This window comes from Luteibacter sp. HA06 (assembly GCF_054061215.1).
The window spans coordinates 456,592-514,262 of sequence record NZ_JBSSDZ010000001.1; the positions used below are offsets into that span (position 1 = coordinate 456,592).

The following is a 57,671-nucleotide window of genomic DNA, read 5'->3' on the forward strand; positions in this document are numbered from 1 at the left end:
GGCGCCTGGCCGAGCAACTTGGCGGCCGACCATTGGTGGAATCGATTCGCGCGCAGACGCATACTTGTTACGCCGGAACGCGCGATGTGTTGCACGCCTGGGGCTATGGATGTGATGCGTGTGCGGCATGCGACCTGCGCAAGCGCGGCTGGTATGCGTTTGCTGGTCATGAAGAGGAAGCGGTCGCCTGATCGGCGTCCGGCTATGGCGGTCGATGCGAGCCTGCCTGCGCCGGTTCGCACGCGTGATTGGTGACGGAGGACCTCGCATGGATCAAGAATACAAGGCGAGACAGAAACGACTGGGCGACCTGTGGTTTCTTATCGATATTCCATTGTTTATCGATGCAGTTGGGGTGGGGCAACTCTTCGACGCCATGGTGCGGCCGGAATGGCGCGCGATTGGCCGGCAGCGCACCGAGGGCAAGACCGACGGCGCCGATTTGACCGGGAAGGCCAGCGTTTCTGGCGGCGCGGATATACCGTTGTTCCTCAAAGGCGAGGTCAAGGCCGCGTTGGAGGGAAAACTGACGAATCAGACCTCCGAGTCCCTCGCAGTCAATGAGGAAAGTAATCGCTCTCCGGAAATGAATCTTGAGAAGATCGTCAACTATTACGTGGCGGACTTCCCCGAGCGGCTGTTGTACGTGAAGGGCGACCTCGAGACGCTTGAGGACCTCGATGGCAAGACCTACTCGTGGGCCAGCGTCGATGATTTGTTGCAGGAGCCCGGCATCCGCCCCCTTGTGGTGCTTGACCTGCCGAAGGGAGTGAAGCTGATGCCTATGTTCGCCGAGACCGTCGAAGGCGAAGACATCGCGCTTTACAAGATGCTGACCGAAGCGCTTGGTATCAAACGCACCATCCCGCCACCCGGGGATCGAACGAAGCCCGACTACGCCGAGAAACAGGCGCTTCATTGGGATGCTTATGCCCGCGCGTTCGATTCAGAGATTGCGATGGAGGTAGTCGAATCAGCTCGCGCTCGCCTACATTGGATCGATTACCGTGTGTGCGCGGAAGGCGTCTACGGGGTCTCTCCTATTCACATCAACATCCTGGCACGGGGCGAGTATGCCAATGGCACGTTTGCCTACAAGTTCGTTCGACGGGCGAACCAAGTTGGCATCCGGATCATTGGAACGCTGAAGCGCGACAAGGACGTAAACGTATTAGGTATCTACGAGCGCTAGCGATCGCTGTTGCACGCCCATCCTCGGTGACGGAATCAATCACCCTCGAGGTATGTCGCGTGGCGACCTTCCGTGGGATCCGGACGAGACTCGTCGGACCGGTGATGGCGCGCACGTGGTGTACCGGTCGCGCTTTGGCGACCCCAACATGAAGCGTCTGGCTCGGCTGCTGTTTGATCCGTTTGCACGTTTTCGTGCCGGTCAGTTCTCTCGGATGTTCCGTGAGCTGGAAAGGCCGCGCGGCGGTAATGACTTGCAGCATTTGAGATGCTGAGGGAGATCGGACATGGTTGGCGCTCTACGTGGAAAAGGATGGCCTGCCATTGGCCTGTGGTTGGCATTGCCCTCGCTCGTTGTCTGGGGTGTGGGCCTTTTCTGCCCATCACCGCCGGCGGTCTTTGCCGTAAGCGCCCAGCTCGATGTGCGTGTGGCGCTGGCGATCGTGGCCATCGTCGGCAGCTACGTCGGCCTGGCGGGAGCCGTGGCTAAGCGCCTGGAGTATCAGCAGCGTCATCTTCCAAGCGCCATCCTCCTGTTCATCGTGATCGCGGCGCTTGTAATCCTGGACTTTGCCGTTCTCGGCTACAGGCCTTGGGATCTGGTCATTCCCAATGACCCCTGGCGCGGACCGGCGCTCGAGGGCCCGTCCAGGTTAGGACCGATCGACCAGTTATACTTTTCGACGATGACGTTCACCTCCGTGGGCTTTGGCGACCTTGTGCCTCGCGCTCCAGCGGGGCAGTGGTTGGCGATGATCGAGGCGCTGATGGGCATGGGACACGGCGTGTTTTTCGTACTGGTGTTTCTGCGTGGCGGCGTCCCGACGGGGACCGGTGGAACTGCACAGTGTGTCGCGCGGACTCCGGACGCCGCCCCGAGGGAGGGCGTCCAGCGAGATCAGCTAAACACGGAAAGCTCCAGCAATGCCACGGCATGAGGCTCATCGTGACCCGGTTACACCGTTGCAAGTATGTGGCACAGCTGAGTGAGCTCGCGCTCGCCCCTGGCGCTTAACTGTTTGCGACGGGATTCATTAGTTTACCGACCCGATGTTACGACGCGACCGGTTATAAGAAGTCCCAATCTATGCGATTTCTCGCATATAGGCTGGGATAGACGCTCGACGCTTTCCAACCACACACGAACAAAAGTGTCGCTATGGGCCGCACGAGTGGAAAGACACGGCACGGATGCTCCATGGATAGTCTCCCCTTTTGCGTCTTTCGGCAGCATCCTGGATCTGCTTGATGCTCAGCGGCGGCCAGGTAATCCCCCGACATACAGGCAAGAAGATCTCTCCGGCTTACGTGACGGGCGCAAGACCGGCGAGGTCGATATAGCGATGCGGCGAACGACTCGGGAATTGGCTTCACCGATTTCGACGCATTGTTCCTGCCCATCAGCGAGCAGTCGCCCGAGCTGGATGCGGATGAGCTTCGCTACGTTCTCACGTATCGGCGTGCCCGTCGGAGCTTTGGACGATCGATCGGTCCCGCGGCAATGCGGATCTGGTGAGTGATAAGCAGGAGGAATAACTGACGTTGCCTAGGAATGCATCGCCAACTGCCGGTGGGCGGCTCGGTCGATGCCTGTGGCCGACCATTCCGCGCGACATCTCGCCAAAGCAGTCAATCCCGGCCGGAACGAGGATCTCGGCGGAACTCCATCAACATATGCCGACGTAGCGGGTTGAAGATGAGGCGTCATGAAGTTTGCACCTTTGGGATGCGGCACTCTACGGTCGGAGCTTGGCAGGCCACGGCGATATCGACGCGAGACCGTTTATCAGCATTGCTGGGGACTTCCAGCCGACTGAGCGGCGGAGTAGATTCCCTCCACCTGTGAGCGGTGCGCGGTGCGATTGATCGCATCGATCATGCCCGGCGAGGCCTACCTTGGGGATCTTTTGTCACATGGATGCTGGAATTGAAACGGCCCCACTCTGCCTCGTGCTGTCGGGGGGTGGTGTTCGCGCCATGGTATTCCATCTTGGTGTACTTCGGCGCCTGGCGGAGGCCGGTGCCCTCGAGCGCGTTGTGAAAATCTCCAGCGTTTCGGGTGGTAGCCTCATCGTCGGACTGATCTTCCAAGAAGCGGGCATGGCGTGGCCAAGCTCAACACAATTTCTGTCGCGGGTTTTGCCGTCGCTCGAAAAACGCCTTCGCAGCCGCTCCATGCAATGGGGAGCGCTGCGGCAATTGCTTCGACCCGAAAACTGGCGCTTCGTCTTATCGCGAGCCAACGCGCTTGCCGCCGCTTTAAGGCGGGAGTGGGAGGTCACTTACACCTTAGGTGATCTTCCGGTTTCGCCGGAATGGTCAATCAACGGTACCAACGCGGAGAACGGCCGCCGCTTTCGCTTCAAGCGTGACTCCATGGGTGACTACATCTCCGGCTATGCCGCTGCCGAGGATTTTCCCCTCGCGGAGGCTATGGCCGTATCAGCGGCGTTTCCTGGGGGATTCGGGCCGCTCGTTCTGACTACAAGCGGGATGCAGTGGAGGCGACGCGAATGGGACGCACCGATTGGCTCGGAAATTTCGGTCCATCCCGATCACGCCAGAATTCATCTCTACGACGGCGGTATTTATGACAATCTGGGACTTGAGCCGTACTTCGACGCCGGCCTCGGGACGCCAAAGCACGCTGACGTGGCCATCATCGTGTCTGATGCTGGGCTGCCGCTGTCGCAAGGATTTTCCTATGGTCCGTTTAATCCGTTTCGCCTGAAACGCGTTCTCGACATCATGTCTGACCAGTCACGAGCGCTACGCGTTCGGACGTTTGTTGCTTATCTCAAGCGCGTACCCGGGGCTGGCCTGTACATCGGAATCATGAACCCGGTCCACGGCAATCCAGAAAGTGATCACGTATACGTCAGAAACTTTCCAACAACACTAACGCGCGTAAGCATCGAACAATTCGAGCGAATTTCAACGCACGGCTACGCGCTCACGCATCAGTCGCTGAATTATTGAACCCGGCAGCCATCATTTGCAAAGGAATGAAAGATGTCAGTTATAAAGAGCTATTCGGTTGGTGCTGGCGATATGTTCTACATTCGCCACAACTCAGACAACTTTACAATCATCGATTGTGATCTGAGCGAAAGCAGCGCCGAAGGAATTCTTGATGATCTTCGAGAAGCGTCTGTCGGAAAACAGATTTCACGATTCATCTGCACTCATCCTGACGAAGATCATTTCGGGGGGCTTCATCTTCTTGACGATGCGTTGCCCATCTACAATTTCTATGTCGTAAAGAATCAAGCGATCAAGGACTCGAACACCACATCATTTGCACGCTATTGCAGGCTGCGCGACGGCGATAGGGCCTTCTACATCAGCAAAGGGGTTCAGCGAAAGTGGATGAACCTCGACGGCGATGGCCGCGGAAACTCGGGCATTTCCGTTCTTTGGCCGGATACGTCAAATCAGCACTTCATCCAGGCGCTTGAGCAGTGCGAGGCGGGTGACAGTTATAACAATACGTCAGCCGTTCTTCGCTATCAACTCGCAGGAGGAGCGAGCTTTCTTTGGCTGGGCGATCTCGAGACGGAGTTCATGAAGAGTATCACTGATAGCATCGAACTGACGAAGACGACTATTGTCTTTGCTGCGCACCACGGCCGTGAATCTGGCCGCATCCCGTCCGCATGGCTTGAGAAACTCGACCCTCAATTCATAGTGATTGGCGAAGCGCCGACACGCTTTCTCCATTATTACACTGGCTATCACAAATTCACGCAGAATCGCGCAGGCGACCTGACGTTTGATTGCGTTGGCGATAAGGTTCACGTTTACGCATCAAAGCCCGGTTACACAAATAAGTTCTTGGTCAATGAGGGCATGAGTGCGTTCCCAAATTACGTGGGAAGTCTTACCGTCGAAACCGAGTACACCCTTTAAGCGCTGACGGGCAATGGTCGTGGCTGCGCAGGACAGGCATCGCAGGCTACGGCGATGCATACGAAACAAGTTCCATCGAACCTATTCCGGGCCGGAGAGCATGCTCTTCGGCGTTTGTTTTGGCCAGCCGCCCGTGTTCAACAACGGTCACCGTCCGCATCGATCGCCGTCCGAAGCCATAGAGAGTACCCGTCGGTGGAAGCATTGTTTGACACGACGACGCTACATCGAAGGTCATTTGCGATGGTGGGATGCTTGAGTGCGGGCCAAGTGCACACATGTCCACATTCGCCGGCGCACCGCCCGGCTGGCGAATCGCACTCAAAGATCAGCAGTTGCGCGTGCAGGCCGGGGAGGACGACGGCATCTTCGAGTTCGATGAGGAGAACAATCTGGTGGTCTTCAAAATCCGGCTGGATGCCTAAACCCCTGCCGCGGTGTTGAAAGCGTTTACGAAGATTGGCCTCGCGCTCATGCCCGAAGAGGAGATGACGAACTTCGAATCGCTTCTCGAGTGGATCCGTGAGCTCGATCACACCAAAAAGATCTTCGATGGGGCCCCTATTTATCGCACTATGAGACCCGGCCCGCTTCCGAATGACTTGATCGTGGCCATGGTGCTACGACGCAAGCCTGGTGTATCGGATCTCCCGCGCGCGTTTGTGGTCCTATCCTTCGGAAACGAAGCCTTTCAGGTCGCGTTGCGTTCGTTCGCTTGAGACATCCACCTGGCCGGGAGTCCATCAGCTTTCCGATGTTTCCGCTCCCCGGCCATGCGGAGGTGGAAAGGTACGGTAGGCAGAAGGTACAAGTGCTGGACCTGTCGGAGACGGGGCATCAAAGGCGAGATCGTGAGCTACAGCTTCGGCTCCAGCGAAAAGGTCCCCTTGCCCGTCGACGGCCTGACTCTCGACTGATGCCGCGACCGCCCCAGCGTGTGTTGCGGTGACTAACCTGGGGCGCACTAGCGGCGGGCAGTCGCCGTGATGTATGCCGAAGGCGGCGGGGCGGGCATTTCTTGCCCCGCCTGTCCTCGAAGAGCTGGCAGAGTCGACCACGGGTAGTCCGCCGCGAACCGACGGCGAGAACCAAACCGCAAGATTGCGGAAGCCGCGAGATCGGGTCGGAGCGACGCGTGGTCGCGCAAAACTCCTGTCGAATTCGCCCGTGAATGCGGGGTCCAGGTGAATTCGCAGGCGCCAAAACAGGTCGTAATCTTTACCTGCTGATGGCCCGGGGATTGGGGGTGGGTCACACTAATCCCGGACTCAAAATCGGACCGCTACTGAAGGCGGGGGGCGTCGCTTCGGCGCTGCGTGATCTCAGGATAAACCGGGATCAGCGATTTGAGCCGCAGTACGAGGCAGCGCGTGCCAACGTACTCATTGAACAGGATGAGTTCCGGACATGGAAGGACAAACGGCGCGGCCCCGCTTCACGAGCGAGCGGCCTAGACGGCTTGGGTCCCGCCCACCTGAGGGCGGAGAGCTACATAGACATTGTCCAATTTTTGATCGTCCTAAGTGTGAGCCGTCTCACAAATTGGGAAGTGACTTAGGGCGACGCGGTTACGCATCTTCTTGCGCAGGCTTCCGCGGAATCGTTGGTACCCCCCGGCTTTTCGCCGCACGGCATGCTCAAGAACTTACGTTGCCGAAACTGCGTAGGGCAAGGACTACGTCAGCTTCAGAAAAGTCTGATAGCTACCCGCCTTGCTTAGCTGGCAACCTCACTGCGGCGCTGACCAATCGTCACGTTCGGACTGCTTAGGATTCAACAGCCCTTAACAGTTCTGTGGCCGTTATCGCCGCCAACAATGCGATCAACCATCACGTTAAAAGGAGTTTTCATGAACAAGATCCTCGCTCTGCAGACCGTGACCTCCCAGGTCGATCCGATCGACGACGAACTGCTGTGGTCGACCTGCAGCTCGTCGAACTGCAACAGTTCGTCGGTGTTCGTGCCGGAAGGTTCGCTGGAAGCTCCCTGCTGATAGCAGACGGCTCCGTCTAAGAGCGTTATGTAGTTGGTGTGATGCATTAGTCGGACATACGACTAATGCATCACATCTTTAAGCCTGAGCGACATCATCGTGTTCCGCTTGCGACCGTGGTGCGGCTCCCGTTCCCTGCTCCGCTATGCCGGCGGGCTGTCAACGACTGAGAACTAAATGCCCACCATTCCCAAGTTCGGCTATACCTTGAGTCACCCCGAGTTCTATGAGTCGCTCGATCGCCTAAAAGTCGACCCGAGCGCATACTTCAAAGGGGTGAGATCCGTATTGCCGGAAGAATGGCGCATCATTCGCAACAGTATTTGGTTCCATTGCATCTCGCCTAATCACACATCCCTTGATCAGGGCTGGAAAATCCATCTGTCTGCGGTAACGCAGAATGTTTCAGCTACGCTGAATGCAGCACTTCCCGTGCTACTACGTCATGGGTGCTCTTTTAAGTTCGCCGCGGACCCAAGTGTTTTGTTTTTCTTGACCAGCAAGCAGTGGGCACGCGGCGGGTCGGGAAAATTCATGACCATATACCCGCGAAGCGACGCGCACTTTATTGAGCTGGTCGAAGAACTGCACCAGGCGACAAAGAGCCTCGAAGGCCCTTATATCCTTTCCGACCAGCGCTATAAGGAAAGCAAGTGTGTGTTCTATCGGTACGGTGGGATATCGGGAGCCTCGGAACTGCGGATTAAAGGCGACAAATACGCGTACCTTCTCTCACCGAGCGGCGAAAAGGTTCCTGATCAACGCCAAGCGTTCTATCATGTGCCCGAGTGGGTCGAGGAACCGGGTTTCAGTATTGCAGAGGATGCTCAATCTGAGAATGTAACGCTTAAAGATGGGCGTTATGTAGTTGAGTCTGCCTTGCGGCATACAAATACTGGTGGCATATACGTCGCATACGATTCGTTGACCGGCGCGCGAGTGGTAATCAAAGAGGCGCGGCCGAAGACGAACGTCGACAGCAATGGAGTCGAGTCGGTCAATCTTCTCCAGAAGGAATACCGACTACTGCAGAAGCTCGCCGAATTGGAGATTGGCCCAAGGCCGATAGACTTTTTCGAAGAGTGGGAGCACACCTTCCTCGTCGAAGAGTTTCTTGATGGAATGACGCTTCGACAGCACGCTGTACTGCATAATGTCACGCGTACGGCGCACCCGACCGAGCAACACGCCCGGGAGTTCTATGATGCATTCAAGCCTGTCTTCCTCGGCTTGAACGAAATCGTGCGACGTCTAGCCGAAAATGGTGTCGTGTTCCGTGACCTGTCGCCTACGAACGTATTGATCTTGAAAGATGGCCGCGTTCGATTGGTTGATTTTGAAGCTGCCACTGAAGTTGGTGTGGATAGCCGAAGCAATTTATTCACACCTGGTTTCGCTTCTGCCGACATTTTCGCCACTGAGACGGCCGACTACAGTAACGATCTGTTCTCCATCGGGGCGCTGATGTTCGCCTACCTCATGCCGATTCATGCGGCGCTAGGACTGGACGATAGAATGCACGAGCGGTTCATCCCGGTGATCTGCGAAGATTACGGACTTCCTGCGAGTCTCGCCTCACTTATGCTGGATCTAATGAGCAAGGACGCCTCGTTGCGGCCCCGCCCAGACGCCGTAGCATCCGCACTTGAAGATGCCTCCGCCTTCCGTCAACCTGCCTTCAGATCTGCGGATCACGTGCCCCGTCAAGAGGTCGATAGCATTATTCGGGGCGTCGTTGATTACACGATGGGCCAGATGACTATTGATCGCGGCGACCGCCTCTTCCCAGCTGATCCAATGATCTTTGTCACGAATCCCTTAAGCATCGGATACGGTGCGTGTGGCGTGGCCATCGCGATGGCGAAGCTCACCGGTCGCGTCGACGCAACCATCCTCGATTGGATCAGTCGGCACCCGGTTCGGCAAGAAGATTACGCGCCCGGCTTGTTGCTCGGGATGTCGGGCATCGCTTGGACGTTACGTGAGTTAGGCAGTGCCGAAAAGTCCAGAGCGATCCTCGACGCAAGCCGCCGCCATCCGATCAAGCCATCATTTGATCTGTTCTACGGGCTTGCCGGACAGGGACTGACATCGCTTCACTTCTTCCACGCTGATGGGAGGCCTGAAGATCTCGACTTCGCCAGAGAGTGCGGAGACCGTCTTATCGAGTCACGTTCAATCCCAGAGAACGGCGTCGGTTGTTACTGGAGGGGGGACGACGGCCTTTTGTTCGGCTTCGGTCGTGGCGCAAGCGGAATTGCGCTCTTCTTGCTGTATCTCTATCTGGCCACAGGTGAAGCGAAATATCTAGCTATCGGCAAGGCCTCGCTCGATTTCGACCTCGAGATGGCGGTGGAAATGGACGGCGGTTTGCTTTGGCCGAACCGAATGGGTGCAGAGCGATCCGTCGTCCCGTACTTCGAGTTCGGTAGTGCGGGCGTCGGCCATGTCCTGCTCCGATATCATCGCCTTACCAAGGATGCCAGGTATCTGGATATCCTAAAAGGTATCAAGCGCGCCTCAATCCGGCCCTATGCTATTTATCCGCAGAAGGCCTTTGGACTTGCGGGTGTCGGTGACTTTCTCATCGACATGGCAAACCACGGAATTGATGAAGCCGAGTGTATGGCTGGCGCTCACCGTGTGGCGCGAGGGGTTCTGCTCTTCCAACTCAATCGCGGCGACGGCGGTATCGCCTTTCCCGGCGACGAGTTGTGGAAGATTAGCTGCGACTATTTCACAGGAAGCGCGGGTATAGCGCTATTCCTACATCGCCTGCATAGCCGCGCGGCACCTGAGTTTTTCTTAGATGGCTTTTTCAGCGACGAGGCTGAAAGCACGCGCTTAGAACTGGGGGCGGAAGTGTAAGGGCGGTAGGCTCTATCGGCCTGACGGCAAGAGGTTCGCCTGCTCAATGGCGGTCTCACAGACCGCCCGCCCTCACATCGCCCTGCGGACGCCGGAATATGAGAACTGTCGTGGGTCATCAGTCATGATTTCGAAGTCTGCCTGGTTAGGCATAGTGCGCATTCGGCGCGTGCACTAAACCCAGGCAGGGTCGGCCCGAAACAGGCCTTCGGACACGCTATACGCCGGGGCCGCGGCGCACAGGTAAAGCAACTAAAGCCCAAATGGATATCCCTCGCAAAATTTCTCGTTCCAAGCTGCGGTCGCCATTGATTTGGTTGGTTGTAGCTGCAGTGATTATTCTCACCATCTATCTCGTCCGTCTTCCGCAGGCGGCACCTGCAGTGGATCGCGGATCGGTTCTCATAGATGAGGTAAGGCGCGGGCCGCTGACCGTGGACGTCAAGGCAAACGGAGTCCTCTCACCGGTCGATCTGCGAGTGATCACCGCGCAGAACTCATGCGTCGTAGCACAGATTCACGTGTATCCAGGCGCTATCGTGCACCCGGACACGCTTATAGCTGAGCTCCAGAGTCCTGAACTCGCCCAGGCAACGCAGGATGCGATGTGGCAACTCCGTAGCGCCGAGGCCGATTACCAGCTGCAGTACCTTGACCAGAAAGCTGCAGTCGAATCCGCCCGAGGCGCCAAGAAGGAAGCTGACGCGAAGATGGCTGCCTATGACCGGCTTCGGGACAAAGGGCTCTATCTCGATGGAAGCATTGATATGCTGAGGGTGCGGGTCGCCCTAGAAGAGGCCACCTCACATCTTTCGTCCGCTGAGGCTAGACTCCGTTTTTTTGAGCGTAGCAACGGTGACGGAAATATCGCGCCGGCCAAGGCTAAGCTTGAGCAAGCGCGGTCTCTCTACGAGCTGAAGCAAGCTCAGCTCGCTGCGCTCCAGGTCAAAGCAGGAATGGATGGCATCCTGCAGCAGTTGCCTATCCAAGTTGGTGAGCGCTGTACCGCTGGCAGCACGCTAGCCATTGTTGCTAAGCCCGACCCGCTCAAGGCCGTGCTCAAGGTTGACCAGGTACAGGCCAAGGACATTAGGGTCGGCCTCCTCGTTAGTGTGGACACCTTCAATGGTAAGGCTGCCGGGAAAGTCATTCGTACCGACCCGAGTATTCGCAATGGCACCATGACCGTCGACGTCGGTCTTAGCGATCCTCTGCCGGCCGGTGCGAGGCCGGATCTGTCGGTAGAAGGCACGATACAAGTCGAGCATATTCCCGACTGTCTCTACGTCAACCGCCCGGCATTGGTCCAGGCTCACGCCAATTCGAGTCTCTTTAAGTTGGTTAATGACGGACATGAGGCCGTCCGAGTGCCCGTCAGATTTGGGCGCGGGTCAAATGTAAGTCTTGAGGTGCTTAGCGGACTCTCTGTTGGTGATCAGGTCATCGTGAGTGACACAACGGCTTGGGCAAATCTCGACCGTATCCGCATTCGTTGAATTACATCGGTTAAGGAATTGGCATGGCATCTCCGCTGCTTCGGCTTACTGATATTTCAAAAGTCTTTATGACTGACGAGTTAGAGACCCACGCGTTATCACGAATCTCGTTCGATATAAGTAAGGGAGAATTCGTCTGCATCGCGGGGCCTTCTGGGTGTGGAAAGTCCACGCTTTTGTCGATACTGGGGCTGCTCGACGCGCCAACGAGCGGCACCTACATGCTCAATGGGCAATCGATGACCGACTTATCTTCTGCTGAGCGGACACGAGTTCGAGGGAATCAAATCGGCTTCGTATTTCAGAGCTTTAATCTGATAACCGAGATGACGGTGAGAGAAAACGTTGAGCTTCCCTTGCATTACGCGAATGTACCGCTGTCGGAGCGCGCCTCGAGAATTGAGGAAGTTCTAGAGGCCGTGGGTATAGCGCACCGCACGAACCACTATCCAACCCAGCTATCTGGCGGACAGCAACAGCGTGCGGCGGTCGCGCGCGCTCTCGTTAGCCGGCCGGCGATACTCTTAGCCGATGAGCCGACGGGCAATCTAGACTCCGCGCACGGGGAGGCCGTTATGGAGCTGCTTCAGCAACTTCACAGAAATGGCTCGACCATTTGCATGGTCTCCCACGATGTCAGGTTCACTGAGTTGGGTGATCGCACGATTCGTCTGCATGACGGACATATGCTGTCTGCTGACCACGTTCAGGAAGTGGCTTGAACGTCATGCAGAGGAAGGGCGGTGATTCGAACACAGCAGCTATCCTTCTTGACGGAGACATCCGAGACCGCGTGCGTCAGAAAGATCAGCGTAGTGCCGCACGGATCCAAGGGTTCGATGTTTTTCTAGAGGGCTTCTCTCGCGCGCTAATTACGCGTAGCCAGCACGGACCGGTGGTGCTTCCTCGTGAAGCGATGGCGTCATTTCTCGCACAACCGCCCGCGTGGCTTGCGGGCTCACGAGACCGTATCGAAGCGATTTCGTCCTTCGATTCGGGCGCCCTAGCAGGCATCAATCAACTCCTACTTCTTTCAGTTGGCCCGGAGATGCTCCAATACGCATGGTTGCGTGAGGAGATTGGCCGGCCCGATTGGCCAATCACGGCCATTCTCCACTCTCCTCAACCGGTCCCCCGGATCCGTTACCTGTTCACGAACCACCTAATGGGAAGGCTGGGCTCTCACGACGCGCTCGTGTGTCCTTCTAAGGCTGCGCGCGATGCCATTCGAGCGGCCTTCGCGGCCGTGCCTCAATCATTGCGCTCCACCTCAGAGCTTCCCATGAACCTCCCAGTGATCCCAATGGGCGTGGATGTTCCGAGCTCGTCGAGGCGTACGCGAGAGGCTGCACGCCTGGCGCTCGGGCTTCCTGTGGATCAGCAGGTCTTGCTCTGGTTCGGAAGACTGGCGCCTGGTGATAAAGGCGAGATGCTGCCGTTCCTGCGCGCACTCGCACCATGTCTTGTGCGGCACAACGCGCGATTGGTAATCGGCGGGGACGACACCACTCATCGAATGGCCGGAACATTGCAAGAGCTATCCATTGAGCTCGGTTATGGCGACCGCTTGACGGTACTGCCTGATGTTTCTCAAAAACAAAAAGAGCTCCTCTTCGATGCATCGTCTGCCTTTCTTGCGCTCACCGACTCGATGCACGAGGGCTTTTCTTTGACGATTGCCGAGGCCATGGCTCACGGGCTGCCTGTGATAGCGAGTGACTGGGCCGGTCACAGGGAATATGTGAACGAAGGCATTACGGGCCGACTTATTCGAACCTACATGGCATCTGATCCTGCCGTGCGTTTGATCACACTGTATTCGGGGATGGCGCAGGAGAGCCGGTGGGAGTTGAGCACGGCAATTGACTTGGAAATGCTTTCTTCGGCGGTTGATGATCTTTTGAGTAATCCGGACACAGCACGCTGGATGGGGGACAACGCGTACCGGTTCGCAAGAGATACACTCGATTGGAGCGTCGTTATGGCAGAGTACGATTCGCTTTGGAGCGAACAGTTGTCTCGCTCGGCCGCTTCGCATCGAAAATCAGTGGCGTTTCCTAAGTCATCTTTCGGGCAAGTGTTCGCTACATATCCGACTCGGACGATGCATGAGGCTGATGTGTTAGCCGTGCCGAAAGGTTCTTTGACTGAGGCAGACCTACCCGCGCTTGGCCATACGCAGCATTTCCAACACGAACTGCTCGCGAGATTGTTGGAGGTTTGTGGCCGAGCCTCAGACGGAACCACGTTCGGACAAATTGCCCAGACGCTGGTTTCGGAGGGCGTCGGGATTGCAGAAATCGAGCGACACGTAGGGCGTCTTTTGAAACACGGTTTCTTACGAATTGAGCCTTTCGATATTGACTCGGCCAAAGGCACGATCCCTCCTCATCTCATCGAGAAGACCGCCAAGTGAATCGACATAAAGTCAGCTATTCCCTCACGCGTCGTGCTAGTCAGTCGCGTATCGCTGCAGCCTATATGGAGGCAATCCGTGCCGACTATGACTTAGTCGCCACTCAGGATGTAGCGGACGTCGTTGTTGTGCATCACCCTCCGCGCAACTACGAGACGGTATACGCAATTCACCCCGCACTGCGGGACCGATATGTTGTTTCGTGTTGCGTTCCGCACGCCGAAGACATTCCGGATCTTTGGAAGCGGAATCTGTCTCGGGTACAGGAAGTGTGGACGCCATCAGAGTTTTGCCGAAGGACACTTGCCAACTATCACGAGAACGTCGTGGTCATGCCTTACGTCATTGACAGGGACATGACGGTCACTGATGAGGCCCGGATTGGCATGCGGCGCATGGTGGCCTTCGACCCTGATCTGGTGTACTTCCTTGCGATTGCGCCACTTGACGAGCCCCGCAAGAATATTAGCTCGTTGGTCGAAACGTTTACCCGAATCAGTAGCGAAATCCCTAACGCCAGGTTGATCATCAAGGCGACGCCCACCAATACTCCAAGCTGGGCACCGCATCGACAAGTCATATTCCTGCCTATGCAAATGCCGGCAGAGTATGTGAACGCGCTTTACGAAATCTGCACAGCCTACGTCTCACCTCACCGCGCGGAGGGTTGGGGGTTGACCATCTCCGACGCGATGCTCTTTGGTAAGCCGGTGATCGCAACCGCCTACTCGGGCAATCTGGAATACATGACTAGCGCAAATGCATTCACGCTTGGCTATCAGGATGGTGAGGTTGCGGATCAACCTGCACCTGGCATAGCTGTCGAGCCAGGAATGCGCTGGAGCACTCCGGATCAGGAGCACCTCGCAGAGCTTCTTGTGACGATGTATCACCAGCACGATACCGATCTTGTCGCCAAGAAGGTGGGACAGGCGTCGACTGACATTCAGCGATACAGCCAGGCCTCGGTTGGCCAAATCATCCGTAATCGGATCGCAGAGATCGTTCAGTGATTCATTATAAAGTGCAACGAGGCATGTCGAAATGACGAGTAGACCCGAGCAAGGGGCCAGCACGAAACGCCGGTTTCTTTCGCATCCCTGGATCTTTGATCTTCGATTCGGCGCTCGACTTCTGCGACGCTTCCCGTTGTTCGCCCTTGCGGTTGTCATGACCCTCGCTCTCGGCATTGGCGCAAACACGGCAATCTTCAGTATTGCTTACGGCCTGCTGATCCGTCCGCTTCCTTATGCTCATCCGGATCAGATTGTACAGCTGTCTGCTGCTAGCCAAGGAAACAAGACGGAATGGACCGTCACAGCAGATGAGTTGCAGTTTCTACGCTCGCAGAAGATGCCGTTGAACGCTCTCGGCGCTTACAGCCCGGCGACCTTCAATGCCACTATGGGCGGCCCTACGGAGCACCTTAGCGGTATGTACGTCTCTTACGATTACTTGGACGTGCTGGACGTACATCCGGTGATGGGCAGACAGTTTACCGCTGAGGAAGATCGAGGCGAAGGCTCGCGCGTCGCCCTAATAGGCTACCGTATGTGGCAGCGAATGGCCGGAGCCGAAGCAAATATTCTAGGCAAGACTCTTCAACTTGATGGCATTTCCTATACCGTAATCGGCGTCCTCCCACCGAATTTCGAACGCGTATCGACGTTCCTTAGCCAGGGAGACAACCAAGTCTGGCTTCCGCTTGCCTTGGCATCCAAAACGATTGGAACAGGGCAAAACATCGGGTTGATTGGCAGGATGCCTCCAGCCCTGAGCATCGAGAAAGCGCAGCTGCAGATGGACGGGATACGATCAGCATTCATGCGCCGTTTCCCTTCGGACATGCCCCCAGAAACATCTGTTGAGCTTGTTTCCTATCGTGCCTGGCTCGGCGATCAGATTCGCACAATGCTCCTTGTCTTGTTCGGTGCAGCAGGCGTTGTGATGCTCGTTGCATGCGCTAACGTTATCGGTCTTTTGCTGAGCCGAGCAGAGGGTCGCAAGCGGGAGGTAGCCATACGGATGGCGCTGGGCGCAGATACAGCTCAACTCCTTCGACAGTTTATCGCAGAGAGTCTTGTGCTGTGCCTATTAGGTACTGGTACCGGCATTCTGCTTTCATCCCTCTGTCTGAAGGGGATTATTGCACTTAGCCCGGAGCAACTACCACGAATTCAAGACATTCGGCTCGACGGCATGGCCCTTGCCTTTTCGGCTCTACTCGGAGTCCTTGCCGCAATCATTTTCGGAGTTGCGCCGGCGTATCGCCTCGTGCGGGTAGAGATCCAAGGCGTCTTGCAAGAGACGCAGGGAGCAGGCGGACGAAGCCAGATGCGGATGCGTCGGGGGCTTGTCATCGCCCAAGTGGGGCTATCCCTCGTTCTTCTGGTCGGGTCCGCGCTACTGGTGCAGACATTTCGCAACGTGTCCAACCAAGACCCAGGGGTGAGAAGAGAGAGCATCGTTGCCGTCCCGATCTTTGTAACGTCCCCATCGCTGGACGCTGCAAATCAATCGTACTCAGCTGCCGTGAGTCATCTCCTCGCGGCAGGCATCGCAGACAAGGTCTCGGTGGTCGCCGCAGGTCTTCCGTTCGAGCAAGGGGCTAACATAGGTGTGAAGGCACCTGCCTCACCCGACAGAATCGGTGCCGAACTCAGCATGGTAACGCCCGGAGTCGTCGACGTACTGGGAGTGCCGCTGCAAGGCGGGCGCGAATTCGTGGCATCCGACGACGCCACAAGTCTCCCGGTTGCCATCGTTAATGAAAAGCTAGCCGGCGAGCTGTTTCCTGATGGAAACGCATTGGGCCACACGATTCAAGTTGGAGTCGGTGAACCTGCACGTGAGATTGTTGGGGTAATCGGCAATGTGCGCTCGCAACTAGATAAGCCGCCACCGTCGGCGGTGATGCTTCCCCTAGCTCAGGCAAAATTCGATCTTTTGTCGCTACTGAGTGGATGGTTTCCTGTTCAAGTCGTCTTTCACGTGAATAGCTGGAACCCGACACAAGCGACGGCCGCGTTGGACGCGATTAAGTCCTCATCGCCAGGCGTCGCTGTGGGCAACCCCCGCACTGTCGAGGCCATCCTCTCTTCCTCTTTGGCCGCACGACGGTTTCAAGTTGTCCTCCTCGGAAGTTTCTCTCTTCTTGCGACCGTTCTCGGAATGATCGGAATTTATGGAGTTATGGACGAGAACGTGCGTTCCCGATCTCGAGAGATCGCGATTCGTAAGAGCGTGGGCGCATCCGCCAGATCCATTTTGATCCTTATACTGACATCGTCACTGCGCCTTATCGCAGCGGGTCTCGTCGGCGGCCTTGTCGCTTCAATCGCGTTCACACGTCTTCTGCAGAGCTATCTTTTCGACGTAAGTGCTACGGACCCCAAGGTTTTCGCGGCCATGGCGTTGTGCCTTCTGGCGGCCGCATTTCTCGCTGCGTTAGTCCCCGCAACTCGAGCAGCACGCCTCGACCCAATGCCGGTACTTCGCCGTGAATAATCAAGGCCTCCGCTCTCCACAGTACGTGTGCGTTCGCGTCGTTCGCACCGTTCCAGCATCGCTCGGCATGAAACTTGGGGCTACAGCCTAAAATGGATAGAAAGGCATCTAGACAGAAAAAGACCATGACATGGCGCGAGCGTTGGCATAGCTTGCGTCACCTCGCGCCATTGGTCAGGATGGTTTGGGAAACTAGTCCCATCCTCACGATCGCCACGTTGCTACTGCGGTTTGTAAGTTCCGCCGTTCCAATTTTACAGCTTTGGTTCGGTAAGCTGATCATCGACCAGGTTGTTCATTCCGTAACCAGTGCTCAAGTAGACGGGCACCGGATTTGGATCTATGTTGCTTGTGAGGCCGCCACGATCTTGGCCGGCGATCTGATCACGCGGCTTACCGGGCTGTGTGACAGCCTCCTGGCGGACAAATTCAACAACTACACCAGTCTCCGTATCATGGCTCATGCTCAGGAGATGGACCTGGCGCATTTTGAAGACTCGGCTTTCTACGACAAGATGGAGCGTGCGCAGCAGCAAACTGCTACCCGATCTCGTCTCCTGGTGATCTTAGGTGGCACTGCGCAACAAGCTATAACGCTTTTCTCGCTAGCCATCGCAACGGCAGCCTACTCGCCGATCTTTCTCGTTCTACTTCCAACGGCAATCTTGCCCTCGTTCTGGGGCGAGACGCGATTTGCAATGCTGTCTTACTCGTTGCTTCACAGTCAGACGCCGGAACGTCGTGAACTAGATTATCTGCGATTTCTATCAACGAACGACAAGAGCGCTAAAGAGGTTAAGCTGTTCGGCTTAGGCACGTTCCTGTTGTCTCGTGCAAGAAGCCTTTTTGAGCGTTTCTACGCGGACAACCGTGACCTTGCAATCCGGAGGACGGCCACCGGCGCAATCCTCGGAGCAGTGCCAATTCTCGGGTACTACGCAGCCTACGTATTGATCCTCCAGCGCACCCTGGCACATGCGTTGACGGTAGGAGAGATGGCTTTTATCGCCGGTGCTTTTATGCGCATGCGTGGCGTGCTGGAGAGTATCTTTTCGAGCCTCAGCTTAGTGGCTGAGCACGCTTTGCACATCAAAGACTTGTTTGATTTCCTCGCGGTGAGGCCAAGTGTGCAATCACCGGAGGCGCCAACGCCGTTTCCACAAACGCTGCGCAGCGGTTTTGAATTTAAGAATGTCTCGTTTACCTATGCCGGTACGGATAAGGCAGTCATTAGTAACTTAAGCTTCGAGCTACGGGCTGGCGAATGCCTTGCCTTGGTAGGCGAGAACGGATCGGGTAAGACTACACTCGTCAAGTTGATGACCCGCCTCTATGACCCGAGCGAGGGCCAAATACTTCTAAACGGAGTAGATCTTCGAGAGTATTCACAGCATGAACTCCATCAGGCCATTGGTGTTGTCTTCCAAGACTTCGTGCGGTACGACTTCCTTGCAAGAGAAAATATTGGCGTCGGGCAGCTCGATGCCATCAATGACCTCGAGCGGATTAGGTCTGCTGCCGGTAAAAGTCTAGCCCATGCGGTGATTGATCGACTGCCGAAAGGTTACGATCAGGTTCTTGGTCGACGTTTCGAGGATGGCGTTGATTTGTCCACTGGCCAGTGGCAGAAAATCGCGATTGCCAGATCGTACATGCGCCGTGCGCAGATATTGATCCTCGATGAGCCGAGCGCGAGCCTCGACGCTCAAGCCGAACACGAAGTGTTCAAGCGTTTTGGCGAACTGACTGAGGGAAAGACAACTTTGTTGATCTCTCACCGATTGTCGAGCGTTCGCATGGCGGACAGAATTCTGGTTCTCAGTGACGGCGGCGTGCAAGAGCAAGGTACCCACGATCAACTGATGGCAAGCGGCGGCGTCTACGCCGGACTTTTTGCCTTACAGGCTGCGGGCTATCTACCTTAGAGTCGCAAAACGGCGCATGAGACCAGGCCCATGCTCAAGCGGCGACACCACTGAACATTAAGAGAAGGACCCTCGTGAGGATGACAAAGGCTGGGAAGTTGGCGGTATCCGTTTTCATCTGCACGCTGTCTTCCCTCACGGTTGCCGGTGATCAGAGCTATGCGCGGCAGGGGCCCGAGCGTGAGGAAAATAGCGATTCCCTGTCATGGCTTCGAAATGAACCGAGCAATGGTGTAAACGTATGCAGCGACCTTGACGACTTCGCTAATTCGCAATGGCGCCGAGAGAATCCGCCCTCCAATGAGCGCTCGAGTAAGAGCTTGGCTTTTGAGGTGATCGAGCGCAACCTGAGTAATCAGCGCGCGATTGTCGAACACGCGGCGTCCTTGGCCAGCTCTGGCCGCAGCGAGGCAGGATCTGTTGAGGAAAAGATTGGGCTCCTCTATCAGTCTGGATTGGATGCGGAATCGGCTAATCGCGCCGGTTCCGACCCCGTACAGCCCAAGCTTCGCGCTATTGGCCGAATTGCGAGCCGTAAGGATGTCTCAAGCTATTTGGTATCCAGCTTTACGGACGGCGATCAGCAGGTATTCTTGTTTACCTCTTCGGCAGACCCCACTGATGCCTCAAGGCAGATTGGCTCTGCTCGACAAGCGGGTCTAGGTCTTCCGAGCGCGGATTACTACACAGACGAAAAGCACGCGGCGCTACGTGCTGACTACGAGCGCTACATAGCGTACCTGTTCCAGCTCAGCGGAGAGAACTCGCCGCAGGCAACGGCTGCCGCTGCAGGGGTGGTCGCCTTCGAGACTAGTCTGGCGAAAGCGTCGCTATCGGCGAAGGACTTGCAAGATCAGCGGGTCAACTCTGAATCTCTGACACCGGTGCAGGCAGCCAGACTAACGCCGCATTTCGATTGGGTGCGATTTTTTGCCGCTCACAATCTGCCAGCGAACCAGCGTTTCTTGATCCGGCAGCCCCAGTTCTTCGCAGCGTTCGATCACCTTCTCGCGAGCGCCCCTCTTGAGCAGTGGAGGGACTATCTCCGTTTCCACGTGCTCGATGACGGGGCACCCTATCTTTCCGAGGAGTTTCGGAGGGCGAAATTCGACTTCTACGGCAAGAAGCTTGCCGGAAAAAGTGAGCCGCTACCTAGGTGGCGGCAGGCTCTTGACTCGGTTAACCGAGCGATGGGGCAGGCCTTGGGTCAGCTGTACGTCGCTAGGAACTTTAGTCCGCGCTCGAAGGAACAGGCCGAACTCCTAGTGCTTCAAGTTCGAGAGTCCATGAAGCGACGCATAGAGCAGTCAGAATGGATGGGGCCTCAGACGAAAGCTCATGCCATAGATAAATTGGACCGTGTCGTGGCGAACGTCGGCTTTCCGGATCACTGGAGGTCCTGGAGTGGACTCACGATCAAGCCCGGTGCCTTCTATCAGAATATCATGGCTGCGGCGAAGTACGATTACTGGTACGAAATTAGTCAGATTGGAGGCGCGACAGACCGGTCTGCGTGGGACATGAATCCCCAGACGGTCAATGCGTATTACTCCCGTAGCTCCAACTCAATCAATTTCCCAGCAGCTATGCTGCAGCCGCCGTTCTTTTTCCCGGATGGCGACGATGCAACAAATTTTGGTGCGCTTGGATCTTTCGTCGGTCATGAACTCACGCATGGGTTCGACGAGAACGGAAGACAACTCGACGGTGAAGGCAACAAGGTGCAGTGGTGGACAGACGCAGATGACGCGGAGTTTAATCGACTCGCCAAGAAGTTGGTCGAGCAGTTTGACGCCTATACCCCGATTGCGTCCAAGCCGAATCTGCACGTGAACGGCCAGCTCACTCTGGGCGAGAACATCGCCGACTTAGGCGGATTGAATGTGTCATACGAAGCGCTCCAACGCGTTCTACAACAAAAGCATGTCGATCCTACCGCGAAGGTCTATGGTTTCAGCGCTGATCAGCGCTTTTTCTTGAGCTACGCGCGCATGTGGAGAGGCAATGTAGGCGTCAAGAGTGCAGAGATGCTCTTGGGGGTCGATCGCCACGCACCCGCTTCGACACGCGTTAATGGGCCGGCATCTAATATGTCTCAGTTCTCCCGCGCCTTCGGCTGTAAGACTAGTGACGTTTTGGATAGACCAGACAAAGATCGCGTAGTGATTTGGTGACAGTGCTGCGTCCACGTTTAGTCAGAGGCCTCTTTGCTCTGTGTTGCGGCTGAGACTCGGCCAAGCATTGAAGCAATATGATGTGACGAATGGCTCATGTAGACTGGAAATGTGAAAATGTATGTTGTCTACACGTCTACAGACGGCCAATCGATCGATCGGAGGCAACCGGTGAAAAATGGAATACTTGCAGCGCTAGTCACTCTAATGTTGGCAAATCAAGTCAATGCGAACGACGCACTACTAGTTCAGGCGCTATCCCAACGGGGCGTGCCGCAAAAAGAGTTGCGTGGGACCATTGAGACCAAGAACACGGTGCTCGGAGGCCGCGAACCTGATGTCGAGAAGAAAGTCTTAGACATTGAGAAACATCCTGATCAACTATTCGCCTCGTATGACGAACTCAGGAAGGTCATCGGAGCGGATGCTGTGGCTGTCCCATCCGCAGGCCAAGAAATACGCTACCGCTTCACAACTCACTGCATTCCCGACGGCAACTCAATGCCTAAGGGAGTGAAGATCGATGACGGGGATGACATCGAATTCCAGGGAGATGCCCTGGTGAACTATGACTCCGGAGGGCGCCCTTACGTTCGTCGCGTGCAACTCCACATGCGTCGGGCTAGCGGGCCGATGATAGGTCGCATTAAGAAGATGGATCTGTCCTATGATTTTGCTCCGTCCAGGGAGGGTCAAGGGATGGTTCCGACAAGCGCTAGCGCCACCGTAGACATCAGATTTATGTTTTTTCTTCGTCGGAGATTCTTGCTCGAATCGGTGTTTAGTCCAACGAATAGTGTAGCTTCCGTAAGTCGCGCATCCGGCTAATAGACGTGTGGGTGCTCGAAAGCTTGAAAAGCATGGTGCGGATCGTGCGCATCTCGGCCACCCGCTGAATGTCAATTCCTTGAGGGGCGAACAAAAGCCTCGACTTCCTCCAGGCTAATAGTCTTCGGCATACGTCGATCTCGCCATCGCGGGAAGGCCGTCGAAGGGGGAGCTCACGGCGCTCGAGAGATAATTTGCGAATACTGGTTTGCGTGCTAACGCTCGCACATCGAATGCGCACGAGTTCGCCAGTTATCGGCATCGAAGGGATACGTCGCCATGTCCTTGCCAAGCAGTACGGACCGGTCTACATCCAGGTCCGTCTTGACAGACATTTCGTAAAACCGAAGGCACGCCGGCGTGACTCCCGCCACGAGGCACCAGATGCCGTTAGCTGTTAGGAAGTGGGCGGACGGGCCATCGACGCTCGCACTCGTTCGGAATAACGTAAGGTGTAGTCCTTCGGGATCCGCCGCAAGTTCTGTCGCATGGAAGATCTGGCTTCGTTGCCCGGTGATGGTTGCAGCAGCTGATTCGGGTGCCGCACGATCGACGCACAACCTCGACTGGGGTTGGCCGGAGGGGGTGATCCAGTCGCGGGCGTTGCGACCACGAGCAGCGAGACTTCGGCTTGGCAGAACGACCGTAGGAGGATCACTCATGCCGACCACCCCCGAGATTCCCAGTCTGTTTGATTGGGAGATGTTGGACCGGATGGAGCAGGCCGTTTGGGCCACCGCGTTTGCCCTAGAAACCGACAGTGGCGATCCGGCGGTCAAAGCAATCGCGGCGGACCGGGCCATTTCGGCCCTGCGAAGCCTCGCTCCAGCACGAAGTCGGCAACCGGAGCCCGAGTACGAAGCCGCACGCATCGGACTAGACATTGAGGAGGCGGACTTCATTACTTGGTATCGTGTCGAGTGCCTTTTACGAACCCGGGGGCGGGGTGCGCCAAAGTCGGACGAGGCCTGTCACCAAGCCTATGCACGATACGCGACGGGCCGAACAGACTATTGGTGACGACTTCGTTCATCGGACCGGCTACGTAGGGGCGCAGCTGACGCCCATGATCGTCATCGACGCGCCGGGCACGGACCAAGCGTACCGTTGACAGTGGTTTCGGAGAGTGCCCCGTAAACAGCTCTACACTGCTGCGCACATCGAACCCGAGTCAGCCAGTGCCCTCGTGACTGTCCCGCAAGGGCGGCTCTATGCTCCCGAGGGCGTCTGTTGGGTCCTCGCTGGTTACCCGACCTCAAAGCAGCAGCTATGTCGAACTGCACCTATACGCTGGAAGATCTCACGCGTGCTCTGGAGCTCAGGAGACAGGTCCAGCTGCGAGCCTGGTAAGCCGAACCAGAACGCCTACATCGAATCAATCAACGGAAGGCTTCGCGATGAATGCCTCAACGAACACTGGTTTCCCAGCCTGGTGCATGCCCGAACCGAGATCGAAAATTGGCGACGGGAATACAACGAAGAGCGCCCGAAGAAGGCACTCGGCGGGTTGACTCCCGCCGCTTACGCGAAACAGTTACATTAATTCCGGACTCAAATCAGACCGCTACTGAAGGCGGGGGGGCGTCGCGCGCAAAGCGCGACGCCGCGACGCCGCGACGCCGCGACGCCGCGGCACGCCGTTGGCGCAAGCGATGGAGCTGACCTAGATGGTCGCTCAAGTTATCCGCGGGGTCGCCGATATCGTGGCAGAACTAAGATTTAGTGTTACAAGGAAGATGAAGTGAACTCGAAGGCCTCACCCCGTCGTCGTTCGGTGCCCCTTGGCATCAGTGAGCTGAAGAAGCAGCCCGGCCCGTTGATTCTTCATTGGCTCGGGGATCTGCAGAAGGCACGCAGTCGCGCCATGCGCTTCACTGTCAAGGCATGGTTCCGACCGATGGAAGCGATCGACGACCTCGTTGATGTCGATGTCCCGCTCGAGGCCATGCACATGATGGCCATCGGATCGCACTGGAGTTACGGAACATTCTCAGGCTTTCACGATGCCAAGGTCACGACGGTCCGGCTCGATCTTCCGTCGATGGATTTGGCCAAGGCTAATCGTGCTCAAGCCCCGACCACGACATTGTTGCCTGACTTCTCCTACTCGCTGGCGGGAATGGAAAACCCGAGCTACGTCCGTCTGGTGCCGACGCTTAAGGGTCCTGAGCTGATCTTCCCCGTCACGGAGATCGCGCGCATCTGGTATCTGTTTCATCCCGACATGCTTCCGGTCATCCTCGGTGACGGAATCAATCACCCTCGAGGTATGTCGCGTGGCGACCTTCCGTGGGATCCGGACGAGACTCGTCGGACCGGTGATGGCGCGCACGTGGTGTACCGGTCGCGCTTTGGCGACCCCAACATGAAGCGCTTGGCTCGGCTGCTGTTTGATCCGTTTGCACGTTTTCGTGCCGGTCAGTTATCTCGCATGTTCCGTGAGCTGGACAAGTCGGACCGTTTCGCCTTTCCCTTTGCAGCGTTTCCCCTGGACGGGCACCCATCCGTCAAGATTCGCTATGTCGATGTCCCTGCCTGGGAAGGGCGGCGCCCTGCACGGCGACTGGTGCTCTCCGTGCTCGGCATTGATCATCCGCCGCCGTACAAGTTCTTGACCTGGGAGCCCATCAACGACAATCGCAGGGATGACGACGGCAGTCCTGACCGGCCGATCATCACGCCGTGGAGTGATCCCCTGATTCTCCCCGACGACGATGGGGTCCTTCTTGACGGCGACGGTCGTGACCCCAAGCTGGAAAGCGTGAGTACATACATGCTCAGCTTCGACGACAACGCTTACGACGTACCAACCGATCTGGCTCCACGAAAGCCGTCGAGCCATCGGAGCGATGGCGGCCGCGCTGGGAAGCCGGTAGATGTGACGACCACGGGCCCCGATACGGGCGGCGGCCCTGAAGATGGCGTCGCCGAGCTCGCCGGCGGGGACATGCTTGACCCTCCGAAGACACCGATCGTCGAGCGGGGACCCCCCATTGCATTTCTTAGAATGCGTACTGTCTTTGACCGGGTCATCGAGATCGTCGCAGAGCAACTGCCACATTGGTCGATCGACTACCTGGCGCTGGGCGGTACGGACAACGGCGTGCTCGAAATTACGCATGAGGAGCGTGATGACTATCGGTTCCTGATCCTCCATGCGCGCGCCGCAGGACGGCATATCTACACACTGCACGGTGCGCCTATCGCAGACGATCACGGCAAGTCGCATCAGATTTTCGCGTGCAGGCAGCCATCGTTTCAGGCACTTACCGAACGCGAATTTGCGCATTGGCTGGGTGGATTCCCCTATAAGGGCCGTCCGGTGTGGGTCGAGAAGGAAGCCGGCGGCCTGAAGCTGATTCCTGAGGCGAGGAACCATCAGCCGCGGACGACACCCTTCGACGAAAACACGTGGGTGGAGTCTTTCGCGTTCAATATCGCCAGTGCCGTGACGACGTTAGCGGTACCCTGAGGTCACGCCGTGCGGGCGAGCGCGGATGTGGTCGATAACATACACACGGCGAGGAAGCAGGTCATGCGATCGTTGACAGAAGCCGAGGAGAAAGCGGTGCTCGGGGTGGCAGCGTTGAACCTTGAATCCATCGCTTTAGGAGAAGCGGCCCTACTGGGCGATCTCAACGAGGCGCGCTTTCGAGCGTCGCTTCTGGCTACGCAAGCAACCGAACTCGGCTTTGATGTGATCGGCGTGGCGGCGGCCGACGTGTGTGTGGCACTCGGTCCGGTGGACAGTGAGCCAGCCCCGGGTTACGGCGCCGCCATGTTTCGCCTCGGCGTGCTGATGGACCCCTCTCGCTAGCGGCCGATCCGCCAATTCTCGTTCAAGAACGAGCCTCGGTTCAGAAGATGCCGTTGAGGGTCCGACGGATCCGGGCGGCTAGGTCACTCGCCGTGCCCGGCTCCGCGATCCAGTCACGTGGCGTCTTGTAGGGACCACCGTCGGAAAGTCGAATTGGGGTTCGCCACCATCGGAGCGCCTGCTCCCGGCTATCGAAGGCCTCCATGGCCAGGGCAAACAGCGTGACGGAATTGCTGAGGATGCCCTCCAGTGTGGGAGGAAGCCGCCGGTCTGCATCGAGCTGCAGCGCCACGATCTCGCTGTTCAGGCTGTCTGGAGTTCCTATGGCGTCGCGCACGTGCAGAAAGTCGCTCATGAGCAAATGCGGCTCGGTAGCTGGGCCGGCCGCCGCTTCCGAACTGATCCGTGGCAGCAGCCAGTGCAAGGCGGCCGCCGCCTTTTCGGTGAAAGGAAATCCGGCCTCGGTCACGGGACTCTCCAGAAGCGACGCTTAGCTATTAGCGTACGCCGAAGCACGGCGTCGCGCAGCGCCCATGGCTGCGTGATCCCGCCGATTCGCCCTGGCGTCGGCCGTGCTTACAGCTAAACTGCATAGCACGACGCAGGAGCACTTATGACCGATCAGGAACCCGCTAAGCGCCGCTCCCTAGCCGACTTTCTTCGGCCCAAGGGGCGTCCAGTGAATACGACGCTTGGGGTCGTCACGGTCTTTCCGATGACTGTGAAGTCCGCCGAGCACATGGAGAAGCGTTTCGGAGACAGCCTCGATCATGAGCCGCCCGATGCGGTATTCGACACCTACCTGAGCTTGTGCGCATCGATCGGCGCGTTGGAGCCCGAGGGATGTGGCCTCGCACTGGACGCGATTGCCCGGCTGACGCCTTCGGATCGATCTGACCTTGCGCGAGCCGCGATGGTGGATATGACGATGGGCAACGAGGATGCCGATTCCGATCAGCCAGTATCGGACTTCGTCGTTCGCGTTGCGAAGCAAGGCCAGGCGGCGAGGAAGCAGCGCCAGGAGACGATGAGGCAACTGAAGTTGATCGGTCTCGACTTCAAGTCGCCAGCCATGCGCGCGTTCAATGAAGGGGCTCGCCAGAGTCGGCTCATCCAGCAGGCGTTGGGTGCGTCAACCGATCTGGATCGCCTCATGCGACAAGCGAATCTCATCAGTTCAATGCAAGACCCCTATGCCAAGGCGCTTGACGAGATTCGGAAGACGACCGCGCCGCTCATGCCGCCGAGAACGCCGTCGTTTGGTGTGGACCCGCGAGATCACATAATCGATAGACCGTTCATTCCGTTAGATCCCAGCAAACCCATGCGAGAGCATCAGGCGCGGCTCGAAGAGGCCGGCGATCAGGTGATCGGCTTGGCGGAGACGGTGGTGTTGCGGATCAACGGGCTGGCCGATTTCGCGCAGGAGTTTCAGATCGCCACGGCGGCGAGCGGGCGGCAGAGTCTTCGCATCGCGATCTTTGCGTTGATCGCCGGCGTCGTGCTTAGCGGAGGTCAGCTTGTGTATCAGGTTTGGAAGGATATTCACGATAGCCCCCGAGACGAACAACAGATGACGTTGCTTCGTCAGGCTAACGCTAACGCGGAGCAAGAAATCGCACTGCTCCGGCAGATGGTCCTGGAGCAGAAGAACCGCGTCGCGACCGCGTCGGGGCACGCGTCGGCGGCCGTGGCCGCTGGTTCACCTGTTGTGCCGCCAGTTGCGCTCGGCCCCTCTGGCCGGGTGCCGCCCGCTCCCAATGAGAGCGACCGAAAGAACGCTGGGCGCACGGTAGGAAAGTGAGGCCGGAGCCACTCAAGGTTTGTTGCTGCGAACCGGCGGAAGTTGATTCAACGCGTCGACGATCCAGCCCGGCTCGACTACGGCACCCCTGACCTCAAACCGGCATCGGTACACGTGGCTACGTTGGGCGTCGCGAAGCAGTTGCTTCGGCCAATCACGAAGGTAGACCTCCACGGCCGCCAAGGCATGCATGCGGTCGTCCAGTCGCCAGTGCTCGAAGGGCGTGACGGGGCGCTCGTGACCGCGAGGCCATCGCAGCGCGCGCTGTTTCGTAGCGTCGGTGAGTCCGTTTATGTGAGCCTTGCCGTACAGGCCCCGCAGCAGAATGCGTGTGCCGGCGAAGAAGTCACGGGCGCAGATCTGTGTGCCGGCGATCAGGGCGTGCCGATCTCGCAGAACGCGATGACAGCGGTGCTCAAATGCAAGGGCTCGAGCGTTGAGCGGCAGGGATACTCCCGTGGTCAGATTGAAGCCGCATTGTGGGCACGGATAGCGACCGGGTTGTTCCAGCGACACGCGCGCGAAGGTGACGGGTCCGTCGCAGCGGGGGCAGGCGTCGCACAAGGCTCGATGGTGACGAGTGCAGGCGACCTCGAACGCCAGTCGACCGGTGATGGACAGTGGACGCCCCTCACCCAGGCAGCGTGAGCAGAAGGCATGGCCATGATGGCGATGTGTCCGGTGAAAGATTCCCACCGGTGTTATCCAGGGCAACCATCCGCCGGCGGTAAGAACTGGGAACAGAATGCCCTCATAGCGCCGAAGGGTTGCATCGGCGACCTCATGCGCATCGATACCGAATCCGTCGGCGAGGCGATCGAGCAAGGCGATGGGTGCGAAACGGTCGACATCGCGCGGCCAGAAAGTGCGACCGCCCAGAACTTGGCTGGCCAAGGTGTGGTTACTGATGGCATTGGCCCATGCAAAACGATGTAGCCACCACGACAGCGCCTCGCCGCGAGCCAGCTTAGGGTGCGCGCACCACTGCAGGCTGGCGGCGGCCGACATGGTTAGCCGCGCGCGGCTAACGGGCGACGCCGACGGTCACTGGGCGGCGTCCATGTGAGATTGCGTAAGAGATCCTGCGTGATGCTTTCCTGGCCACGGGTTAGTGCGTCGGATACTGCCAAACACAGTAGGTCGCGCATCTCCCCAAGGAGACCTTCGCTCAGTCCCAGAATCAACGCGGCTACCTCGCGCTGCTGCAGGCGGGAAGGTTCGCGTAGCGGCAGTGTTGCCTCAAAGCTGGCAAGCAAGCGCCGATATTCGCCGTCCATTCGCCACGTCGGCATCCAGATGGGTGTGAGCCTATTGGACAGTTGCTCATCCTTGCTAACGGCGACCTGCGCCTCGGTTGTGCCCAGCACGACCACCGATAGACGCAGGATATTGCCTAGATGCTTGACGACGTCCATGACCACGCGACGGCGATCGTTCCTTGGGCCCAATACATGCTGGAACTCGTCAAGCATCAAGACCCGGCATCCGATACTGCCGAGAAGAGCCCGGACTTGTCGAGCTTTCTCACTAACGGGATCTCGTGCCCGGAAGGGCTGGCGAAGTGCAATGAAGATTTCGTCGTAGAGGCGGCTCTCGTCCGGGTTGGGCGGGACCTCGATGCGAAGCACCGGGACCAACGCGGTCTCTCCCTCGAGATTTGGATCCATCGGATGCCGGGCGAGGAACTCCAGGCCAACCGCCGTCTTGCCGCTGTTTGAATCGCCCAAGATCTGCAGGCCAGGCATCCGATGGGAGGGTGGGTACTCCAGCAGACCTTCCAGCCGTTCAAGAATGGCGTCGGCCGCGGCATAGCTGAACCATTTGGCTCGACGCATGAACGCGAGTCGCTCTTTGCCCGGTAGCGGCAGGATTGGGCGTACGCTTTCATCGACGTGGTCCATGTCAGTGCACCAATCGAATGGCGAACGGTTCCACGGGGGAATCGTCGTCCCAATCGTCAGTCAGCGAGCTGACTTTCGCTTGCGAACGGCTAACGTTTTCCTGCGCATCTTCGGCTTCGCGTCGACTGACGCGGTCACGTTTCTTTTGCTGCGCCTTGCGAGCCTTTACGGAGTGGGCTTGGGCATCCGCCACCATTTGGTTAAGCCGCTCGTAGGTCTGGAAGATCAGGTCCTCGTCGACTTCACGTCGTCCTTCTTTCCGCAACTGCGCTCTTACCTCGCGAAGCTCCCACATGCTGATCGACGGATGCTCAAGATGCCGAAATGGGATGGCGTAGTAACGGTTTGTCGTGGGGTCGAGGAAGTAGATGACGCTAATATCACGGGGGTCCCTTCGCACCATAAAACGCCTGGGTCGCTTGGTCTCTGGATTGACCGAGCGAATCCATGGATCGAGTACGGGGTCGTAGTACGACAGCCCGTCGATACGTAACCCATAGGACTGAATCGAGCGCTCGATCAAGGGCATGAAGTCCAGCCTCAGGCGCTTGGCATCGGCTACCGGAGGCGGTAGACCTACGCCCGGCGTGACGCCGTCGCCCAGCACACCGACCTCATAGCGCTTGATGGGCGGTCGGTCGATACCGGTATGGACACGCTGGTGATACACGTTGCAAATGTATTCGGTGAGGTATCGCTCGAGTTCACGAAGGGTAAGCACCGCCTCGGTATGCGGGGCGTACGTGCCTCGGTCTCTGGTGTTGGCGAACGTGGTGCCAGGAAGTAGATGGACCTCTTCGTTGAAGGTGCCCATGAGTCGTTCGATGTGCCCACCCCAGTTGGGTGTCTTGACCTTCCGCCATTCGACGCGAAAGCGATAGGCCTGAGCGGCGCGAGTAATCATGCTTCCGTGGAACTCTTTTCCGTTGTCCGCATGGACGGCGGCGGGCGTTCCCCACATGGGCCACCGGGTTTCGACGCCGATAACACTAAGCCAGCTGTCCTTGGGCAGGATGGCGTGGACCAGGCACATGCCCACCGAGACTTCGCTGGGAGGATCGAGCGACAGGTAGAAGCCAGCCACGCATCGCGAGTAGACGTCTATCGCCACCGTCAGCCACGGCCGGCCGATGTGTCTCCTATGCACGTCATCGACGATCACGACGTCCAAGGGAGTGTGATCGATCTGCCAATAGGCGCCGGGGTAGTCAGCCCCGGGGAAGCTGCCCGGACGGGCGGCGAACTTGTCATCGGCCGCTTTTCGGCCAAGGCGTCGCTGGGTCACCAGCTGCTCCGAGAGCTCAGCAACACGGCGACGAACCGTATTGGGGTGAGGGGCCGCGATCCCTGCCCGCCGGCACGCCAGTTCAATGTCGCGCATGACCTGGGAGATTAGCGGCCGTTGCGGCTGGAGATATCGTTGCTCCAGATTCTCGCGTATCAGTGCATCGGCAAGCGGATCTAGGCGGGATGCGCCACGGCCACCGGAGGGCTTGTGCGGCGCCAGGTCGGCGATGTCGCCGCCCTCCTTAAGCTTCTTGATCCACCTATATATCGTGGCAACGTGTACACCCAGATGCTGGCCAACCTCCGCTATCTCCTTCCGTGAGGGATGCTCGGCCGCCAGCAGAGGAGCGAGCGCCGTTGCTCGCCGCTGGGCTAGCTCCCAATCGTCGGCGGACAGGGATTCAAAGCGCGAGCTCTGGTTGGCGTCGTCCACCACTTCCGCCTCGCCGCGACCCATGGCCGCGAGGAGTGAGGCGATAGCTACGCGGACCTTTTCGCCCGTATCGACGCGCACCGCGAGGATGGAATAGAGGTCCACATACCGGACGAGGGTGTAAGCAATACCGTCGACGACGACGTCGCGCCCAATACGCAAAATATCCCGGGCCGACGACTCAGTCATAGCAAGCAATCTCAGTGTGCATGGTGATGCGATCTGACAGGTCGCAGATGAACTTCCTTGCCGATACGAGCGTCCACACGGCGGACAGCAGTTGGGCGCGCTCCCACGGATCCGCTGCCAAGTGGCTCACAAGCTTGTCCGGCGTCGTTGGTCCGAGGAATTGGAGGGTCTTGATCAGAAGGTCCTGGATCCCTCCCTCCACTTCATCGTGGCCATAAGGCAACAAGAACTTCGCGTTCCAGAGCAAGCCACTGGACCGAATCTCGCGGTCAGTGACGATCCGAAATGCCCAGCCCTGCCTCCGTGCATGCCGACGAGCAGCCTTAAAGCGATATTTCCACTTCGACCAGTTGTCACGAAGCTCGGCGCGCTGCTTCACCTCGTACAATACCTTGTGCTCTCGTGGGGGATGCGCGTCGTAGTCGAGGTATGTAACGAGGACGTCGGGAACATAGGTGGGGTGGCCATCTCCGACCTCAACACGCAAGGGCTGCGGTTCCCACCGGACGACCTTAAGGTCGAACTCCAGAAGCACGTAGAAATCGCGCTCGAGCGACGACTCAAAACGGGCCGCCTCGGGACCCGTTTGCTTCTGGCTGGGTATGACACCCGCCAGGGCGCGACGGCCAAGACCAATTTTTCGGGCAGGGGGCAAGGTGCGGGGGAATCCAGTCGCATCAGTGTGGTGGAAATTGTAATCGGTCGCAGCGACTACGGTAAGCGCTCGCATGGTGTTTGGTAACTTCATCGCCTGTGGGCCAGAGTTCGACACCTAAACAGTCGCAAGTACTTCGGGATTTGTCATCGGCGGCGGTTCGTCGCCGCGTCCGGGCGAGATCTCGCTCGCGCATAACGGCGTGCTCTTCCTCGACGAGTTGCCCGAGTTCAGTCGGCACGTCCTCGAGGTACTGCGCGAGCCGCTCGAGTCCGGCCAGATCGTGATCTCGCGGGCTGCACGGCAGTCGACATTCCCTGCGGAGTTCCAGCTGGTTGCCGCGATGAATCCGTGTCCCTGCGGTTATGCCGGCGACCCGACCCACGACTGCCGATGCACGCCCGACCAGGTGCACCGCTACCGCGCACGCATCTCCGGCCCGCTGCTCGATCGCATCGACCTCTGTGTCGAAGTACCCCGCGTACCCATTTCCGATCTGACCGCGCCTCGCGGTCCACATGACGACGACAGCGCCACCGTTCGTCGCCGCGTCATCAATGCACGAGAGAAAGCGTTGCTCCGCGCCGGGCAGCCGAATTCCGACCTGAGTGTGGTCAACCTCGAACGCGACTGCGCACTACCGCAGGCCGAGCGCGAGTGGCTCGAAGGTGCGGTTGAAAAACTCGGCGCCTCGGCTCGTGCTTACCATCGCGTGCTTCGTGTTGCGCGCACCATTGCCGATCTTGAAGGTGGGGCGGGGTGTGTGGAGCAACATCATCTTGCTGAGGCGCTGCATTACCGGCGGTTCTGATCTCAGGATGACCGCATGGCGACGACTGGCGGTACCGCTGCCGCTCGCATCGCCGGTGCCAGTACGGCTAGCTGGCCAAGTATCCATAAGGCGGCCGCACCCATCGGCAGATACCACGCGGGCAGCCTCGGCAATTCGTAGATGTTCATCAGAGCCAGGTTGATGCCATACGCGAGAGCCATGCCGAGTGCGATGCCAATCGTCACGATCAGGAAGTTCTCGATCTGGAAGTAACGCAGGATGTCCCTCCGCGTCGCTCCCAATGCTCGACGGACTCCAATCTGCTTGCGTCGCTGCGCGACCCAGAAGCTCGCCAGTCCAACGATGCCGAGTGCCGTCGTCCCCAACAGCGCGACAATGACGGCGATCAGCAAGCCCGTCATCACCCGATCATTGAGGAAGAACCTGTCGCGAAGTTCATCGATGGTTCGGCTCTGCTCCAGGTCGAGTACGGCGTCGGGAGCGATCTTGAGAACGGCCTGCCGGGCATCGCGCATGACGCGCGGAAGATCCGCAGGGCTCGCGCGAATCAGGTACTTACCCGCGAACTGTGGACCCGGCAGGGCCGGCACGAGGATCGACCAGTCGGCGTCCTTCTCCTGACCTGCACCGGGCTGCGGAATCGTCAGGTGATCGACGACACCGATCACACGAAAGTGGGTGTACAGGCCCCAAAGCGTCTTGTCGAGCGGGTTCTCGCCCGGCCATAAGTGCTCCGCAAGCACTCGTGTTATGACGATCGGGGCTTCCTTCGGGACGATCTGGGCAATAGCCATATAGTCGTCGGGCGCCGGCATACGCCCTGACGTTAACCGTAAGCCCATCGCCTTCGCTGCCGTGGGGTCCGCGAGATAGAAGTCGACGACACCGGCAAATTGCTGCCTCGCTGCATCAAGAGCCACGCCGGCCTTGATGCCGGACTCTCCGAATGGGACGGCGTCGATTGCACCGACGGACTCCACGCCAGGTATCGCACGCAATCCCGCAACCACCCGCGCATTCAGATCGTTCGCTTGCTGGGGCTCGAAGCCTTCGATCTTGATCGTGCCCAGCGCGTGTTCGTCGACGCCGCTCTGCACTTGCATCGCCTGAACGCGCCCTGCGATCAGGAAGCAGGCGTTGCAGAGAACGGCGCACGCCAGCGCGATTTCGAGCGCCAGGACGATGGTCGCTATCCGGTGCTTGCGCAGTGCGGCGAGAACGGGCTGGATCTGCAGGCTGCTCATATCAAAGGACCTTCAGCTGCAGGGCGGGCTCGACGAGGCTGGCACGAGCCGCCGGCAGCAGGCCGGCGACAAGACTCGCCCCGACCGAACTCAGGAACGTCACCAAGAACATCGACGTGTCTAGGTGCACGAAGTCCGCGTATGGAACCGGCTGTTGGCGGACAAGCCAAAGACCAGCCAGCGTAAGCAACAGACCACCCAGCCCACCGAGCGCACCGATCACGCCCGCCTCGACCAGGCACTGAATGAAGATGGCGCGGCGCGTTGCACCCAGCGCTCGACGCAGGCCGATCTCGCCGCCGCGCCGCAGGAACTTCGCCAGGAGAAGCCCAACGACATTGCACAGGCAGATCGCCAGGAAAGCTAAGGCCAGTGACGTCTGCAGCTTCACGTCGCTCGGTACGACACCGTTGAAGTCGAGCCATTCGGTCAGGGTTCGCATTCGGGTGAGATCCGTGCGGGTTACGCGGCCGAGCGAATGTTGCTGGGCGACGTAACCATCGAGGAAGCGGCGATACGATGCGACTTTGGATGCGTCGCCAAGTTGCACCCAGAGTCCGACCCAAACGCACGATGAGTTCTGTAAATGCCCTGGCGTCTCAGGCTGAGCCCAGCAGGTGAACGGCTGGAAGTTACCGTCGTTGATTTCCAGCGCCGTGGTAAAGGGCGTGATCACTCCCTCGGGCCTGGCATAGAAGTCGGCCGTCTGTCCGCTGGAAAATCGCCCTCCTGCCACGTCGTAGAAGAGGGGAGAGGGCCGCCACGGCGCGAGGACACCGATGATCCGGACATCGCTGTTCTTCAGTCGCAGGGTCTCGCCCACGCTGTTCCGGCCTGCGAAGAGTCGCTCATTGAAGTCGGAGGAGATGACGGCAACGCGCGCATGGGCGGCATCGTCTTCGGCGCTCCAGCTTCGGCCGAAACGGAAAGGCACGTCGAACATCGTGAAGAAGTCCGACGTGGTCGACAGCATCGATAGCATGAAGGGTGGAAGTCGCGTTGCCGGTGCCCGCAGCTTTACCTGGCTGCTAACGACGAGTGCCTGGCGATCAGCGCGGTGTGCGCTCCAGAGATCCATCGCGGAGGTGTAGTCGAGCACGTCATGAGGCTCCCGGCCCTTAGCGTCAGGGTCCGCCTCAAGCTGTGGGTAGAAAATCTGTCCGCTGCGGCCCCGAAGCGGGTCGGCGGATAACAGGTGCATGATGGTCAGCGTCGTCATGCTGGCGCCGATACCGACGGCGATCGCGAGGATCATCAGTGCGGTCAGTACCTTGTTGCGTCGCAGGCTGTGCAGGGCCATCTCGACGTAGTAACCGATCATTGGCTTTATATCTCCCGGCCGGACGCCCCTCGTCCCGCATAGCCAGCATGCACCCGGTGAAAAGGGCGGACATGTGCAGGAGGTCAGGTGTCTTTCGGCATGTCAGAACAGTTATGGTCGGGGTATTCCCTCGCCAGACCGGTCATCTCATGCCCTCAGCCTTGCGGCGTCTCCTTTCGCCGATGCGCCTTCTCATCGCCCTGCTCGTCTTCCACGCGATGGCGACCGTCGCTATCGCCTCACCGCTAACGAAGAACGGTGGCGCAATGCGTGTGCGCCTGGAGAACGGCGCCCCTGGCACGGCGAGGGTGGATGACCAGGGCCACGCGATCGATGCCCACGACGGACAGATCCAGCGCTTCGGCGATCGCTACTTCCTCTATGGCACGCGCTATGGCTGCGGCTTCCGCTGGAACGACAAGAAGTCGCCGTTCTGTGGGTTCGTCGCCTATTCGTCCCGCGACCTGATGCACTGGCATGCCGAAGGCGCGCTCTTTGATGCAACCACGCCGTACTGGCAGCAGCGTTGCGACGGTTCCACTTACGGATGCTTTCGCCCACACGTGGTCTACAACGCGCGGACCCGGCGTTACGTTCTGTGGATCAACAGTTACGACGTGTCAGTGGGCTATCACGTCTTCACCGCGGCCGCGCCGACTGGCCCGTTCGTGGAGGCGCCGTTGCCGAAGCTCGCGATCAACCGTGAGCAACCGCCTGGCTTGAACCACGGTGACCACGATGTCTTCGTCGATCGCGATGGCAAGGCGTACCTCGCCTATACCGACTGGCGACGGAAGGGCGATATCGTCATCGAAGAACTCAACGAGGCCTATCTCACCGGTACCGGTCGTTACGCTCGTGTCGGCCTGAAGTCGACCGAAGCGCCTGCGATCTTTCGCCGTGGAGACACCTACTACCTGACGTTCTCCGATCCCAATTGCGGCTACTGCACCACGGGCACGTCGTACCTGCATGCGACCTCGCCCCTGGGTCCATGGGAAGGCAAGCCAGCGAATGGGGAAGGGGAGTCGCAGCATCGCGGCCTGCGCATCAGCGACACGTCGTGTGGCGGTCAGCCCGCCGCCGTTGCGACGCTTCCGGGGCCCGGCGGCCCGATGTTCCTCTACCAGTCGGACCGGTGGGACAACGGTAATCCGAGTGAGACCCGCGCGACGCACTACTGGGAGCCGCTGCGCTTCGACGCGCAAGGCGCCATCGAGCCTTTGACCTGCGCCGCCGGTTTCGACGTCGACCTGATCGGGAATGTCCGATAACGTACGTGCAAAGCAGCAAAATACGGGCCAAAGTCGCTGAAAAGAGTTAATACTTATTTCATGTACTGCGTAGTTGACGAATCCCAGGGGCGAGCGGATAATTCTGTACCAGGCGGTTCTCTAATGGGCTGCCCGCCCCGCTCCGGTGCTGGATACCCCTCCCTCCCCCCGCTCCAGCACCGGGGCCCGGCCTTTCTTCACCTCACAATCTTTATGCTGTCCCTTATCTCGGCCCGCCTCACGGTGTTGGCCGATTTTCTTTTGCGACAAGGGATCACATGGGCATCGAACTCGGCATGCTGCTTACCCTGATGCTCGGCATCGGGTTCCTCTGCCAGTGGATCGCCTGGCGCGTCAGGCTGCCGGCCATCCTCTTCCTCCTGCTTGCCGGCATCGTTGCCGGCCCCGTAACCGGCCTGTTGCACCCGGACAAGGTCCTGGGTGATCTGCTGTTTCCCATTGTCTCGCTGGCGGTGGCAGTGATCCTGTTCGAGGGCAGCCTCACCCTGCGCTTCCATGAGTTGAAGGGTATCGGCCACGCCGTGCGTGGACTGGTGAGCTATGGTGCGATCCTCGCGTTGTTCATGCTGGCCGGGGCGGCCCACTGGATCGGGGGGTTGAGCTGGGAGCTATCGTTTTTGTTCGGTGCGCTCACCTGTGTCACCGGCCCCACCGTGATCGCGCCCATGTTGCGAACGGTCCGGCCGAACGCACGCATCGCGAATGTCCTGCGCTGGGAAGGCATCGTCATCGACCCCATCGGTGCGCTGTTTGCCGTGCTCGTGTACGAAGCGATCGTGTCGCACCGCGAAGGACATTCGATCCAGGTGTTCCTTGGCACCGTTGCCTGCGGCGTGGTCGTTGGCGCGATCGCCGCGTTCGTCCTGGGTCGTCTGTTGCGCCGGCAGATCATTCCGGAGTACCTGCAGAATTACGGCACGCTCGCCGCCGTGCTTGCTGCCTTCAGCGTGTCCAATGCCTTCGCCCATGAATCGGGTCTGCTCGCCGTCACAGTCATGGGCATCGCGCTGGGCAACATGCGTGATGTGCACATGGACGACATCATGGACTTCAAGGAACACCTGACGACCCTGCTGGTGTCGACCTTGTTTATCCTGCTTGCCGCGCGGCTGGACTGGCCGCTACCCAATGGTGCGTTGCTCGCCGGCATCCTGATTTTCGTCGTCGCACAGCTGTTCATCCGGCCCCTCTCCGTGTTGCTCTCCAGCTTCGGTAGTGCGTTGTCCTGGCGGGAGCGCGCGCTGATCGCCTGGGTCGCGCCACGCGGTATCGTGGCGGCCTCCGTTTCCGCCTTGTTCGCCATCCGCCTCGAGAAAATCGGCATGGCCGGCGCGGACAAGATGGTCCCGCTCGTGTTCCTGATGATCATCGGGACGGTCGTCTTCCAGAGCGCAACGGCGCGTCCGCTGGCTCGCTGGCTGAAAGTGGCGGATCCGGACCCTCGCGGTGTGCTGATCTACGGGTCGGACGCCGTCGCGCTCGAGATCGCGCGCTCCCTGGCAGCGGTTGAAGGCCTTCGCGTGGTGGTTGCCGACGACGACTGGAATGGCATCCGCATCGCACGCATGGCCGGGCTTGCTACGTTCTTCGGCAACCCGCAATCGCAGGCGGCCGATCGCAATCTCGACCTTGCGGGCATCGGGCATCTGTTGGCCATGTCCACGCATCGCGAGCTCAATTCGCTGGCCTGCGTGCATTACCGCGAGGAATTCGGGCGCGACAAGGTCTATCGCTTGCGCAACCTGTCGCCCGAAGAAAGTCATGGCCGTGCGTCGCTGGCCGGAAGCCTGTTGGCTACGGTCCTGTTTGCCGACGACATGACTCATGCACGATTTGCCGACATGCTCCTGGAGGGATGGCGGGTCAAGTCCACGCGCCTGACCGAGACCTTCGACTGGCCGCACTTCATCGAGCAGTACGGGTCGCGCACGGTGTTGCTCTTCGGGGTGGAGGAGAAGGGCGACCTGCGCATTGCCTCCAGTCACCGCGAGCTTGAACCGCGTCCCGGCTGGACGGTGATCGCGCTGGTGCCAGCGCAGCATTGACCGGCTTTTGCTCTGCGTATGGTCGCGCCTACTTGTAAGGAGGTGCGACCATGCACAGCTGACGACGCTTAAGCCGCCGATGCAGGATGGAACTGCTCTTCTTCGGTCGAGCCACTCAGCGCCGAGAGCGAACTGAACGAGCCGGAGATCACCTGGTTAACGGTGTCGAAATAACCGGTGCCCACTTCGCGCTGGTGCTTCGCCGCGGTGTAGCCGTCCTTCTCAGCGGCGAACTCCGCTTCCTGAAGTTCGACGTAAGCCGCCATCTGACGGTCGCGATAACCGCGTGCCAGCTGGAACATGGAGTAGTTCAGTGCATGGAAGCCGGCCAGGGTGATGAACTGGAAGGCGTAGCCCATCTCACCCAGCTGCTTCTGGAACGTGGCGATGGTCTTTTCGTCGAGGTTCTTCTTCCAGTTGAAGCTCGGCGAGCAGTTGTAGGCCAGCTTCTTACCCGGAAACTTCGCGTGGATGGCTTCGGCAAAGCGACGTGCCTGCTCCATGTCGGGCGTGGCGGTTTCGCACCAGATCAGGTCCGCATACGGCGCGTACGAAAGGCCGCGGCTGATGGCCTGCTCGATACCCTGCTTCGACTCGTAAAAGCCTTCCACCGTCCGCTTGCCGGTAAGGAACGGCTTGTCGTTCTCGTCGATATCCGTGGTGACGAGGCCAGCACCCATGGCGTCGGTGCGCGCGACGATCAGGGTCGGCACGCCGGCGACATCGGCAGCCAGGCGTGCGGCGATCAGCTTCTGCACGGCTTCCTGTGTCGGCACGAGCACCTTGCCGCCCATGTGGCCGCACTTCTTCGCGCTGGCCAGCTGATCTTCGAAGTGCACGCCTGCGGCGCCGGATTCAATCATGTGAGTCATGAGTTCATAGGCGTTGAGTACGCCGCCGAAGCCAGCTTCAGCATCCGCCACGATCGGCACCAGCCAGTCGATATTGTCCTTACCCTCGGCGTGATGGATCTGGTCGGCGCGAAGCAGGGTCTTGTTGATCTTGCGCACCACGTTCGGCACCGAGTCGACCGGGTACAGCGACTGGTCGGGATACATCGCGCCAGCGGTGTTCGCATCTGCTGCGACCTGCCAGCCCGAGAGATAGATCGCCTGCAGTCCGGCCTTCACCTGCTGCATGGCCTGGTTGCCGGTCAGCGCGCCGAGCGCATTGACGTAGGGCTTGTCGTGGATCGAGCGCCACAGGCGTTCCGCGCCGCGACGAGCGAGGGTGTGCTCGACCTGCACCGTGCCGCGCAGACGAATCACGTCTTCGGCGGCATAGGGACGCTCGACGCCGTTCCAGCGATCGTTGTTCTTCCAGTCCAGCGTGATCTGTTCGGCGGTATGCGTCTTCATGGTGTGGCTCCTTGGAGAGTGATCAGGACAGGTGTTCGTAGGCGGGCAGGGTGAGGAAGTCGCGTAGCTCGTCGGCGTGCGTCAGGGCCGAGATCAGCGCAGCGGCCTGCTCGGCACGCGCCGCGCCGGGATGAGAGCTTTCGCGCAGGCGATGGCAATGGGTGGCCAGTGCGTGATCGAACAGGGCGAAGTCGATCGGCGCGTGGTCGCTGAATTCCAGCGGCTCGTGGTGCAGCCACTGCCACAGCTGGGCACGCGCGATTTCGGCGGTGGCGGCGTCTTCCATCAGGTTGTGGATGGGTACGCAACCGAGGCCTTCGAGCCACGCGGCGGTGTAGCGAAGGCACACCTCCACGTTGTTGTCGAAACCCGCCCGTGTGATCGTGCCGATCGCCGGCGCGATGAGTGCATCACGCGAGGCGACAACGTCGTCGCGTGACACGTGCAACTGGTTCGATGTACGCATGTGCTCGTTGAAGATGGCCTCGGCGATCGGGACAAGCGCCGGGTGGGCCACCCAGGTGCCGTCATGCCCTGCCGTCACTTCGCGAAGTTTGTCGGCGCGCACCTTGGCCATCGCTTCTTCGTTAGCGGCTTCGTCTCCACGAATGGGTATCTGCGCCGCCATGCCGCCCATCGCAAACGCGCCACGGCGATGGCAGGTGCGGATGAGCAGTTCGGAATACGCCTTGAGGAAGGGCGCCGTCATGCCGACCTGTCCGCGCTCCGGCAGCAGGCGGTCACCATGCGCACGGAACGTCTTGAGGTAGGAAAAGATGTAATCCCAGCGTCCGCAGTTAAGGCCGACGATGCGGTCGCGTAACGCGTGCAGGATTTCGTCCATCTGGAAAACGGCGGGCAGTGTTTCGATGAGGACGGTGGCTTTCATCGTGCCGTGGGGCAGGCCGAGCACCACCTCGGCGTGCGTCATCACCGATTCCCACAGCGCCGCCTCTTCCATGCTCTGCAGCTTGGGCAGGTAAAAATACGGGCCGCGATCGCGTGCGTGCAGCGCCTTGGCGTTGTGGAAGGCGTACAGGCCGAAGTCGACCAGTGCGCCGGCGACGACATCGCCATCGACCTCGGCGTGACGCTCCGGCAGATGCCAGCCACGGGGCCGGACCACCAGGACGGCCGGATGATCGCCGACGCGATAAACCTTGCCGTCGGCGTTGGTGAATTCGATGCTGCCGTCGACAGCATCCCGCAGGTTGCGCTGACCTTCGATCTGGTTGGTCCAGGTCGGCGCGCTCGAATCCTCGAAGTCCGCCATGAACACCCTGGCGCCGGAATTGAGCGCGTTGATGATCATCTTCCGTTCGACAGGCCCGGTGATCTCGACACGGCGGTCCATCAGGGCATCGGGGATCGCCGCCACGGACCAGTCGGCCTCACGGATCGCCACGGTGTCGGTCCGGAAGTCGGGCAACTCGCCGGCGTCGTAGCGCAGCTGGCGGGCTGCGCGTTCCGCCAGCAGGGCGAGGCGGCGGCTGTCGAACCGCCGGTGCAGGTCCGCCACAAAAGCGACCGCCTGCGGGGTCAGCACGTCCGCATAGGTCCGGCTGCCATCGCCGAAGCGGACGCCTGCCAGGGGATCGATCTCGCTCTTGGGAACTGCCATGGGATGGTGCCTCGGAGTGCGGGTCTGGTGTTCACCCTAGGTCCGATGCGACCTTTTTGACAAAACAAATGTTTCAATGATTAACATTAACAATGCTAATGTTGGCTACAACCCATTAATCCCTCTGATTAAATTTTATGGTTCGGAAGCTCAGTGCGACGAATAAGGCGGCTCCGAAGCGCGCAAAGCCGCGAATGGCTGATCGCCCGGCGGATGAGGAAGGCGGCCGGTTCTACTACAAGGGGAATCGGCTGAAGCAGCTGCGGGCCTTCGTCTATACGACTCGTCTGGGTACGCTCAGCCGCGCCGCCGAAGCGCTGTTCCTGTCTCAGCCCTCGGTGAGTCTGCAGCTGAAGGCCCTCGAGCGGGAACTCGGTGCGCCGCTCCTCGAGCGGACGCGTCGCCGCGTCACCCTGACCGACGCAGGCGAAGCGCTCTATGAGCTCGCCCGTCCGCTGGTCGAAGGCTTCGAGAATCTTGATCGCGAGTTTCAGACCAAGACCAAGGGTGCCCATCAGGCGGGCAGGCTCACCGTCGCCGCTGGCTCGTCAACCATCCAGTACCTGCTCCCCGAACTCGTCAAAACCTACCGCGAGCGATTCCCCCACGTGCACCTTGCCCTGTCCAACGTCACCAATCGCGACGGCCTGGCGCTGCTGCGAAGCGACGAGGTCGACATCGCCGTGGGTTCGATGATCGACGTGCCACATGACATCGCCTGGGCACCGGTCTATCACTACGACCCGATGCTGATCATGCCGCCCGATCACCCGCTGGCATCGAAGACCGATATACGTCTGGAAGATCTCTCACCCTACGGGCTGATTCTTCCGCCCAAGCGACTCACCACCTACCGGCTGGTCGATATGGTGTTCCAGCAACGGCACGTGCCTTATACGGTGGCGATCGAAGTGGGTGGCTGGGATGTGATCAAGCAGTACGTCGCCATGGGGCTCGGGATCTCGATCGTCACTGGTATCTGCATCACCGAAGCCGACCGCGAGCGACTGGTCGTACGCAACCTGCGGCAATACTTCCCGCAGCGAAGCTACGGTGTCGTCATGCGCAAGGGAAAGTTCCTGAGCCCGGAGGCCCGGGCATTTATCGATCTCATCAGGCCCGGATTACTGACGCACCGCGACTACGACGAGTCGGGGCACTCCGAGCGGTGATCACGCGTAGACGTCGACGATTCGGCCATTCAGATAGTCGACTAATTCTTCGATGCCTCTGACAGCATCGATGGCTGCCTCATAGAGGCTTATGCATAGCGCGTACATGCGATCGTCGACGCCGCGTATGGATCTGAGCGCATCCTGGGTTTCTACGAGAGGATCAACAGGCCCCTTGTAGTCGATTTGAAATTCGCCAAGCTGCTCCCAGGCATCGTGCGAAAGGTAGCCACTGCGGTGCAGGTCGCCAGCGAGCTCGCTTAGTTCGACAGGATCGATACAGCGAATGTTGACCGTGCGCAGGCGATCCTTCAATTCGTCCGGAAGCGTCATGGATGTCTCGACAGCATCGCCGCGTTCGATGGGCGTATTTCTATAGCCGAACTCGTTGTCGCGCTGGCGCTGGAGTCGCCATCCGGCGCTGAACTGCGCAGGTGCTCGGTAGGCTGTAGTCATCTCCATGCTGTACCTCACTCGATTGACGAGTCAGGTTGGCGATATTTGAACGAAAACGAAGTCAGCCGATGGTGCTGTTGGTGCGCGGGTGCGAATGATTCTATGTCGGAATTGAATGACCGCACGGCTGCACTGATTTCCTCCTACGAGCACACTCGCCTATGCCCGACAGGCATGACGTTCCGTCTTCGAATAGGTCCAAAATTTGGCCATTCAGCTGACTGATCAGTTTCTCGATGCCCACGACAGCATCGATGGTTGCTTCGTGCATCTCGATAGTCAGTGCGTAAGTGATGTCATCGAGGTTCACTATCGACCTGAGTGAATCCCGCGCTTCCGCGAGCGGATCAATAAGCTCCGTGTGGTCAAGCCGGAACTCGCCGAGCCCTTCCCATGCTTCGTGCGACAGGTATCCCTCGTGATGGAGGGTGAACGCGAGGCGGCTGAGCTCTGAAGGATCGATAGATCGTATGTTCACGCTGCGCAATTTCTCCTTCGTGCTGTCGCTCAAAGTTCCCGATATTTCTACAGCCGTGCCGTTCTTTATCGGCTTATCGCGCAATGCACAGTAACTGGTGCGGCGGTGTTGCAGCTGCCAAATATTTCTGGGTTGCGCCGGAGATCCAAGGCTTCTCGTCAGTTCCACAAGTCGACCTCATTTGCGTATCTGTAAGACGAGGTTCGCAGAATGCCTTCAATAAAGAAGTCGGAGATGGTGTCGCGATCAACCGGAAGGCGCCCACCCTGTGTAGGCACTCGGCGCAGGCCACATGAGTCCTAGACTAGCCCTACGCGATGTGTCGAACCCCGCTGGCTGGTTGGCGTCGCGGTCGTAGGTAACTTGAGCTTGCGTAATGTTGCGCCGTCGCCGCAACCACCATGAAGAGTCTGTCTAAAACAGCTGCACTTGGCGCGCTTGTCGCGCTTGCGCTGTGTTCCGCCCTCTATGCACCCAGCTCCGATGCGAAGCCAACTGCCACGAGAGATCGTTGCTTTGCCTATCCGAAGGACCAGACGCTACGAGGTTATTTCCTCCCTGGAATCGAGCATGAAATGTTTCGGTGGACGACGGGCTGCACCAGTCCAACTTCCACGTCGATAACGGGAGACGGATGGCTTACAGGCTCGCTAGAACGGCTCGAAAACGGCCATTGGAAAGTCCTGGCAAAAGGCTTGTACCTCTACGCCATCGCAACCCCCGGCACGTACCGTGTGGTCGTGAGGAACGAATCTCAGACTCGCGCCTACTACACAATACGTCACGGACACGGCATCGGTTGACTCGCCGTAACGGTCAAGCCCCCCGGTGCTTGCCTTGATATCCAGCGAACATGGCGCGAATGCGCGTCATGTCCGCTTCCGCATCGTCTGTCGTTTCGATCAAGGCGCCCAAGGTGAAAGTCTTCGTCGGATAGTCGATGAAGATGGGCAAGATCGGGACGTTTGCGGTGCGTGCGATACGCAGAAAGCCTGACTTCCACTGCTTTACTGCCTTGCGCGTGCCCTCGGGCGCGATACCGAGCCACATCTTCTCGCGCGTGGCGAATCGCTCGACCATCTGCCCGACGACATCGGTCGCTGCCTTGCGATCGATAGGCACCATGCCGAGGCGACGCACGATCGGGCCGAACGGGCCGTTGAGCACTTCGCGCTTGATCATCACGCCAAGGTCGAGGCCCATCGCCGACTTCATCAGTAGTCCCCAGACGCCATCCCAATACGACGAGTGCGGCGCACCGATGACCACGACCTTCCGAAGATTCGGAAGCTCGCCAACGAATCGCCATCCGCTACGGCGAATGGCCCAACGGCTCAGCCTCATCCACCAGGAATCGGGTAGCGAAGGAACGTTCGGCGGGAGATGTTCGGGATAGGGACTCAATCGTTGCTCCAGTCACGGGAGCGGCCGCGCTTGGTCTGGCCACGCTGCGTCTTACCAACAAGTCGGCGCTCCTTGGAAGCCCGCGTGGGCTTCGTCGCGACGCGCTTTTTCGCGACCACGGTGGCCTCGCGGATCACATCGGCGAGGCGGTCGCGCGCGTCATCGCGATTGCGCGCCTGGTCACGAAAGCGGCGTGCCTGGATCACCATGATGCCGGCGTCCGTCATGCGGCGGTCGCGTCGTGCCAGAAGGCGCTCGCGAACTTCGTCCGGCAGTGATGGCGACGAAGCCACGTCGAAACGAAGCTCGACGGCACTCTCCGTCCGGTTGACGTGCTGGCCGCCGGGGCCGTCGGCGCGCATGAAGCGCTCGATCAGCTCGGCATCCGGGATGGAGATATGGGCGGTGACTGTAAGCATGGCGAGGGGATTCTAGCAGTGCGGTTCGGCGTTACATGGTGCGCCGCGGTACAGAGGAGCGCGGCGCCAACGTCTCCCCGGCGCCAAGGTTGTATTGGATATGCGAGTGCCCTTCGGTAGTGTGCATTCGAGACCGCTTCCTCCAGCGGCGAAAGGACTCTGCATGAATGACGTAATCAAGGCGAGACTGAACGACGGCCCGGCCGCGAGCAAGGAGACAAATGGCTACGCCGCATGGCTCAAGGCGAAGGTGCAGAGGTCAATTGCCAGTGTCGAAGCAGGCGAGTCGCGCCTGTATTCACTGGACGAGGCGAGCGCGCGTTGAAGATATTCTCAGTCGCGTGAAGCGTGGAAGTTGATTTTCGCGTCGCTGGCCCCGCGGTCGCCATGGACCGAGGCTCGCTAGGTGGCGGTCTTCCAAGCCTCAACCTGCGCAGCATAAGCATCCGCCCAGGCAAACCGCTCGAGCAGTTTGAGCCACGTCTCATCCAGTCCTGCCTCGATCGCCATCGGGCGTCCGTCCGCGGGATGCTCGAACTCCAGTCGCGCCGCGTGCAGCAGCAAGCGATGTGATGAGAAGTACTGCTTGAACAGGCGATTGTGATCGCCTCGCCCATGCTGGCTGTCGCCGACAATGGGGTGATGGATGTGCGCGAAGTGCTTACGGATCTGACGGAAGCGACCGGTGCGCGGCTCGGCCACCGCGAAGGCGTAGCGTTGCTTCTCGTAACGGCCCAGGGCGATATCGACTTCGGTCGTGCCGAGCTGCTTGTAGTCCGTCGTCGCGTCGCGACGCGGTCCGGTGTCCTTTGAACCCGGCAAGGGATAGTCGATCATGCCTGCCTCGGGATCGGGCCAGCCGCGAACCACGGCGAGGTATCGCTTGCGCACGCTCCGCCCCATGAACTGCTCGCCCAACTGGCTCGCAGCCTCGGGCGAACGTGCAACGAGCAGAACGCCGGACGTAGCGCGGTCCAGTCGATGCGCGAGATGCAACTTCCCCTCGACCTGCTCGCGGAGCAGGTCGATCAGGAAGGCGTCGTCGGGGCCGACGAACTTCGACCGGTGAACGGCGAGGTTGGCCGGCTTGTTGACGGCGACGATGTCGTCGTCCTGGTAGAGGATCTCGAGCATGGAGTCAGGCGACGCGACGGGGCCAGCCGGCGACGAAGGCGATCACGCCTGCCACGGCTGCAACGATGGCTGGCCACATGCCGCGGGCTGCCAGCGTGCCGACCAGGGCAGCGCAGACGAGTAGCGACGAACCCAGCAGGCTGCACGCTACAAGCCGACGCATGCGCCGCGCATCGTCGCGTGCCACGGCAAGCGCCAGCGGGTCGGCCACCGGATGCTGCCGGCCACTGGCGACCTGGCGCAGCGCGTCGCGTACGAGTTCGGGCACGCGTGGTGCCGTGTGGATCCATTCCGGCAGGCGTCGACGAACATCGCGCAGCGTGGCGCGCAGGCTGTAACGCTCACGCAGGATGCGACGAAGCACCGGATGGGCAACGGCCCAGATGTCGATTTCAGGATCGAGCATGCGCCCGACGCCTTCGATATTGAGAAGGGTCTTCTGCAGGAGGATCAGCTGCGGCTGCAGAGTGAGCTCGAACTTCCGGGCCGTCTGGAACAACTTCACCACCAGCTCGGCAATCGATATCTTTGCGAGGGGCTGCGTGAAATAAGGTTCGCACACGGTGCGTATGGCCGCTTCCAGTTCGTCGAGCCTGAGCGTGGCAGGCATCCAGCCCGCAGCGACATGCAGCTGCGCGATACGCGCGTAGTCGCGCTCGAACAGGGCGATGAAATTCTCGGCAAGCCAGAACTGATCGGCTTCGGGTAGCGAGCCCATGATGCCGAAGTCGAGCGCGATGAAGCGTGGCTCGTCGACGCGCGTGAGATCGACCCAGATGTTTCCGGGATGCGCATCGGCGTGGAAGAAGTTATCGCGGAACACCTGCTCGTAGAACAACCGCACGCCTTTCTCGGCGAGGTGCTTGCGATCGAGGCCAGCAGCATCGATCGCGGCGATGTCGTCACAGCTGACGCCGTAGACGCGCTCGAGCGTGAGCACGCCCTCCGTGCTCAGGTCCCAGTGCACTTCCGGCACGTAGAGATCCACACCGCTGGCGAAGTTGCGGCGGAGCAGGCTGGCGCTGGCGCCCTCCCGCCGCAGGTCAAGCTCGTTCGAGAGCATCTTCTCGACTTCGGCGACCACCTCGAGCGGACGGATCTTGTCGGCATTCGGATGCCAGCGCTGGGCTAGCTCGCCGAGCGCGTGGAGAAGATCGACGTCGCGTGCGATCCGTTTATCGATGCCGGGACGCAGTACCTTGACCACGACGGCGCGGCCGTCGTGGAGGGAAGCAGCGTGCACCTGGGCGATCGACGCGGAGGCGAGGGCGGTTTCGTCGAAGCTGGCGTACAGCGTCGTCACGGGTGCCTTCAGCTCACGTTCGACGATGGCGCGCGCTTCGGCGCCCGGAAAAGGAGGGACCTGGTCCTGCAGAAGGGCCAGCTCGTCTGCAATGTCGGCGGGGACGAGATCGCGACGCGTCGAAAGCACCTGGCCGGCCTTGACGAAGATCGGGCCGAGCTCGGTCAGGGCGAGTCGAAGGCGTGCTCCCCGCGGCAGCGCGCGAACGTCGGCGGGGGCGCCGGGAAAGAGCGGTCGCGCCAGCGCCAGTGAACGGAAAACCGGCGTGCCATTCGCGAGGTCGTCGAGCTGATACTTCAGAAGGATGGCGGCAACGCGCAACAGGCGCGGAATCAGGCGCAGCGGCGTCATGCGTGACGCCCCTTCAGCGCGCGCTCGAGTCGTGCGAGCCGGGCCTCGGCACGTTCAGTGCGCTCGCGCACGTCGTCCACGCCGTCGAGGAAGGCATCCGCTTCGCCGGGGGCCACGGCAACACGGGCCTCATCACGGAGCCAGTCGGCACCATCCTCGGTGAGGTGGGACACGCTTTCGCGCGCATGCGCCAGGCCATCCCGCAGCGCCTTCGCGAGCGGTACGCCGATGGTGTCGCCGAAAGTCCTGGCGAAGGCCTCTTCGACATCGGGTGCGTACTGGCGGGTGAGCTTTTCGAGCCGGCGGGCCAGCTCTGCGTCACCGGCAATATCCACCTTGCCCGGCGCGACGCCATCGTCATCCCGGCGCATGGCCATGGCCAGCAAGCTGCCGGGCGAGGCCGTGACACGAAGGCTTCCGCCTTCTTCAGGTGGCCCGACGCGAAGCCGTCCCTTCTCGACCGAGATACGCAATGCGAGATCGGGGCCACTGAGGTGCACCTGCACGCTGCGGCCGTCGAGCACATCCAGGCGCGTCCGGGTATCCGGGTCCAGGTCGACGGCACGGTTGAGCGCGGCCTCCATCGCACGTCCGGCAAGGACGCGAAGCGGGCGGGGCAGGAATCGGTTGGGGCCGGCGTCAGCCGAGGGACGATCGGAAGTCATGTCGCGATTGTAGCCCGGCACGTGAGGGCGGGGCGGAACTCGCGGCGTTCAGGCCGCGCCATCGAAACCCGATTGCCGCCACGCCTCGAACACGGCGACGGCCACGGCGTTGGACAGGTTGAGGCTGCGGTTGCCCGGTCGCATGGGCAGGCGCACTCGTTGTTCTTCGGGGATGGCGTCGAGGACGTCGTCGGGCAGGCCCGCGGTTTCGCATCCGAAGAGCAGCGCGTCGCCTTCAGCGAACGAGACGTCGGTATGCAGGCGCTGGCCCCGGGTCGAGAAGGCAAAGACGCGTGGGTGGCCGAGGGCGGCGAGGCAGGCGCCCAGGTCGTCGTGAACAGCGACGCTGGCGAACTCGTGGTAGTCCAGGCCGGCGCGGCGGAGACGGGTATCGTCCAGCTCGAATCCGAGCGGTCGTATCAGGTGCAGGGCCGCGCCTGTATTGGCACAGAGGCGAATGACATTGCCCGTGTTGGGCGGTATTTCGGGTCGGAAGAGGATGACGTGGGGCATGCCCCCATTATGAAGCGATCAGCGGGCAGACGATGCCATCCGGCGGCACACCGCAGCCATGCGTGTTGGCGCTGGCTTGCGTGCCGACCGTGGCTAGCTGAACAGGGTTGCCGGTGTAGGCCAGCATGTTGCCCAGGATCAGACCGCACACGACCAGCGAGGCGACGAGGAGGCTGCGGAGCATAAGGAGTTCGTGGTTCATGGTGTGGGTTCCGTAATTTCTTAGGTGACGGGTGGTCAGAACATCTGGCCGAGGGTCAGGCTGCAGATCAGCATCGAGGTCACGAGCAGGCCGCGCATCATCATCATTTCGTACTTCATGGCGTTCTCCGGATCGGTGCCGGGGGAGGAAGTGCCACCCGGCTTGGCATGACTAGTAACGCAAACGCCGTGCCAGCTTTTAAGGGCGTCCAATCAGCTGATTCGTATGAGGTTTGTCAGGTGGCGACGCGGTACATCGCTGTCCGCGGACACTGACCACGCATAAGCGGACACCGTCCGGACCATGTACGACGGCCGATTGCGTCCGACGGACCACGCGGGCTAGCCTCAGTGGGATCGGGCCATCGAGGCCCAAAAGGAGAGAGCCGCCATGAAGCTTCGATTCGCCCTGCTCGCTGCGGGGCTGATGTCCCTGGTCGGAGTCGCTGGAGCGGCCACCCCGTCTCCGGATGCCATCCCGGATATCCCCTTCACGCGTTTCCAGCTGCCCAACGGCCTGACTGTTGTGGTCCATGAGGACCACAAGGCGCCCGTCGTCGCTGTCAGCATCTGGTACCACGTGGGTTCGGCCGACGAGCCAGCGGGCAAGACCGGCTTCGCGCATCTCTTCGAACACCTCATGTTCTCCGGCTCGGAGAATCGCAAGGGCACTTACTTCCAGCCGTTTGAGCTGGCCGGTGCCACCGACATGAACGGCACGACGTGGTTCGACCGCACAAACTATTTCGAGACGGTGCCGACCACGGCGCTGGACATGGCCCTGTGGATGGAATCCGACCGTATGGGCCACCTTCTCGGCGCCATCGGGCAGAAGGAGCTCGATACCCAGCGCGGGGTCGTGCAGAACGAGAAGCGCCAGGACGAAAACCGTCCCTACGGCCGCGTCGATGAAAACATCCTGGTCAACACCTATCCGGCGAATCATCCCTATCACCACGACACCATCGGCTCGATGGAGGATCTGGACAAGGCCTCGCTCGCCGACGTGAAGCACTGGTTCAATAGCTACTACGGCGCGGCCAACACCACGCTTGTACTCGCCGGCGACATCACCGTCGCCCAGGCGAAAGCCAAGGCAGAGAAGTTCTTTGGCGACATTCCCGCTGGCCCGCCGGTGCCGCGCCAGCAGCCGTGGATCACGCCTGTGGCGACGTCCACTCGTGGCACGCAGCACGACCAGGTCGCGCAGACGCGTATCGTGCGCACGTGGGTCGTGCCGCAGCTCGGCAGCGATGACTCCGTGCAGCTCGACCTTGCCACCACGGTACTTGGCGGCGGCAAGACCTCTCGCCTTTACCAGCGCCTCGTCTACCAGGACAAGCTCGCGGACGACGTGAGCCTGGGCATCGCGCCGTTCGCGCTCGCCAGCCAGGTGCAGCTCACCGTCGACGTCAAGAACGGCGTCGACCCGGCGAAGGTCGAGGCCGCTGTGGCCGATGTGTGGAAGGACTACATGGCGACGGGCCCGACGGAAGACGAGTTGGCTCGTGCGAAGGTCAGCAATCGCGCTGGCTTCGTCCGCGGCCTGGAAAAGGTGGGCGGTTCCGGCGGCAAGGCGGTCATCCTCGCCGAAGGTCAGGTCTACCGTAACGATCCCGAGGCCTATAAAAAGGATCTCGAACGCGCGCAGAACGCCACCATCGCCTCCGTGCTTGCGTCGTCGAAGACCTGGCTCGCCAAGGGCGACTACACGCTCACGGTATTGCCCGCGGCGCCGGGTTTCGATCCCGCCGCCGAGGACAAGGCCGTCGCCGGCCTGAAGGACGCGGCTGGTCGCCCGACTGCCGTGCTGCCTGGCGCGAAGACCTACAGCGTCGGTAAGTCCGACGTGGATCGCAGCAAGGGTGTGCCGTCGGTCGATAGCTTCCCGGACCTTTCCTTCCCGAAACTGCAGCGCGGCAAGCTGAAGAACGGCATCGAAGTGGTTCTGGCCGAACGTCACACCGTGCCGATCACGCAGATCAGCCTGCTGTTCAATGCAGGCTACGCCGCTGACCAGGGCCGCAAGCTTGGCACCGCGAGCTTCACTTCGGCGTTGCTCGATGAAAGCACCAAGACCCTCGACTCGGTCGAGGTGGCGCGTCGCAAGGAGCGTCTCGGTGCGATCATCGGTTCGGGCTGCTCGCTCGACAACTGCTCCGTTGGCCTCAACGCCCTGAACACCGAGCTCACGCCGTCGCTGGCGTTGTTCGCCGACATCGTTCGCAATCCGGCGTTCAAGCCGGACGACATTGAGCGTGTGCGTGGCCAGTGGATGGCGGGTATCGCCCAGGAGAAGACCGAGCCTACCGGTCTCGCGCTGCGCACGCTGCCGCCGCTGCTCTACGGGAAGGACCACGCCTATGGCATTCCGTTCACCGGCAGCGGCACCGAGAAGGCGATCGCGTCGCTCACCGCCGAGGATCTCGCCAACTTCCAGCGCGACTTCCTTCGCCCGGACAACGTGCGCATCCTCGTCGCCGGCGACACCACGCTGGCGCAGATCCTGCCGCAGCTGGACGCCGCGTTCGGTGACTGGGCCGCGCCCGCCTCCGCGTTGCCGACGAAGAACATCGGCCAGGTGGCCGAACAACCCAAGCCGCGCGTCTTCCTGATCAATCGGACGGATGCGTCGCAGTCGCTCATTCTTGCCGGGCTGCTCGCACCGTCGACCAAGTCGAAGAACGCACTGGACCTCGGCATCGCCAACGGCGCCTTCGGCGGTACCTTCACCTCGCGTCTCAACATGAACCTGCGCGAAGAAAAGCGTTGGGCCTACGGTGCCGGAAGCATGCTGTCCGATGCCCAGGGTCAGCGTCCGATGCTGTTCTACGCACCGGTGCAGACCGACAAGACCGCCGACTCTGCTGCGGAGATCCTCAAGGAGGCCCGTGCCGTGATCGGTTCGAAGCCGTTGACCGACGACGAGATCGCGAAGATTCGTTCGCAGAAGGTCCGCGCGTTGCCGGGCAGTTTCGAGACGACGTCGGCCGTGCTCGGTGCCATGACCGGTATCGTCATCTACGACCGCCCCGACGACTACGTGCAGACCCTGAAGGGTCGCATCGAAGGCGTGGACCGCAAGGCTGCGGAAGATGCCCTGACCGCCGTGATCCGTCCGGACGCGATGACCTGGGTCATCGTGGGCGACCTCAGCAAGATCGAGGCACCCGTGCGCGCCCTTAACCTTGGCGAGGTGCACGTCGTCGACGCCGACGGCAATCCGGCAAAGGACGTCTCGCACGCCAAGGCCACGAAAGCGACCAAGGCAAGCAAGCCCGGCAAGCCGACGAAGCCAGAAAGTGCCCCGGCGGAAAAGCAGTAGTCCTCCCGTGAGGGCGTGATCGAAGAAGATCGCGCCCTCACGGCAGTCCGGCTAGCATAGGCATCGATCGAATCCACGGAGTTCCACATGCGCAAGGCTCTCGTCCTCCTCGTTCCTCTCGCCCTGTCCGCTTGCACGTGGGGCATCAAGCTCGACGACGGCGCACGAAACGTCCGCACGGCCTGGAACGGCGACGTCTCCAGCTGCAAGGAGCAGGGCAAGGTCACGGTGTCCGTCATGAACCGCGTCGGGCCCGTCGATCGCAACGACCTGAAGGTTCGCGACGAACTGGAAGTACTCGCCCGCAACGAGGCCGCCAAGATGGGTGCCGACACGGTGAAGCCTCTGGCCGATCCGAGCGAGGGCTCGCAGCCCTGGGGTGCCTATACCTGTGGAAGCCGCAACGTCGGTCCGGCGCGCAGCGATACGCCGCCGCCCCCGCCGGGTGACACCACGCCCAAGGCAGGTTTCGAAACCGTTCCGCTCAAGAACAACTGATCCGGCTTAGTCGTCACTTCGCTCAGAGCGAAGTGACGCCGTCGCGCGCTCGCGCGGCGAAGGTCGCAGAGACCCAGTCGATGAACACGCGGACGCGTGGCGACAACTGTCGATTGTGTGGATACAGCAGCGACACCGGTGACGGTGTGGGCGGGTAGTCCGGTAGCACTGACACCAGGCGACCCGTCGCCAGGTCGTCCGCCAGGTGATAGCGCGGCACCTGGATCAATCCCAGGCCCATGCGGGCAAGGTCGAGATTCGTATCGGAGCCGGTCACCGTCACGACGGACGGCAGGCTCACCAGGCGCGTCTCGCCGTCGTGGACGAACTCCAGCGGAAGCGTGCTTCCCGTGGCCGTCGAGAGAAAACCAATGGCGAGATGACCTTCGAGATCGTCCGGTGTCGTCGGCACGCCGTGGCGTTCGAGATACGCCGGGCTGGCGCAGGTCACCTCTTCGAGCATCGCGATCCGTCGGCCCACCATGCTGCTGTCCGCCAGGTCACCGACACGCAACACGCAGTCGACACCCTCGCGCACGAGGTCCACCCAGCGGTCGCCTTCCCCCAGATGGATGCGCAGGCCGGGATAGCGGGCGAGAAAATTCGGCAGGTCCGGTAGCACGAAGGTGCGGGCAAGGGTGCCGTGCATGTCCACGCGCAGTAACCCGGTCGGTCGCGCATCGAGAAAGGCCCCCTCGGCATCCTCGACCTCGGAAAGGATTGCCACGCAGCGGCGGTGGTAGGCCTCGCCATCCAGTGTCGGGCTGACCTGACGCGTCGTTCGCTGCAGCAGCCGGACGCCGAGCCGTGTTTCCAGACGCTTGATGGCCTGGGTCACGGTCGATCGGGGCAGGTCCAGGTCCGAAGCGGCCAGGGTGAAACTCCAGCGCTCCACGATGCGGACGAAGAGGCGCATGGTGTCGAAACGGTCCATGAGATTGTTCCACTAGATGGAATAGTGAAGTCATATCCTGCTGGATTATCCGAAGGCCGACAACGTCCATCCTGTTCTCGCCCGGCAATGTTGCCGATACCGGAGAGCCTCGATGAACAAGAACAGCCAGAAAGTCGCCATCGTGACCGGCGCCTCGCGTGGAATCGGTGCCGCCGTGGCCAAGCGACTCGCCCGCGACGGATTCACGGTTGTCGTCAACTATGCCGGTAGCGCCAGGGCGGCCGAGGCGGTCGTTCACGAGATCGAAGCGGCCGGCGGCACCGCCATCAGTGCGCAGGCAGATGTTTCGACGTCGGCCGATGTGCGTCGCCTGTTCGATACGGTGCACGAGGTCTATGGCGGCGTCGACGTGTTGGTGAACAACGCCGGTGTCATGGCCCTCGCCAACGTAGCGGACCTGAAGGACGAGGACTTCGACCGCCTTTTCGCGATCAACGTGAAGGGCAGTTACAACACCATGCGCGAAGCGGCGACCCGTATCCGCGAGGGCGGCCGCATCGTCAACTTCTCTTCCAGCGTCGTCGGCCTGCTGCAGCCGGGTTATGCGGCTTACGCCGCCACGAAGGCAGCCATCGAAGCCACCACCATGGTGCTAGCCCGCGAACTGCGCGGTCGCCAGGTCACCGTCAATGCGATCGCACCGGGTCCCACCGCGACGGATCTCTTCCTCGATGGGAAGTCGCCGGAACTCGTCGACCGGCTGGCGAAGCTGGCGCCGCTCGAGCGCCTTGGCACGCCCGACGACATTGCCGCCGCCGTAGCCTTTCTTGTCGGTGCCGATGGCGGCTGGATCAATGGCCAGGTGCTGCGCGCCAACGGAGGTATCGTCTGATGCGGTGGAGAAAGATCAACTATTGATTATTCACAAATGAACTATATACTTATGAGGTAATCCACCCACCGGATCTCCCCATGAGTGATTTCGCCCCCACCGAAGCACGGCTCCAGGTCACGCGGTCGAAGTATCCCGGCTTCCCGCGTGACCCCGCCGCGCTCGTGCGACTGATCAAGCATCTCTACAAGGAGATCCACGACGAGGCCAACGCGGTAATGAAGCCCTACGGGCTCAACCACCCCGAATACAACATCCTGATGATGATGTATGGCTCGCCGGACAACACCCTCAATCCCTCGCAGCTGGCCGACGCCGCGGGTGAGAAGTCGGCCAACGTGACCCGCCTGACCACGCAACTCTGTGAGAAGGGTTATATCGCGCGCGCCTCCAGCGAAGACGATCGCCGCAAGGTCACCCTGACCCTTACGGCTGAGGGCATCGCGCTGATCGAGAGCTTCCTGCCGGACATCGTTTCGCTGCTTTTCCGGCAGACGCGCAAGCTGGATGCGACCGAGCAAGCCCAGCTCGAAGTGCTGCTGAAGAAGATGCTCGCCGGGTACGGGGAATAAGCCGCTCTCGCCATGTCCGCCCCCGACCTCTCCATGCCCACACCGTTCTCCCGCCAGGCTGTCGTCGAGACCCTGCGCGAGGAGGCGTCCGTGTGGCTGTTCGTGGTGAAGACGCTGATCGCGTTCTTCCTTACGGGCTGGCTTGCGATGCGCTTCGCCTTGCCGGCGCCGTCGACGGCGATGCTGACCACAGTCATCGTGGCCAACCGCCAGTCGGGTATGGTGCTGGCGAAGAGCTTCTATCGCGCCATCGGTACGCTCGCCGGTGCGGCCGCGGCCATCACCATCGTGGCTTCCTTTCCGCAGCAGCGCGACCTCTTCTTGCTCGCCCTCTCGCTGTGGATCGGCATCTGTGCCGGCGGCGCGACGCTGTATCGCAACTTTAAATCGTATGCCTTCGTGCTCGGTGGCTACACCGCGGCGATCGTTGCCATTCCCGTGATCGATAACCCGCCAGGTGTGTTCGATTCCTCCTGGGCGCGCATCAGCGAAGTGTTGCTTGGCCTGGCCGTGAGTGGTCTCGTCAACGACGTGGTTTTCCCCAGCCGCATGCGCGACGTATTGCGGCGCGCCGCCCGCGAACAGTTCTCCCACTTCGTCGCCTTCGTGCGCGACAGCACACGGGGCACCGTGGGACGCGAGACGATGGAGAATGCGCACCTGCGCTTCGTTCGTGACGCGGTGTCCTTCGAGGACCTGCGCAGCTCGGTCATCTTCGAAGACGCCGAGGCACGCGCGCGCAGTGGCCACCTTCGTCTGTTCAACCAGCGCTTCATGGCGGCCTCGACCAGCTTCCAGTCGCTGCACCACCTCATCAACCGCCTCAAGCGTGCCCACCGCGACCTCGCTGCAGACACGCTGATTCGCCTCTATGCACCCATCGGCACCGCGCTCGATGCACCGATCGAGGCTGGTGTCGTCGCCCGCGACTTGCTGCCGCGGCTCGCCGTCGCCCGCGAGACCATGCGCGCGCAGACGAGGTCGTTGCGCGATTCGCTGAGCGATGTACAGGACGTTCGCGATTTCGATACCGGCGCTTCTTTGCTGGCGCGATTTGCCGACGAGCTCCAGGCCTATGTCGATGCCGCTGCATCGTTGCAGACGCCGCGTGTCATCGCTGCATCGGGTGAGAGGGTCCGTTTCGATCGCGGCAACGATTTCCTCGGGGCGGGCCTCGCTACCGTGCGTGCCACGCTGACGATGCTTGTCCTGGGCGCGTTCTGGATCGGTAGTGCGTGGCCGCTCGGTTCGAGCGCGATGCTGCTCGCTACGGTCTTCGCCGGACTGTTCGCGACCATTCCCAACCCGACACGGGTCACCTGG

The 57,671-nt window shown here is 60.2% G+C and carries 49 protein-coding genes and 2 pseudogenes (2 of these 51 only partly in view); 31 read left to right on the forward strand and 20 right to left on the reverse strand.

The window, feature by feature from the left end:
- The 20 genes and pseudogenes from queC to ACVWWJ_RS02085 form a co-directional block, all read left to right on the forward strand.
- Positions 1–191, forward strand: the end of a protein-coding gene (gene queC / locus ACVWWJ_RS01990; RefSeq protein WP_456966582.1) for a 7-cyano-7-deazaguanine synthase QueC. It extends 523 nt beyond the left edge of the window; only the last 191 of its 714 coding nucleotides appear in the window; its start codon lies beyond the left edge, outside the window; its stop codon occupies positions 189–191.
- Positions 192–268: 77 nt separating this feature from the next.
- Complete coding sequence (locus tag ACVWWJ_RS01995) at positions 269–1,192, forward strand: hypothetical protein (protein WP_456966583.1); 924 nt, start codon at positions 269–271, stop codon at positions 1,190–1,192.
- 427 nt (positions 1,193–1,619) lie between these two features.
- Positions 1,620–2,129 carry a potassium channel family protein gene (locus ACVWWJ_RS02000; RefSeq protein ID WP_456966584.1) on the forward strand — a complete coding sequence of 170 codons (510 nt, stop codon included), beginning with the start codon at positions 1,620–1,622 and terminating at the stop codon, positions 2,127–2,129.
- Positions 2,130–3,105: 976 nt separating this feature from the next.
- A complete protein-coding gene (locus ACVWWJ_RS02005; protein WP_456966585.1) occupies positions 3,106–4,170 on the forward strand; it encodes a patatin-like phospholipase family protein in 1,065 nt (354 codons plus the stop codon).
- Positions 4,171–4,203: 33 nt separating this feature from the next.
- A complete protein-coding gene (locus ACVWWJ_RS02010; protein ID WP_456966586.1) occupies positions 4,204–5,100 on the forward strand; it encodes a ComEC/Rec2 family competence protein in 897 nt (298 codons plus the stop codon).
- Positions 5,101–5,378: 278 nt separating this feature from the next.
- Positions 5,379–5,525 carry a hypothetical protein gene (locus ACVWWJ_RS02015; protein WP_456966587.1) on the forward strand — a complete coding sequence of 49 codons (147 nt, stop codon included), beginning with the start codon at positions 5,379–5,381 and terminating at the stop codon, positions 5,523–5,525.
- A gap of 1,424 nt (positions 5,526–6,949) precedes the next feature.
- Positions 6,950–7,093 (forward strand): hypothetical protein, encoded by a 144-nt coding sequence (locus ACVWWJ_RS02020; RefSeq protein ID WP_456966588.1) that lies wholly within the window; start codon positions 6,950–6,952, stop codon positions 7,091–7,093.
- 177 nt (positions 7,094–7,270) lie between these two features.
- On the forward strand, positions 7,271–9,961 hold the full coding sequence (gene lanKC, locus ACVWWJ_RS02025) for a class III lanthionine synthetase LanKC (protein WP_456966589.1): 2,691 nt from the start codon (positions 7,271–7,273) through the stop codon (positions 9,959–9,961).
- Between the two features lie 263 nt (positions 9,962–10,224).
- Positions 10,225–11,457, forward strand: a complete 1,233-nt coding sequence (locus tag ACVWWJ_RS02030; RefSeq protein ID WP_456966590.1) for an efflux RND transporter periplasmic adaptor subunit — start codon at positions 10,225–10,227, stop codon at positions 11,455–11,457.
- Between the two features lie 23 nt (positions 11,458–11,480).
- On the forward strand, positions 11,481–12,179 hold the full coding sequence (locus tag ACVWWJ_RS02035) for an ABC transporter ATP-binding protein (RefSeq protein ID WP_456966591.1): 699 nt from the start codon (positions 11,481–11,483) through the stop codon (positions 12,177–12,179).
- A gap of 5 nt (positions 12,180–12,184) precedes the next feature.
- Positions 12,185–13,873 (forward strand): glycosyltransferase family 4 protein, encoded by a 1,689-nt coding sequence (locus tag ACVWWJ_RS02040; RefSeq protein ID WP_456969646.1) that lies wholly within the window; start codon positions 12,185–12,187, stop codon positions 13,871–13,873.
- Positions 13,870–14,886, forward strand: coding sequence for a glycosyltransferase (locus ACVWWJ_RS02045; protein ID WP_456966592.1), 1,017 nt, complete (start codon positions 13,870–13,872; stop codon positions 14,884–14,886). Before ACVWWJ_RS02040 ends, ACVWWJ_RS02045 begins: the two co-directional genes overlap by 4 nt.
- Positions 14,887–14,917: 31 nt before the next feature.
- On the forward strand, positions 14,918–17,380 hold the full coding sequence (locus ACVWWJ_RS02050; protein WP_456966593.1) for an ABC transporter permease: 2,463 nt from the start codon (positions 14,918–14,920) through the stop codon (positions 17,378–17,380).
- Positions 17,381–17,505: 125 nt separating this feature from the next.
- Positions 17,506–19,305, forward strand: coding sequence for an ABC transporter ATP-binding protein (locus ACVWWJ_RS02055; protein WP_456966594.1), 1,800 nt, complete (start codon positions 17,506–17,508; stop codon positions 19,303–19,305).
- A gap of 80 nt (positions 19,306–19,385) precedes the next feature.
- A complete protein-coding gene (locus tag ACVWWJ_RS02060) occupies positions 19,386–21,479 on the forward strand; it encodes a M13 family metallopeptidase (protein ID WP_456969647.1) in 2,094 nt (697 codons plus the stop codon).
- A 117-nt stretch (positions 21,480–21,596) separates the two neighbouring features.
- Positions 21,597–22,307 (forward strand): hypothetical protein, encoded by a 711-nt coding sequence (locus ACVWWJ_RS02065; RefSeq protein WP_456966595.1) that lies wholly within the window; start codon positions 21,597–21,599, stop codon positions 22,305–22,307.
- Between the two features lie 660 nt (positions 22,308–22,967).
- Entirely contained in the window at positions 22,968–23,327 is a 360-nt protein-coding gene (locus tag ACVWWJ_RS02070; protein WP_456966596.1) for a hypothetical protein, read from the forward strand.
- A 319-nt stretch (positions 23,328–23,646) separates the two neighbouring features.
- Positions 23,647–23,850, forward strand: a pseudogene (locus tag ACVWWJ_RS02075) (integrase core domain-containing protein); the annotation flags it as partial.
- Positions 23,851–24,048: 198 nt separating this feature from the next.
- The gene (locus ACVWWJ_RS02080; RefSeq protein WP_456966597.1) at positions 24,049–25,779 is read left to right on the forward strand and encodes a hypothetical protein; all 1,731 of its coding nucleotides are present in this window, start codon (positions 24,049–24,051) and stop codon (positions 25,777–25,779) included.
- Between the two features lie 63 nt (positions 25,780–25,842).
- Complete coding sequence (locus tag ACVWWJ_RS02085; protein ID WP_456966598.1) at positions 25,843–26,124, forward strand: hypothetical protein; 282 nt, start codon at positions 25,843–25,845, stop codon at positions 26,122–26,124.
- A gap of 40 nt (positions 26,125–26,164) precedes the next feature.
- On the opposite strand, the gene ACVWWJ_RS02090 is transcribed toward ACVWWJ_RS02085, so the two are convergent.
- Complete coding sequence (locus tag ACVWWJ_RS02090; RefSeq protein WP_456966599.1) at positions 26,165–26,593, reverse strand: hypothetical protein; 429 nt, start codon at positions 26,591–26,593, stop codon at positions 26,165–26,167.
- Between the two features lie 210 nt (positions 26,594–26,803).
- On the opposite strand from ACVWWJ_RS02090, the gene ACVWWJ_RS02095 reads away from it, so the two are divergent.
- Positions 26,804–27,928: a hypothetical protein gene (locus ACVWWJ_RS02095; protein ID WP_456966600.1), complete on the forward strand. Its 1,125-nt coding sequence runs from the start codon at positions 26,804–26,806 to the stop codon at positions 27,926–27,928.
- Positions 27,929–27,940: 12 nt separating this feature from the next.
- Here the strand turns inward: ACVWWJ_RS02095 and ACVWWJ_RS02100 are convergent, their stop codons facing one another.
- From ACVWWJ_RS02100 to ACVWWJ_RS02115, 4 genes are read right to left on the reverse strand one after another with little or no spacing between them, the layout of a single operon-like run.
- Positions 27,941–28,936: a TniQ family protein gene (locus ACVWWJ_RS02100; RefSeq protein ID WP_456966601.1), complete on the reverse strand. Its 996-nt coding sequence runs from the start codon at positions 28,934–28,936 to the stop codon at positions 27,941–27,943.
- 2 nt (positions 28,937–28,938) lie between these two features.
- Positions 28,939–29,829, reverse strand: a complete 891-nt coding sequence (locus ACVWWJ_RS02105; RefSeq protein ID WP_456966602.1) for a TniB family NTP-binding protein — start codon at positions 29,827–29,829, stop codon at positions 28,939–28,941.
- A 1-nt stretch (position 29,830) separates the two neighbouring features.
- Positions 29,831–31,738, reverse strand: a complete 1,908-nt coding sequence (locus ACVWWJ_RS02110; protein WP_456966603.1) for a Mu transposase C-terminal domain-containing protein — start codon at positions 31,736–31,738, stop codon at positions 29,831–29,833.
- Positions 31,731–32,486, reverse strand: coding sequence for a TnsA endonuclease N-terminal domain-containing protein (locus ACVWWJ_RS02115; RefSeq protein WP_456966604.1), 756 nt, complete (start codon positions 32,484–32,486; stop codon positions 31,731–31,733). The genes ACVWWJ_RS02110 and ACVWWJ_RS02115 overlap by 8 nt, the downstream gene beginning before the upstream one ends.
- 52 nt (positions 32,487–32,538) lie before the next feature.
- Between ACVWWJ_RS02115 and ACVWWJ_RS02120 the strand changes: the two are divergent.
- A pseudogene (locus ACVWWJ_RS02120) lies at positions 32,539–33,204 on the forward strand (ATP-binding protein); the annotation flags it as partial.
- A 2-nt stretch (positions 33,205–33,206) separates the two neighbouring features.
- On the opposite strand, the gene ACVWWJ_RS02125 reads toward ACVWWJ_RS02120, so the two are convergent.
- Together ACVWWJ_RS02125 and ACVWWJ_RS02130 are read right to left on the reverse strand one after the other, a co-directional pair.
- Positions 33,207–34,421 carry an FtsX-like permease family protein gene (locus tag ACVWWJ_RS02125; protein WP_159889769.1) on the reverse strand — a complete coding sequence of 405 codons (1,215 nt, stop codon included), beginning with the start codon at positions 34,419–34,421 and terminating at the stop codon, positions 33,207–33,209.
- A 10-nt stretch (positions 34,422–34,431) separates the two neighbouring features.
- Positions 34,432–35,751, reverse strand: a complete 1,320-nt coding sequence (locus ACVWWJ_RS02130; RefSeq protein WP_456966605.1) for an ABC transporter permease — start codon at positions 35,749–35,751, stop codon at positions 34,432–34,434.
- A 182-nt stretch (positions 35,752–35,933) separates the two neighbouring features.
- Here ACVWWJ_RS02130 and ACVWWJ_RS02135 point away from each other — a divergent pair, with 182 nt between their 5' ends.
- Together ACVWWJ_RS02135 and ACVWWJ_RS02140 are read left to right on the forward strand one after the other, a co-directional pair.
- Complete coding sequence (locus ACVWWJ_RS02135) at positions 35,934–37,025, forward strand: family 43 glycosylhydrolase (RefSeq protein ID WP_456966606.1); 1,092 nt, start codon at positions 35,934–35,936, stop codon at positions 37,023–37,025.
- 278 nt (positions 37,026–37,303) lie between these two features.
- A complete protein-coding gene (locus tag ACVWWJ_RS02140) occupies positions 37,304–39,091 on the forward strand; it encodes a cation:proton antiporter (protein ID WP_456966607.1) in 1,788 nt (595 codons plus the stop codon).
- Between the two features lie 68 nt (positions 39,092–39,159).
- Here ACVWWJ_RS02140 and aceA read toward each other — a convergent pair whose 3' ends face one another.
- A complete protein-coding gene (gene aceA, locus ACVWWJ_RS02145) occupies positions 39,160–40,449 on the reverse strand; it encodes an isocitrate lyase (RefSeq protein ID WP_159895690.1) in 1,290 nt (429 codons plus the stop codon).
- A gap of 22 nt (positions 40,450–40,471) precedes the next feature.
- Positions 40,472–42,070 (reverse strand): malate synthase A, encoded by a 1,599-nt coding sequence (gene aceB, locus ACVWWJ_RS02150; protein ID WP_456966608.1) that lies wholly within the window; start codon positions 42,068–42,070, stop codon positions 40,472–40,474.
- 194 nt (positions 42,071–42,264) lie between these two features.
- Between aceB and ACVWWJ_RS02155 the strand changes: the two genes are divergently transcribed.
- Positions 42,265–43,242 carry a LysR family transcriptional regulator gene (locus tag ACVWWJ_RS02155; RefSeq protein WP_200851919.1) on the forward strand — a complete coding sequence of 326 codons (978 nt, stop codon included), beginning with the start codon at positions 42,265–42,267 and terminating at the stop codon, positions 43,240–43,242.
- Here the strand turns inward: ACVWWJ_RS02155 and ACVWWJ_RS02160 are convergent, their stop codons facing one another.
- From ACVWWJ_RS02160 to arfB, 4 genes are all read right to left on the reverse strand, one after another.
- Positions 43,243–43,698: a hypothetical protein gene (locus tag ACVWWJ_RS02160; RefSeq protein WP_456966609.1), complete on the reverse strand. Its 456-nt coding sequence runs from the start codon at positions 43,696–43,698 to the stop codon at positions 43,243–43,245.
- Positions 43,699–43,798: 100 nt separating this feature from the next.
- Positions 43,799–44,344, reverse strand: coding sequence for a hypothetical protein (locus ACVWWJ_RS02165; protein ID WP_456966610.1), 546 nt, complete (start codon positions 44,342–44,344; stop codon positions 43,799–43,801).
- Positions 44,345–44,992: 648 nt separating this feature from the next.
- Complete coding sequence (locus ACVWWJ_RS02170) at positions 44,993–45,580, reverse strand: 1-acyl-sn-glycerol-3-phosphate acyltransferase (RefSeq protein ID WP_200851920.1); 588 nt, start codon at positions 45,578–45,580, stop codon at positions 44,993–44,995.
- The gene (gene arfB, locus ACVWWJ_RS02175; RefSeq protein ID WP_159895700.1) at positions 45,577–45,999 is read right to left on the reverse strand and encodes an alternative ribosome rescue aminoacyl-tRNA hydrolase ArfB; all 423 of its coding nucleotides are present in this window, start codon (positions 45,997–45,999) and stop codon (positions 45,577–45,579) included. Before arfB ends, ACVWWJ_RS02170 begins: the two co-directional genes overlap by 4 nt.
- 163 nt (positions 46,000–46,162) lie before the next feature.
- Between arfB and ACVWWJ_RS02180 the strand changes: the two genes are divergently transcribed.
- Entirely contained in the window at positions 46,163–46,324 is a 162-nt protein-coding gene (locus ACVWWJ_RS02180) for a hypothetical protein (protein WP_456966611.1), read from the forward strand.
- A 77-nt stretch (positions 46,325–46,401) separates the two neighbouring features.
- Here ACVWWJ_RS02180 and ACVWWJ_RS02185 read toward each other — a convergent pair whose 3' ends face one another.
- From ACVWWJ_RS02185 to ACVWWJ_RS02210, 6 genes are read right to left on the reverse strand one after another with little or no spacing between them, the layout of a single operon-like run.
- Positions 46,402–47,133, reverse strand: a complete 732-nt coding sequence (locus ACVWWJ_RS02185; protein ID WP_456966612.1) for a pseudouridine synthase — start codon at positions 47,131–47,133, stop codon at positions 46,402–46,404.
- Positions 47,134–47,137: 4 nt separating this feature from the next.
- Positions 47,138–48,787, reverse strand: coding sequence for a ubiquinone biosynthesis regulatory protein kinase UbiB (gene ubiB / locus ACVWWJ_RS02190; RefSeq protein WP_456966613.1), 1,650 nt, complete (start codon positions 48,785–48,787; stop codon positions 47,138–47,140).
- A complete protein-coding gene (locus ACVWWJ_RS02195; protein ID WP_456966614.1) occupies positions 48,784–49,452 on the reverse strand; it encodes a ubiquinone biosynthesis accessory factor UbiJ in 669 nt (222 codons plus the stop codon). The genes ubiB and ACVWWJ_RS02195 overlap by 4 nt, the downstream gene beginning before the upstream one ends.
- A gap of 48 nt (positions 49,453–49,500) precedes the next feature.
- Positions 49,501–49,965: a tRNA (cytidine(34)-2'-O)-methyltransferase gene (locus tag ACVWWJ_RS02200; RefSeq protein WP_159895709.1), complete on the reverse strand. Its 465-nt coding sequence runs from the start codon at positions 49,963–49,965 to the stop codon at positions 49,501–49,503.
- A 7-nt stretch (positions 49,966–49,972) separates the two neighbouring features.
- Positions 49,973–50,167, reverse strand: coding sequence for a hypothetical protein (locus ACVWWJ_RS02205; RefSeq protein WP_159895711.1), 195 nt, complete (start codon positions 50,165–50,167; stop codon positions 49,973–49,975).
- A 35-nt stretch (positions 50,168–50,202) separates the two neighbouring features.
- Positions 50,203–50,379, reverse strand: a complete 177-nt coding sequence (locus tag ACVWWJ_RS02210; RefSeq protein WP_159895713.1) for a hypothetical protein — start codon at positions 50,377–50,379, stop codon at positions 50,203–50,205.
- A 178-nt stretch (positions 50,380–50,557) separates the two neighbouring features.
- Between ACVWWJ_RS02210 and ACVWWJ_RS02215 the strand changes: the two genes are divergently transcribed.
- Together ACVWWJ_RS02215 and ACVWWJ_RS02220 are read left to right on the forward strand one after the other, a co-directional pair.
- Positions 50,558–53,491, forward strand: a complete 2,934-nt coding sequence (locus tag ACVWWJ_RS02215; RefSeq protein ID WP_456966615.1) for a M16 family metallopeptidase — start codon at positions 50,558–50,560, stop codon at positions 53,489–53,491.
- An 87-nt stretch (positions 53,492–53,578) separates the two neighbouring features.
- Positions 53,579–53,989, forward strand: a complete 411-nt coding sequence (locus ACVWWJ_RS02220) for a DUF4156 domain-containing protein (RefSeq protein WP_456966616.1) — start codon at positions 53,579–53,581, stop codon at positions 53,987–53,989.
- Positions 53,990–54,011: 22 nt separating this feature from the next.
- Here ACVWWJ_RS02220 and ACVWWJ_RS02225 read toward each other — a convergent pair whose 3' ends face one another.
- The gene (locus ACVWWJ_RS02225) at positions 54,012–54,923 is read right to left on the reverse strand and encodes a LysR family transcriptional regulator (protein ID WP_456966617.1); all 912 of its coding nucleotides are present in this window, start codon (positions 54,921–54,923) and stop codon (positions 54,012–54,014) included.
- A gap of 112 nt (positions 54,924–55,035) precedes the next feature.
- On the opposite strand from ACVWWJ_RS02225, the gene ACVWWJ_RS02230 reads away from it, so the two are divergent.
- From ACVWWJ_RS02230 to ACVWWJ_RS02240, 3 genes are all read left to right on the forward strand, one after another.
- Positions 55,036–55,776 carry an SDR family oxidoreductase gene (locus tag ACVWWJ_RS02230; protein WP_456966618.1) on the forward strand — a complete coding sequence of 247 codons (741 nt, stop codon included), beginning with the start codon at positions 55,036–55,038 and terminating at the stop codon, positions 55,774–55,776.
- Between the two features lie 80 nt (positions 55,777–55,856).
- A complete protein-coding gene (locus ACVWWJ_RS02235; RefSeq protein ID WP_456966619.1) occupies positions 55,857–56,348 on the forward strand; it encodes a MarR family winged helix-turn-helix transcriptional regulator in 492 nt (163 codons plus the stop codon).
- Positions 56,349–56,360: 12 nt separating this feature from the next.
- Positions 56,361–57,671, forward strand: partial view of an FUSC family protein gene (locus tag ACVWWJ_RS02240; RefSeq protein ID WP_456966620.1) — the 5' portion only. Its footprint extends 816 nt past the window's final position; the window shows 1,311 of its 2,127 coding nt (coding positions 1–1,311); the start codon lies at positions 56,361–56,363; the stop codon falls past the right edge of the window.

What these genes read in the sequence shown, in the direction of transcription:
- ACVWWJ_RS01995 (WP_456966583.1), top strand. Translation starts at nt 269, where the DNA reads ATGGATCAAGAATACAAGGCGAGACAGAAACGACTGGGCGACCTGTGG.
- ACVWWJ_RS02005 (WP_456966585.1), top strand. Translation starts at nt 3,106, where the DNA reads ATGGATGCTGGAATTGAAACGGCCCCACTCTGCCTCGTGCTGTCGGGG.
- ACVWWJ_RS02010 (WP_456966586.1), top strand. Translation starts at nt 4,204, where the DNA reads ATGTCAGTTATAAAGAGCTATTCGGTTGGTGCTGGCGATATGTTCTAC.
- ACVWWJ_RS02015 (WP_456966587.1), top strand. Translation starts at nt 5,379, where the DNA reads ATGTCCACATTCGCCGGCGCACCGCCCGGCTGGCGAATCGCACTCAAA.
- ACVWWJ_RS02020 (WP_456966588.1), top strand. Translation starts at nt 6,950, where the DNA reads ATGAACAAGATCCTCGCTCTGCAGACCGTGACCTCCCAGGTCGATCCG.
- lanKC (WP_456966589.1), top strand. Translation starts at nt 7,271, where the DNA reads ATGCCCACCATTCCCAAGTTCGGCTATACCTTGAGTCACCCCGAGTTC.
- ACVWWJ_RS02030 (WP_456966590.1), top strand. Translation starts at nt 10,225, where the DNA reads ATGGATATCCCTCGCAAAATTTCTCGTTCCAAGCTGCGGTCGCCATTG.
- ACVWWJ_RS02035 (WP_456966591.1), top strand. Translation starts at nt 11,481, where the DNA reads ATGGCATCTCCGCTGCTTCGGCTTACTGATATTTCAAAAGTCTTTATG.
- ACVWWJ_RS02040 (WP_456969646.1), top strand. Translation starts at nt 12,185, where the DNA reads ATGCAGAGGAAGGGCGGTGATTCGAACACAGCAGCTATCCTTCTTGAC.
- ACVWWJ_RS02050 (WP_456966593.1), top strand. Translation starts at nt 14,918, where the DNA reads ATGACGAGTAGACCCGAGCAAGGGGCCAGCACGAAACGCCGGTTTCTT.
- ACVWWJ_RS02055 (WP_456966594.1), top strand. Translation starts at nt 17,506, where the DNA reads ATGACATGGCGCGAGCGTTGGCATAGCTTGCGTCACCTCGCGCCATTG.
- ACVWWJ_RS02060 (WP_456969647.1), top strand. Translation starts at nt 19,386, where the DNA reads ATGACAAAGGCTGGGAAGTTGGCGGTATCCGTTTTCATCTGCACGCTG.
- ACVWWJ_RS02065 (WP_456966595.1), top strand. Translation starts at nt 21,597, where the DNA reads ATGTATGTTGTCTACACGTCTACAGACGGCCAATCGATCGATCGGAGG.
- ACVWWJ_RS02070 (WP_456966596.1), top strand. Translation starts at nt 22,968, where the DNA reads ATGCCGACCACCCCCGAGATTCCCAGTCTGTTTGATTGGGAGATGTTG.
- ACVWWJ_RS02085 (WP_456966598.1), top strand. Translation starts at nt 25,843, where the DNA reads ATGCGATCGTTGACAGAAGCCGAGGAGAAAGCGGTGCTCGGGGTGGCA.
- ACVWWJ_RS02100 (WP_456966601.1), bottom strand. Translation starts at nt 28,936, where the DNA reads ATGTCGGCCGCCGCCAGCCTGCAGTGGTGCGCGCACCCTAAGCTGGCT.
- ACVWWJ_RS02105 (WP_456966602.1), bottom strand. Translation starts at nt 29,829, where the DNA reads ATGGACCACGTCGATGAAAGCGTACGCCCAATCCTGCCGCTACCGGGC.
- ACVWWJ_RS02110 (WP_456966603.1), bottom strand. Translation starts at nt 31,738, where the DNA reads ATGACTGAGTCGTCGGCCCGGGATATTTTGCGTATTGGGCGCGACGTC.
- ACVWWJ_RS02115 (WP_456966604.1), bottom strand. Translation starts at nt 32,486, where the DNA reads ATGAAGTTACCAAACACCATGCGAGCGCTTACCGTAGTCGCTGCGACC.
- ACVWWJ_RS02130 (WP_456966605.1), bottom strand. Translation starts at nt 35,751, where the DNA reads ATGATCGGTTACTACGTCGAGATGGCCCTGCACAGCCTGCGACGCAAC.
- ACVWWJ_RS02135 (WP_456966606.1), top strand. Translation starts at nt 35,934, where the DNA reads ATGCGCCTTCTCATCGCCCTGCTCGTCTTCCACGCGATGGCGACCGTC.
- ACVWWJ_RS02140 (WP_456966607.1), top strand. Translation starts at nt 37,304, where the DNA reads ATGGGCATCGAACTCGGCATGCTGCTTACCCTGATGCTCGGCATCGGG.
- aceA (WP_159895690.1), bottom strand. Translation starts at nt 40,449, where the DNA reads ATGAAGACGCATACCGCCGAACAGATCACGCTGGACTGGAAGAACAAC.
- aceB (WP_456966608.1), bottom strand. Translation starts at nt 42,070, where the DNA reads ATGGCAGTTCCCAAGAGCGAGATCGATCCCCTGGCAGGCGTCCGCTTC.
- ACVWWJ_RS02155 (WP_200851919.1), top strand. Translation starts at nt 42,265, where the DNA reads ATGGCTGATCGCCCGGCGGATGAGGAAGGCGGCCGGTTCTACTACAAG.
- ACVWWJ_RS02160 (WP_456966609.1), bottom strand. Translation starts at nt 43,698, where the DNA reads ATGACTACAGCCTACCGAGCACCTGCGCAGTTCAGCGCCGGATGGCGA.
- arfB (WP_159895700.1), bottom strand. Translation starts at nt 45,999, where the DNA reads ATGCTTACAGTCACCGCCCATATCTCCATCCCGGATGCCGAGCTGATC.
- ACVWWJ_RS02180 (WP_456966611.1), top strand. Translation starts at nt 46,163, where the DNA reads ATGAATGACGTAATCAAGGCGAGACTGAACGACGGCCCGGCCGCGAGC.
- ACVWWJ_RS02185 (WP_456966612.1), bottom strand. Translation starts at nt 47,133, where the DNA reads ATGCTCGAGATCCTCTACCAGGACGACGACATCGTCGCCGTCAACAAG.
- ubiB (WP_456966613.1), bottom strand. Translation starts at nt 48,787, where the DNA reads ATGACGCCGCTGCGCCTGATTCCGCGCCTGTTGCGCGTTGCCGCCATC.
- ACVWWJ_RS02195 (WP_456966614.1), bottom strand. Translation starts at nt 49,452, where the DNA reads ATGACTTCCGATCGTCCCTCGGCTGACGCCGGCCCCAACCGATTCCTG.
- ACVWWJ_RS02200 (WP_159895709.1), bottom strand. Translation starts at nt 49,965, where the DNA reads ATGCCCCACGTCATCCTCTTCCGACCCGAAATACCGCCCAACACGGGC.
- ACVWWJ_RS02205 (WP_159895711.1), bottom strand. Translation starts at nt 50,167, where the DNA reads ATGAACCACGAACTCCTTATGCTCCGCAGCCTCCTCGTCGCCTCGCTG.
- ACVWWJ_RS02215 (WP_456966615.1), top strand. Translation starts at nt 50,558, where the DNA reads ATGAAGCTTCGATTCGCCCTGCTCGCTGCGGGGCTGATGTCCCTGGTC.
- ACVWWJ_RS02220 (WP_456966616.1), top strand. Translation starts at nt 53,579, where the DNA reads ATGCGCAAGGCTCTCGTCCTCCTCGTTCCTCTCGCCCTGTCCGCTTGC.
- ACVWWJ_RS02225 (WP_456966617.1), bottom strand. Translation starts at nt 54,923, where the DNA reads ATGGACCGTTTCGACACCATGCGCCTCTTCGTCCGCATCGTGGAGCGC.
- ACVWWJ_RS02230 (WP_456966618.1), top strand. Translation starts at nt 55,036, where the DNA reads ATGAACAAGAACAGCCAGAAAGTCGCCATCGTGACCGGCGCCTCGCGT.
- ACVWWJ_RS02235 (WP_456966619.1), top strand. Translation starts at nt 55,857, where the DNA reads ATGAGTGATTTCGCCCCCACCGAAGCACGGCTCCAGGTCACGCGGTCG.